General features: G+C 67.8%; 55 protein-coding genes, 1 tRNA gene, 1 other RNA gene and 1 pseudogene (2 of these 58 cut by a window edge). 43 read left to right on the forward strand and 15 right to left on the reverse strand.

The window, feature by feature from the left end; translation table 11 throughout:
* From C0012_RS07055 to C0012_RS07065, 3 genes are all read left to right on the forward strand, one after another.
* Window positions 1–417 carry the end of a helix-turn-helix transcriptional regulator gene (locus C0012_RS07055; protein ID WP_232527822.1) on the forward strand. 669 nt of this gene lie to the left of the window's left edge, so the window shows 417 of its 1,086 coding nt (coding positions 670–1,086); the start codon falls outside the window, past its left edge; the stop codon is at window positions 415–417.
* A 175-nt stretch (window positions 418–592) separates the two neighbouring features.
* A complete protein-coding gene (locus tag C0012_RS07060; protein ID WP_162621862.1) occupies window positions 593–766 on the forward strand; it encodes an SMI1/KNR4 family protein in 174 nt (57 codons plus the stop codon).
* Window positions 767–863: 97 nt separating this feature from the next.
* The gene (locus tag C0012_RS07065; protein ID WP_110589277.1) at window positions 864–1,184 is read left to right on the forward strand and encodes a DUF7716 domain-containing protein; all 321 of its coding nucleotides are present in this window, start codon (window positions 864–866) and stop codon (window positions 1,182–1,184) included.
* Between the two features lie 65 nt (window positions 1,185–1,249).
* On the opposite strand, the gene C0012_RS07070 is transcribed toward C0012_RS07065, so the two are convergent.
* On the reverse strand, window positions 1,250–1,468 hold the full coding sequence (locus tag C0012_RS07070) for a hypothetical protein (RefSeq protein WP_110589276.1): 219 nt from the start codon (window positions 1,466–1,468) through the stop codon (window positions 1,250–1,252).
* A 189-nt stretch (window positions 1,469–1,657) separates the two neighbouring features.
* Between C0012_RS07070 and C0012_RS07075 the strand changes: the two genes are divergently transcribed.
* Window positions 1,658–2,122, forward strand: coding sequence for an acetyltransferase (locus C0012_RS07075; protein ID WP_110589275.1), 465 nt, complete (start codon window positions 1,658–1,660; stop codon window positions 2,120–2,122).
* Window positions 2,123–2,148: 26 nt separating this feature from the next.
* On the opposite strand, the gene C0012_RS07080 is transcribed toward C0012_RS07075, so the two are convergent.
* From C0012_RS07080 to C0012_RS07090, 3 genes are all read right to left on the reverse strand, one after another.
* The gene (locus tag C0012_RS07080; protein WP_110589274.1) at window positions 2,149–3,060 is read right to left on the reverse strand and encodes a DUF808 domain-containing protein; all 912 of its coding nucleotides are present in this window, start codon (window positions 3,058–3,060) and stop codon (window positions 2,149–2,151) included.
* An 89-nt stretch (window positions 3,061–3,149) separates the two neighbouring features.
* Entirely contained in the window at window positions 3,150–4,145 is a 996-nt protein-coding gene (locus tag C0012_RS07085; protein WP_110589273.1) for a diacylglycerol/lipid kinase family protein, read from the reverse strand.
* On the reverse strand, window positions 4,129–4,335 hold the full coding sequence (locus tag C0012_RS07090) for a ferredoxin (protein WP_110589272.1): 207 nt from the start codon (window positions 4,333–4,335) through the stop codon (window positions 4,129–4,131). The genes C0012_RS07085 and C0012_RS07090 overlap by 17 nt, the downstream gene beginning before the upstream one ends.
* 119 nt (window positions 4,336–4,454) lie before the next feature.
* Between C0012_RS07090 and C0012_RS07095 the strand changes: the two genes are divergently transcribed.
* The 11 genes and pseudogenes from C0012_RS07095 (at window position 4,455) to C0012_RS07145 (ending at window position 13,420) form a co-directional block, all read left to right on the forward strand.
* On the forward strand, window positions 4,455–4,820 hold the full coding sequence (locus tag C0012_RS07095; RefSeq protein WP_110589271.1) for a hypothetical protein: 366 nt from the start codon (window positions 4,455–4,457) through the stop codon (window positions 4,818–4,820).
* A 76-nt stretch (window positions 4,821–4,896) separates the two neighbouring features.
* Complete coding sequence (locus C0012_RS07100; protein WP_110589270.1) at window positions 4,897–5,562, forward strand: DUF6891 domain-containing protein; 666 nt, start codon at window positions 4,897–4,899, stop codon at window positions 5,560–5,562.
* On the forward strand, window positions 5,559–5,972 hold the full coding sequence (locus tag C0012_RS07105; RefSeq protein ID WP_110589269.1) for an SRPBCC family protein: 414 nt from the start codon (window positions 5,559–5,561) through the stop codon (window positions 5,970–5,972). Before C0012_RS07100 ends, C0012_RS07105 begins: the two co-directional genes overlap by 4 nt.
* A 12-nt stretch (window positions 5,973–5,984) precedes the next feature.
* Window positions 5,985–7,505, forward strand: a complete 1,521-nt coding sequence (locus C0012_RS07110) for a BCCT family transporter (protein ID WP_110589268.1) — start codon at window positions 5,985–5,987, stop codon at window positions 7,503–7,505.
* Window positions 7,506–7,514: 9 nt separating this feature from the next.
* On the forward strand, window positions 7,515–8,033 hold the full coding sequence (locus C0012_RS07115; RefSeq protein WP_110589267.1) for a GNAT family N-acetyltransferase: 519 nt from the start codon (window positions 7,515–7,517) through the stop codon (window positions 8,031–8,033).
* 50 nt (window positions 8,034–8,083) lie between these two features.
* Window positions 8,084–8,191: pseudogene (locus tag C0012_RS15690) on the forward strand (DNA alkylation repair protein); the annotation flags it as partial.
* A 91-nt stretch (window positions 8,192–8,282) separates the two neighbouring features.
* Window positions 8,283–8,654 carry a PPOX class F420-dependent oxidoreductase gene (locus C0012_RS07125; RefSeq protein WP_110589266.1) on the forward strand — a complete coding sequence of 124 codons (372 nt, stop codon included), beginning with the start codon at window positions 8,283–8,285 and terminating at the stop codon, window positions 8,652–8,654.
* 187 nt (window positions 8,655–8,841) lie between these two features.
* Window positions 8,842–9,211, forward strand: a transfer-messenger RNA (tmRNA) gene (gene ssrA / locus C0012_RS07130).
* A gap of 243 nt (window positions 9,212–9,454) precedes the next feature.
* Window positions 9,455–11,548, forward strand: a complete 2,094-nt coding sequence (locus C0012_RS07135; protein ID WP_232527859.1) for an MMPL family transporter — start codon at window positions 9,455–9,457, stop codon at window positions 11,546–11,548.
* Entirely contained in the window at window positions 11,514–12,803 is a 1,290-nt protein-coding gene (locus tag C0012_RS07140; protein WP_110589265.1) for a sensor histidine kinase, read from the forward strand. Before C0012_RS07135 ends, C0012_RS07140 begins: the two co-directional genes overlap by 35 nt.
* Window positions 12,800–13,420: a response regulator gene (locus C0012_RS07145; protein WP_110589264.1), complete on the forward strand. Its 621-nt coding sequence runs from the start codon at window positions 12,800–12,802 to the stop codon at window positions 13,418–13,420. Before C0012_RS07140 ends, C0012_RS07145 begins: the two co-directional genes overlap by 4 nt.
* Window positions 13,421–13,468: 48 nt before the next feature.
* Here the strand turns inward: C0012_RS07145 and C0012_RS07150 are convergent, their stop codons facing one another.
* Entirely contained in the window at window positions 13,469–14,035 is a 567-nt protein-coding gene (locus tag C0012_RS07150) for a DJ-1/PfpI family protein (protein WP_110589437.1), read from the reverse strand.
* A 125-nt stretch (window positions 14,036–14,160) separates the two neighbouring features.
* Between C0012_RS07150 and C0012_RS07155 the strand changes: the two genes are divergently transcribed.
* Window positions 14,161–15,003, forward strand: a complete 843-nt coding sequence (locus C0012_RS07155; RefSeq protein ID WP_162621861.1) for an IclR family transcriptional regulator — start codon at window positions 14,161–14,163, stop codon at window positions 15,001–15,003.
* Window positions 15,004–15,024: 21 nt separating this feature from the next.
* On the opposite strand, the gene C0012_RS07160 is transcribed toward C0012_RS07155, so the two are convergent.
* The 3 genes from C0012_RS07160 to C0012_RS07170 all read right to left on the reverse strand — a co-directional run bounded on the left by C0012_RS07160 (window position 15,025) and on the right by C0012_RS07170 (window position 16,514).
* On the reverse strand, window positions 15,025–15,516 hold the full coding sequence (locus C0012_RS07160; RefSeq protein WP_162621860.1) for a hypothetical protein: 492 nt from the start codon (window positions 15,514–15,516) through the stop codon (window positions 15,025–15,027).
* Between the two features lie 23 nt (window positions 15,517–15,539).
* Window positions 15,540–16,349 (reverse strand): inositol monophosphatase family protein, encoded by an 810-nt coding sequence (locus tag C0012_RS07165; RefSeq protein WP_110589261.1) that lies wholly within the window; start codon window positions 16,347–16,349, stop codon window positions 15,540–15,542.
* A gap of 89 nt (window positions 16,350–16,438) precedes the next feature.
* Window positions 16,439–16,514: transfer RNA gene (locus tag C0012_RS07170), tRNA-Lys, on the reverse strand.
* Window positions 16,515–16,656: 142 nt separating this feature from the next.
* Between C0012_RS07170 and C0012_RS07175 the strand changes: the two genes are divergently transcribed.
* From C0012_RS07175 to C0012_RS07220, 10 genes are all read left to right on the forward strand, one after another.
* On the forward strand, window positions 16,657–17,685 hold the full coding sequence (locus C0012_RS07175) for a LacI family DNA-binding transcriptional regulator (protein WP_110589436.1): 1,029 nt from the start codon (window positions 16,657–16,659) through the stop codon (window positions 17,683–17,685).
* 68 nt (window positions 17,686–17,753) lie between these two features.
* Entirely contained in the window at window positions 17,754–19,391 is a 1,638-nt protein-coding gene (locus C0012_RS07180; RefSeq protein ID WP_110589435.1) for a xylulokinase, read from the forward strand.
* A gap of 38 nt (window positions 19,392–19,429) precedes the next feature.
* A complete protein-coding gene (locus C0012_RS07185) occupies window positions 19,430–20,128 on the forward strand; it encodes an L-ribulose-5-phosphate 4-epimerase (protein WP_110589260.1) in 699 nt (232 codons plus the stop codon).
* Window positions 20,129–20,150: 22 nt separating this feature from the next.
* Window positions 20,151–21,656, forward strand: a complete 1,506-nt coding sequence (gene araA, locus C0012_RS07190; protein WP_110589259.1) for an L-arabinose isomerase — start codon at window positions 20,151–20,153, stop codon at window positions 21,654–21,656.
* A 156-nt stretch (window positions 21,657–21,812) separates the two neighbouring features.
* Window positions 21,813–23,153, forward strand: coding sequence for an ABC transporter substrate-binding protein (locus tag C0012_RS07195; protein ID WP_110589258.1), 1,341 nt, complete (start codon window positions 21,813–21,815; stop codon window positions 23,151–23,153).
* Between the two features lie 63 nt (window positions 23,154–23,216).
* A complete protein-coding gene (locus C0012_RS07200; RefSeq protein WP_110589257.1) occupies window positions 23,217–24,137 on the forward strand; it encodes a carbohydrate ABC transporter permease in 921 nt (306 codons plus the stop codon).
* A complete protein-coding gene (locus tag C0012_RS07205) occupies window positions 24,137–25,063 on the forward strand; it encodes a carbohydrate ABC transporter permease (protein ID WP_110589256.1) in 927 nt (308 codons plus the stop codon). Before C0012_RS07200 ends, C0012_RS07205 begins: the two co-directional genes overlap by 1 nt.
* Before the next feature lie 33 nt (window positions 25,064–25,096).
* On the forward strand, window positions 25,097–26,602 hold the full coding sequence (gene arfA, locus C0012_RS07210) for an arabinosylfuranosidase ArfA (protein ID WP_198411112.1): 1,506 nt from the start codon (window positions 25,097–25,099) through the stop codon (window positions 26,600–26,602).
* Between the two features lie 84 nt (window positions 26,603–26,686).
* Window positions 26,687–27,943, forward strand: a complete 1,257-nt coding sequence (locus C0012_RS07215; RefSeq protein WP_110589254.1) for an FAD-binding protein — start codon at window positions 26,687–26,689, stop codon at window positions 27,941–27,943.
* 11 nt (window positions 27,944–27,954) lie between these two features.
* Window positions 27,955–28,959 carry a LacI family DNA-binding transcriptional regulator gene (locus C0012_RS07220; protein ID WP_110589253.1) on the forward strand — a complete coding sequence of 335 codons (1,005 nt, stop codon included), beginning with the start codon at window positions 27,955–27,957 and terminating at the stop codon, window positions 28,957–28,959.
* 3 nt (window positions 28,960–28,962) lie between these two features.
* On the opposite strand, the gene C0012_RS07225 is transcribed toward C0012_RS07220, so the two are convergent.
* Window positions 28,963–29,220 (reverse strand): hypothetical protein, encoded by a 258-nt coding sequence (locus C0012_RS07225; protein WP_110589434.1) that lies wholly within the window; start codon window positions 29,218–29,220, stop codon window positions 28,963–28,965.
* A 78-nt stretch (window positions 29,221–29,298) separates the two neighbouring features.
* Between C0012_RS07225 and C0012_RS07230 the strand changes: the two genes are divergently transcribed.
* The 6 genes from C0012_RS07230 (at window position 29,299) to ilvC (ending at window position 36,784) form a co-directional block, all read left to right on the forward strand.
* Entirely contained in the window at window positions 29,299–30,717 is a 1,419-nt protein-coding gene (locus C0012_RS07230; protein WP_110589252.1) for an alpha,alpha-trehalose-phosphate synthase (UDP-forming), read from the forward strand.
* Window positions 30,714–31,499 carry a trehalose-phosphatase gene (otsB, locus tag C0012_RS07235; protein ID WP_198411093.1) on the forward strand — a complete coding sequence of 262 codons (786 nt, stop codon included), beginning with the start codon at window positions 30,714–30,716 and terminating at the stop codon, window positions 31,497–31,499. Before C0012_RS07230 ends, otsB begins: the two co-directional genes overlap by 4 nt.
* 145 nt (window positions 31,500–31,644) lie before the next feature.
* On the forward strand, window positions 31,645–33,354 hold the full coding sequence (ilvD, locus tag C0012_RS07240) for a dihydroxy-acid dehydratase (RefSeq protein WP_110589251.1): 1,710 nt from the start codon (window positions 31,645–31,647) through the stop codon (window positions 33,352–33,354).
* 44 nt (window positions 33,355–33,398) lie between these two features.
* Window positions 33,399–35,204, forward strand: coding sequence for an acetolactate synthase large subunit (locus C0012_RS07245; RefSeq protein ID WP_110589250.1), 1,806 nt, complete (start codon window positions 33,399–33,401; stop codon window positions 35,202–35,204).
* A 7-nt stretch (window positions 35,205–35,211) separates the two neighbouring features.
* Window positions 35,212–35,718, forward strand: coding sequence for an acetolactate synthase small subunit (gene ilvN / locus C0012_RS07250; RefSeq protein WP_110589249.1), 507 nt, complete (start codon window positions 35,212–35,214; stop codon window positions 35,716–35,718).
* Between the two features lie 40 nt (window positions 35,719–35,758).
* The gene (gene ilvC / locus C0012_RS07255; protein ID WP_110589248.1) at window positions 35,759–36,784 is read left to right on the forward strand and encodes a ketol-acid reductoisomerase; all 1,026 of its coding nucleotides are present in this window, start codon (window positions 35,759–35,761) and stop codon (window positions 36,782–36,784) included.
* A gap of 151 nt (window positions 36,785–36,935) precedes the next feature.
* Here ilvC and C0012_RS07260 read toward each other — a convergent pair whose 3' ends face one another.
* Both C0012_RS07260 and C0012_RS07265 read right to left on the reverse strand, forming a co-directional pair.
* Entirely contained in the window at window positions 36,936–37,715 is a 780-nt protein-coding gene (locus tag C0012_RS07260) for a hypothetical protein (RefSeq protein WP_110589247.1), read from the reverse strand.
* A 21-nt stretch (window positions 37,716–37,736) separates the two neighbouring features.
* On the reverse strand, window positions 37,737–38,093 hold the full coding sequence (locus C0012_RS07265) for a hypothetical protein (RefSeq protein WP_110589246.1): 357 nt from the start codon (window positions 38,091–38,093) through the stop codon (window positions 37,737–37,739).
* Between the two features lie 78 nt (window positions 38,094–38,171).
* Here C0012_RS07265 and C0012_RS07270 point away from each other — a divergent pair, with 78 nt between their 5' ends.
* Together C0012_RS07270 and C0012_RS07275 are read left to right on the forward strand one after the other, a co-directional pair.
* Window positions 38,172–38,528, forward strand: a complete 357-nt coding sequence (locus C0012_RS07270) for a TraR/DksA family transcriptional regulator (protein ID WP_198411094.1) — start codon at window positions 38,172–38,174, stop codon at window positions 38,526–38,528.
* 95 nt (window positions 38,529–38,623) lie between these two features.
* On the forward strand, window positions 38,624–39,082 hold the full coding sequence (locus C0012_RS07275; RefSeq protein ID WP_110589245.1) for a hypothetical protein: 459 nt from the start codon (window positions 38,624–38,626) through the stop codon (window positions 39,080–39,082).
* Window positions 39,083–39,122: 40 nt separating this feature from the next.
* Here C0012_RS07275 and C0012_RS07280 read toward each other — a convergent pair whose 3' ends face one another.
* Window positions 39,123–40,388, reverse strand: a complete 1,266-nt coding sequence (locus tag C0012_RS07280; protein ID WP_110589244.1) for a DUF4190 domain-containing protein — start codon at window positions 40,386–40,388, stop codon at window positions 39,123–39,125.
* A 379-nt stretch (window positions 40,389–40,767) separates the two neighbouring features.
* On the opposite strand from C0012_RS07280, the gene rpsA reads away from it, so the two are divergent.
* The gene (rpsA, locus tag C0012_RS07285) at window positions 40,768–42,225 is read left to right on the forward strand and encodes a 30S ribosomal protein S1 (RefSeq protein ID WP_110589243.1); all 1,458 of its coding nucleotides are present in this window, start codon (window positions 40,768–40,770) and stop codon (window positions 42,223–42,225) included.
* 166 nt (window positions 42,226–42,391) lie between these two features.
* Here rpsA and C0012_RS07290 read toward each other — a convergent pair whose 3' ends face one another.
* Window positions 42,392–46,051 (reverse strand): Ig-like domain-containing protein, encoded by a 3,660-nt coding sequence (locus C0012_RS07290; RefSeq protein WP_162621859.1) that lies wholly within the window; start codon window positions 46,049–46,051, stop codon window positions 42,392–42,394.
* A 332-nt stretch (window positions 46,052–46,383) separates the two neighbouring features.
* Here C0012_RS07290 and C0012_RS07295 point away from each other — a divergent pair, with 332 nt between their 5' ends.
* Both C0012_RS07295 and C0012_RS07300 read left to right on the forward strand, forming a co-directional pair.
* On the forward strand, window positions 46,384–46,878 hold the full coding sequence (locus tag C0012_RS07295; RefSeq protein ID WP_162621858.1) for a hypothetical protein: 495 nt from the start codon (window positions 46,384–46,386) through the stop codon (window positions 46,876–46,878).
* A gap of 338 nt (window positions 46,879–47,216) precedes the next feature.
* Complete coding sequence (locus C0012_RS07300; RefSeq protein ID WP_111466942.1) at window positions 47,217–47,759, forward strand: hypothetical protein; 543 nt, start codon at window positions 47,217–47,219, stop codon at window positions 47,757–47,759.
* Here C0012_RS07300 and C0012_RS07305 read toward each other — a convergent pair.
* Entirely contained in the window at window positions 47,681–50,005 is a 2,325-nt protein-coding gene (locus C0012_RS07305) for an FAD/NAD(P)-binding protein (RefSeq protein WP_110589240.1), read from the reverse strand. The genes C0012_RS07300 and C0012_RS07305 overlap by 79 nt on opposite strands.
* Window positions 50,006–50,047: 42 nt before the next feature.
* The gene (locus C0012_RS07310; protein ID WP_110589239.1) at window positions 50,048–50,551 is read right to left on the reverse strand and encodes a hypothetical protein; all 504 of its coding nucleotides are present in this window, start codon (window positions 50,549–50,551) and stop codon (window positions 50,048–50,050) included.
* Window positions 50,552–50,601: 50 nt separating this feature from the next.
* On the opposite strand from C0012_RS07310, the gene coaE reads away from it, so the two are divergent.
* The 6 genes in view from coaE to C0012_RS07340 are tightly spaced (at most 42 nt apart) and all read left to right on the forward strand, a layout consistent with a single transcriptional unit that may run on beyond the window.
* Window positions 50,602–51,210, forward strand: a complete 609-nt coding sequence (gene coaE, locus C0012_RS07315; RefSeq protein WP_110589238.1) for a dephospho-CoA kinase — start codon at window positions 50,602–50,604, stop codon at window positions 51,208–51,210.
* A gap of 9 nt (window positions 51,211–51,219) precedes the next feature.
* Entirely contained in the window at window positions 51,220–53,307 is a 2,088-nt protein-coding gene (gene uvrB / locus C0012_RS07320; protein WP_110589237.1) for an excinuclease ABC subunit UvrB, read from the forward strand.
* 42 nt (window positions 53,308–53,349) lie between these two features.
* On the forward strand, window positions 53,350–54,075 hold the full coding sequence (locus C0012_RS07325; RefSeq protein ID WP_110589236.1) for a DUF4129 domain-containing protein: 726 nt from the start codon (window positions 53,350–53,352) through the stop codon (window positions 54,073–54,075).
* Window positions 54,072–54,563: a hypothetical protein gene (locus tag C0012_RS07330; protein ID WP_162621857.1), complete on the forward strand. Its 492-nt coding sequence runs from the start codon at window positions 54,072–54,074 to the stop codon at window positions 54,561–54,563. Before C0012_RS07325 ends, C0012_RS07330 begins: the two co-directional genes overlap by 4 nt.
* Entirely contained in the window at window positions 54,560–55,516 is a 957-nt protein-coding gene (locus C0012_RS07335; RefSeq protein WP_110589234.1) for an AAA family ATPase, read from the forward strand. The genes C0012_RS07330 and C0012_RS07335 overlap by 4 nt, the downstream gene beginning before the upstream one ends.
* On the forward strand, window positions 55,513–56,607 hold the 5' portion of the coding sequence (locus tag C0012_RS07340; RefSeq protein WP_162621856.1) for a DUF58 domain-containing protein. It continues 150 nt past the right edge of the window; 1,095 of the gene's 1,245 nt are visible here — the first part of the coding sequence; the start codon lies at window positions 55,513–55,515; its stop codon lies beyond the right edge, outside the window. Before C0012_RS07335 ends, C0012_RS07340 begins: the two co-directional genes overlap by 4 nt.

Consider the following 56,607-nt stretch of genomic DNA (forward strand, 5'->3'; position numbering starts at 1 on the left):
CGGACGTTTCGGGTCGACCGAGTGCGATCGGCCCGCGCTCTGCGCGAGACCTTTGCTCCTCCGCTCCGCCCGGATATCGAGGGGCACCTGCTTGAACTGCTCGCCGATGCCCCGTATCGGTGGCACGTGTTGCTGCGCATCCGAACAACCGAGGATCGCATCCGGATCCACCTGCCGCGAAGCGTGGCCCGGCTCGAGCGGTTGCACAGCGGTGAGGTCGGGACGGACGGGTGGGGTCTGCCCTGGTATAGGGCAGAGATCCATGCTGAGAGCCTCGACTGGTTGCCGTCGGTGATCCAGGCACTCGACTGCGAGGTGACGATCGAGGGGCCGGACGAGCTCCGAGATCGCGTCAGGTCCGCGGCGGCGAGGATGCTGCGCGCGGCGGACGACGGCATGAGGCCGATCGGGCCATGAGTCACATGAGTCAGCGGAGCGCGCAGATAGTTCCTGGCGAGGTAAAGACAGCGGAAAACGCTGTAACCGCGGTCACTGCTCGCAGCGTGTTTTCGCGCATTCGCACGCCATCCAAGGCGATAATCGCCGCCGAGGGGTCGTGCGGCGCAACACCGTCTACGGGGTGCAGGTGTGCTTGCCCAGCTCCCTTATGATCGGCGACGACGGCGGAGGGACTGCGATCCTGCTGAACCTCGCGGATCGCTGCATCTATGAGGTGGGCATGGGGGCCATGGACGCGGAGAGCATGGAACTCAGCGCGGACTTCCTCGACGAGTTCCTCGCGATCGGCACCTGCTTGACAGAGTGAGGCGCGGGATGACGTCCATCTGCTCCGCGTGCGTTTTCAGGAATCGCGAATCGACTCGCGGGGAACTTCGCCGGCCTGCGTGAGCGATACTGTCGCCATGAAGATGCTCCTCGGCGAAGCATTGTGGAGAGCGGATGAACTGCCGTGGACCCACGCACTGTACGCGCCCGCGGGCCGTCGGCTCGACGACGGAGAATTGCCGGTTCTGGTGTGGGATGTGGACGACGTCGCAGACGACGCCACAGATCTTCCCGCGGAGGCGAGTGCACTCGGCTACGAGTATGTTCTCGGGGTCGATGACGTGCAGAGCATCGTTGCCAACGCGCGAGCGCAGAGGCCGGAGGCGACGACCGCTGACCTCCTCCTCGCGCTGCAGCACTATTTGGGTCGAGACGCATTCATCGTGTGGGGCCGCTGAATGATGGCCCTCCTGGTGAGCGCTGAGCGAGAGAGTCTTTCTCTTTCCGCGTGGATCTCGCTCTTTCATCGCCCGTGACGTTCGATGACGGGCGACCGACTACCCCAGTCGAAGCCATCGATCAGCCGCCGGGCTTCGTCGTCATCTGTCGCGGGGATCTCGGCGATGACCTCGTGATCGTTAAGCCGGCGGATGATCAGGTGCCCCAGCGAGCCGTCGCCAGCGTCCCAGATGGATCGGTATGACGCCTCGTATGGCTGGTATGCGCGCTCGAGCTCGGCCAAGACCGATCGTGCTCCGTGTCAAAGCGAGGTGGAGTCATCCTTGGATCGTGTCCAGAGGTTCAGGCTGCCGCTGGCGAGGATCCGGGCACGGATGCTCAGCTCGGGGAAGGATGGCGGATTCGCGCCGCGCCATCCGCCACCGGCATGGAGTGCGTTTCCCGGGTTCAGGGGCTGCGTACGATCGTCCACATGACAGACGATCTTGTGATCCGGCCGGTCAGAGGTCAGGGGGAGTATCCGCGACTCGTGCAGGTATGGCGCACCTCCGTCGATGCCACACACGATTTCCTCGCTCGTGAGCATCGGGATGCGATCGAGGCGAAGCTCGAAGCCGAGTACCTGCCGCATGTGAAGATCGTGGTCGCGGAACGTTACGGAACTCCGGTCGGTTTTGCGGGGACGGCCGACGGCAAACTCGAGATATTGTTCGTCGACGCTGATCACCGTGGCAGCGGCGTCGGTTCCGAGCTGCTGCAGCACGCCCTGGTCGCCGAGGGCGTGACAGCGGTAGACGTCAATGAAGAGAACGGCCAGGCCGTGGGATTCTACGAGCGAGCGGGTTTCGCTGTCGTCAAACGGAGCCCGCTGGACAGCGACGGTCTTCCGTATCCGATCCTGCACATGGATCTTGTTGCCGGGGACGGGGGCCGCTGATCCGCTCCCGCCGTCTCCCGGCGACGTCAGGCGCGTACCGGCGTCTCGCCGCCCTCCGTGAAGCTCGGGCGCTTGCCGAAGGCCCGCCCGATGAGCAAGACGGCGCCGACGATCACGAGTCCTTCAGCAAGACCCGCGACGGCAGATAGGAGCGTGCCGCCGAGCCAAGCGACGACGACTCCGGCCGGTTCCAGCGCGTGTTCGACGCCGTGGAGGAGATCGCTGAAGAACGTCAGCCCCACCTCGCCGAGGTTGACGAGCACGAGATGGCCGCCCACCCAGAGCATGGCGACGGTGCCGATGACGCTGATCACGCGGAATACGGCGGGCATCGACCGGGCGATGCGGGCGCCCATATGGCGCACCCGCTGATCGTCGTCCTTCGCCATCTTCAGGCCGACATCATCGATCTTGACGAGGATCGCCACGGCTCCGTACACGATGCCCGTCATGATGAGCGCGATCACGGCGAGCGCGCCGAGCGTCATCCAGGTGCCGCGGCTCGTATCGAGATTCGACAGGGAGATCAGCATGATCTCGGTGGACAGGATGAGGTCGGTGCGAATGGCTCCCGCGACGAGCTTCTTCTCGTCGCGTGCGCCCTCATCGACGTGCCCGTGATGGAATCCGAACCACTCGAGCACCTTCTCGGCGCCCTCGAAACAGAGATACGAGCCGCCGAGGATCAGCAGATACGGCAGCACCCAAGGCGCGAACGCCGTCAGCAGCAGCGCGGCCGGGATGATGATCACGAATTTGTTGAGGATCGATCCGAGCGCGATCTTCATCACGACCGGCAGCTCGCGCGCAGGGGAGAGCCCGCGCACGTATTGCGGCGTCACGGCGGCGTCGTCGATCACGACACCGGCTGCCTTCGACGACGCCTTGACGGCGGCGCTCAGGATGTCGTCGACGACGGCGAGCAGTCCGACGGACATGGATCCCCCTGTGAGAGTTGAGCGGTGCGGCGCACCCGCGTCGCGGGGCACACGCCTCTCAAGGCATTCTGCCTCAGTCGGACCGCAGGTCAGTGTCTGACGCCGCCGACCCGGATCCGGAGCGCGCGAGGACGGATCGTGATGCGCGCGCGAGAGACGAGGCCGAAGCTGTCGCCATCGAGCTCGATGCTGTGCGGGGTTCGGAAATGCGCCTCGAAGCGGCCGCCCTGCGCGTAGGCGAGCGACTGGATATCGGGGGCGTGCCGGAGCAGGTGCCTGCCGAAGCGGGAGCGATGGGCGACTCCCTGGATCGTCAGCCGGGTTCCGATCTGCGCCCAGCCGAATGGGCCCTTCGGACGCATCATCACCACGTCGAGGCGACCGTCGTCGACCTCGGCCCCCGGGATGAGGAGCATATTTCCGGTGAGCGTGCCGCAGTTTCCGACGATCACAGTGTGCGCCTGGGCCGAGCGGGCGCGACCTTCGTCGATGCGATAGTCGAGGTGGAAGAGGCGATTGGCGATCACGGAGCGCGCGATCGGGGCGACGTATGCGAACCAGCCGAGCCGGTCCTTCGCCTGCCCGCTCGTCTTCTCCGCCATCTCGGCGTCCAGTCCGATGCCGGCCATCACGAGGAATGTGTGGGTGTGCCGCTCGCCGTTCTCGTTCTCCAGCTCGGCGATCGCGACGTCGACCTCGCGGATCCTGCCCGCGAAGGCGGCGGCGACGGATCCTTCGATGTCGTTCAGCGGCAGGCGCAGATTGCGGGCGAGGAGGTTGCCCGTGCCCAATGGCAGCAGGGCGAGAGGTGTCCCGCTCGCGAGAAGCGTCTCGGCGACCGCCCGCACGGTGCCGTCTCCGCCCGCGACGAGGACGACGTCCGGTTTGTCGGCGAGGGCGGCCGCCGCCGCGCTTGCTCCGAGGTCGTCTTGGTCCGTCTCATACCAGCGGGAGGGATCCCAGCCGTGCAGGCCTTCCTGCGCGCGGACCGCGTCGCGGACCCGGTCGAGTCGCGTCCTCACCGGGTTGTAGACGATTGCCGCGGTCGGCGCCCGCGTTCCCGAGAGGCTACGCGGAGTCGTCATCGACAGAGATCGTTGCCGATGGGCAGAGGTCTCGGGCCTCGCGCACGGCCGCCCACTCCGAGCGCGGCGGGTGCGGATCCAGGACGCTGACGAAGCCGTCGTCCTCGTCGCGATTCGCGAATACGCGCGGCGCGATCCTGCTGCAGTTCTCGGACGCGATGCAGGTCGATGGATCGATGGTCACCTTCATGAGCCCTCCCCAGAACTGTGCGGCGTGCCGACGATTATTCCGCAACCGTGGCCGGGTGGGGCGGTGTTTGTCTCAGTCATCGCCTCGGCGCCGTCAGGATCCGCGGCTACCCTCGTCGCATGCGCCGATTCGCCATCATCCCGATCCTCGCCGTGGGGCTCCTCGCCGGCTGCTCGCAGGTCACTCAGTTCGCGGGCGAGGCCGTCGGCGTGCCGGTCGAGAAGATCTGCACGACCTTCGACGACGCCTACGCGCAGTACGAGACCCTGCTCGATCAGGGAGATGCGACGGAGGCACAGATCACGGAGGCGCGTGATGGCCTCGTGTCGACGCTCGAGGATCTCGCCGACGACGTCGGCGGCGAGATCGGCGGCGTCATCCGCACCAACGCCGAGCGTCTCGCCGAGTCGACGGATCTGCAGTCGCCCGAGACCGTCCGGGCGATCGAGCAGGCGAAGGATTCCGTCTCGGCGTTCTGCGGCTGAGCGGCGCTCGTCGGGCCAGCGGGCATCGTCTCCGCGGCCCATACCCGTCGCGCGATCGCGCTGATACGCTCGCGCCATGGATCCCAACGCACGTCCCGCGATCACCCTTCCGGACGGGCGGGATGCCGTCGACGCGTTCGGTGAGGCGACGGTTGACGGCATCTGGCCGCGTCTGCTCGTACCCCGAGAAGGCGATACCGCTGAGTCGCTCGCGACGGCACTGCACTCGCTCGCGTCGTCGGAGGTGATCCCATCCGCGCCGGAGTCGTCGGCCTTCGAAGATCTCGCTACGGCGCTGTGGGATGCGCGCCGCGCACAGCAAGAGGCCTGGTCTGATGAAGGGTGGCCGCTTGACCGCATCGCGAAACGACTGCGCGAGAAAGGCATCGCCGCGGCGTGGACGCTTCAGACAGAATCGGATGACGGGGCGGTCGACGCGCTCGAGCCGTTCCGCGCCGAGGGTATGCGGGGTGCGGTCTTCCTCACCGAGTCGCAGGCCGTGGAGCTTGCGCTCGAACCCGGCGAGGCGCATGTGGGCACAGAGGGATTCGTCGAGCCCCGACCCCACGGACTGCTCGGACGACGCGAGATCGACGCCGACGAGTACCGAACGGCCTGCGAGGCCGTGTCGGGGGAGCTCGTTGCGGCGGCGCGCGCCGAGGGAGTCGAGGCTCTCTGGGACGGCGACTGGGAACGCCGTGTCGTCCTTGAGAACGTGCAGTTCGTCGCGGGGCTGCCGTGAGCGGACCAGGCGTCGTCTCGCGACACGTCAGCGTTGTCATCGCGACCTCGCCCGACGCCGTCTACGACTTTGCGGCAGATCCTGAGAACCTGCCGCGCTGGGCGGCGGGGCTCGCCCGCGCCGATGTGAAGGTGCGCGGTGATGAGCTCGTCGCGCAGTCGCCGATGGGCGAGGTGACGGTGCGATTCGTTCCGAGGAACCCCTATGGTGTCCTCGACCATGCCGTCACTCTGCCGTCGGGGACGACCGTCGACAACCCGCTGCGCGTCGTCGCGCATCCAGATGGCGCCGAGGTCGTGTTCACGGTGCGGCAGATCGAGCTGACGGATGACGAGTTCGCGCGCGACTGCCGCCTCGTCGAGGAAGACCTCGAACGGCTCCGGCGGATCCTCGAGGGCGGGCGTCCCTAGAGATCGGCCGCGATGACCGCGCAAGCGACCGATTCCGGTTCCCGGGGACGTCTCGGGGCGGTCTTCTACGTCTCGCTCGCGCTGTCGATCGCATTCGTCGTCTCGGGGCTCGCGCTCCCGGATCAGCTGTCGGCGTCTCTCTCCGCAGTCCGCGACGTTGTCGTCGGATCCTTCGGTCCGGCCTACCCGATTGCGGTGACGGCCCTGCTCGTGTTCGTCGTCGTGATCGCGGTGCTCCCGGTCGGGCGCACGCGCCTGGGCGGGCCGGACGAGAAGCCCGAGTTCGGCTTCGTCTCGTGGTTCGCGATGCTCTTGAGCGCGGGAGTCGGGCTGAGCTTCCTGTTCTGGGGCGCTGCCGAGCCGCTGATCCACCTCGCCGATCCGCCGCACGGCGCGAGCAGCCCCGGATCCATCGAGGCCGCGCGCGCCGGCATGCGGTATTCGATGATGTTCTGGGGGCCGCACGCGTGGGGGATCTACGCCGTCGTCGCGATCGCGATCGGCTACGCCGGATTCAACCGTGGGCGCGGCATGCTCGTCAGCCAGGCTCTGCCCCCACTGCTCGGGCGTCTCGCCGACGGCTGGCTCGGCACACTCGTCGATATCGCGGCCGTGTTCGCGATCCTGTTCGGCGTCGCCACGTCGCTCGGCCTCGGTACGGGGGAGTTGAACGCGGGTATGGCGGACCGCTTCGGCGTGCCGGATTCGTATCTCGTCAAGATCGCGATCATCGCCTTCCTCATGACCTTCGCGACGGTCTCCGCCATGACGGGGCTCGGGCGAGGCATCCGGGTGCTGAGCCTCGTGAACGTCGCCCTCTGCGGCGTGCTGCTCCTGCTCGTTTTCGTGCTCGGCCCGACCGGCGCGATCGTATCGACGCTCGGACAAGGCGTGGCGGACTTCGCCGTGAATCTCGTACCGATGAGTCTCGCGACCGCGGGGCCTGCGGATCCGTGGACCGGGGCCTGGATCTACTTCTTCTGGGCCTGGTGGATCGGGTGGGCACCCTTCGTCGGCACGTTCATCGCCCGCATCTCTCGCGGCCGGACCATCCGCGACATCGTCGCCGGAGTCGTGCTCGCGCCGAGCCTCGTGAGCTTCGCCTGGTTCTCGGCGTTCGGTGGGACGTCGCTGGAGCGGGAGCTCACGGGCGCCGTCGACGTGGCGGAAATCGCGGGGGAGACCAAGTCTGTCGCGACCCTCGCGGTGTTCGACACGCTCCCGCTCACAGGCCTCGCGCTCGCGATCCTTGTTCCCGTACTCGCGCTGCTGTTCATTACCTCAGCCGATTCGGCATCGTTCATGCTCGGCAGCACGACGACGGGAGGCAGCCTGAAACCCCCGAAGCCCGTGCGCCTCATGTGGTCATTCGCGGCGGCCTTCGCCGCAGTGCTCCTGCTCGCCGGGGGAGCCGAGGATCTGCGCGGCGCGGCGGTCATCGCGGCGGCACCCTTCACGCTGATCCTCGTGGCGCTCGCGATCTCGACCGCCATGATGCTCTGGCGCGATCGGCGACGCGATGGCATCCAGTAGCGTGTCCGCATGCCAGAGCTTCTCGTCCCGGACGTCCGCTTCCACCAGTCTTTCCTCGCGTCGCACCGCGAGTGGGACGGAGCCACTCAGGACGGTGCCGGCATTCACGGCGACGATGATGTTCTGAGCGCCGACGGATTCGCGACGTACGTGGCGGAGCTCGTCGCGAGCGAGCGGACGCCCCGACGCCCCGGGCTCGTGACCGACACCTACCGGTGGATCGTCGAGGGCGACGAATACCTCGGCGCGATCTCGTTCCGACACGAATTGACGGAGTACCTCGAGAACTTCGGCGGACACATCGGTTACGGCATCCGCCCGTCCGCGCGTCGTCGCGGCCTCGCAACGTGGGCGCTCGCGCGCACACTCGATATGGCCCGCGAACGCGGCTATGACCGCGTGCTCGTCACCTGCCGCGACGACAACGTCGCCTCGGCCCGGACGGTCGAGAAGAATGGGGGTGTCCTCGAGGATCGGCGCGCACATGGCGAGACGCTCATGCGCCGCTACTGGATCCCACTCGCCTGATCACCGGACTACAGTCCCGTCGCGGAGGAGAGCACGAAGAGGGTTGCGCGATCTGCGAGCGGCTGCGTGTGCTCGAGGACTATCCGACGCCGCCGAACTGCACCTCACCGTACGGACCGACCTGGATCCGGGAGATCGTGTCGTGGCAGAAGGCCTGATCGCGGGCCCGTGCGTCGCGCGGGTGACCATCCCGTGAAGTCTCGTCGGGATTCGTGGCGGATCGGCCCGCGTCGGCCGTACGCTCGCGGCGTGACGACAGCTCAGGATCTCGCGAGTGAGAAATACGTTCTCCTCACCACCTTCCGCAAGAACGGTGCGGCGGTCGCGACCGCGCTGTGGGTCGTTCCGGACGGAGAGGGTGCCGCCGCGTGGACGAGTGGCGATTCGGGGAAGGTGAAGCGCCTGCGCCGGCAGCCGCGCGCGACGCTCTCGCCCTGCTCGCTGCGCGGCACGCCGACGGGGCCCGCGATCGAGGTGTCGGTCAAAATTGAGGGCGGCGAGGTCGCGGCCGATGTGCGCCGCCGCATCGCGAAGAAGTACCGCCTGCTCGGCCCCGTCATCACGGGGTGGGAGAACCGCGGCAAGGACGAGCGCGTCGCGCTGCTGATCCGCGACGCGTGACGAGAGACGCTCCGGATCAGCGAGCACGAGTGGTCGGCCGACGATCGTCTCGTGCGGGAATGGACGGGACGGTGCCGGCGTTGTAGTCTGAAGTGCTCGGGAACATCCCGATCGATCGCGTGGTCTCCGCGCGATGGCAACTCCACAGCGTGCGAATAGCGGTTCCCTTCCTCGGAAGGATCACCACGGGGCTGATCGGTTTCGACAGCGTCTGCTGATCTGAGGGAAGCGGGCCGAGGACGCAGGGTTATCTCGTGAACGCCCCCTGCAAACCAATAAGTGCCAACTCCAAGCGCACTGACTTCGCCCTCGCTGCGTAAGCGAGCCCGATAGTCCGTCAGACCGTGGCTGATCCCGACACGGACCCTGGCGTCATCTAGGGATCTTGCTGTGACGTGGCGTCGAGACGCGTTACGGGACTTTTCCTCGACTGGGCTCGTCGACCTATGTGTCTGTGCTGAAGGTCGGAGCCGAGCAGAACGCCTCCACAGACTGCGCCCGGAGAAACCCCAGTGAACCAGTGCTGGACGGGGGTTCGATTCCCCCCAGCTCCACCAACTTGCTCTTGTGAAAAGTGCAGGATGTACCGCTTACGCACGTTGTACGAGTTGAGGACCTGCCCGTCTGGGTGGGTCCTCAATTCGTTTCTGGGGTCGGCCTGTTTAAGCCTGGCGGTGAGGTTTGTGTCGTCGGCTTGGTTGCGCCGTCGACACAGCGGTGTTGCATCATCCAAAAGGTTGAGATTCGATTCAACATCGTTCGCGATGTCCGCGCGGGCCGTGCCTGGTGGAGTTGACAGCATGGCAGATCTTCGCGTTCGCAGTCCCTTCTCGGATCGGTTGACGTCGCGCGGTGGCGCGTGGGTCTCGCTCGGTCTGGTGGTGCTGATCATGGTGGCTCTCTTCGGTGTCTTCGCGGCGGCGGAGGCGCCATCCGGGAACGATCAGGCACCTGCAGGTTCCGAGTCGGCGCGAGCGAGTGAGCTGATGGCGCAGTTCCCGAACGCAGATCGTCAGTCCGTGCTCGTCGTCGCTTCGCGCGACGACGGTGAACCGCTTGCTGTTGAAGATGCTGAGGAGCTTGAAGGTCTGCTGCCGGTGCTCAACGCCCACGCAGATGCGGATGTGTCTGGGCCGATGATCAGCGAGGACGGGGAAGCTGCCGTGCTGGTCACGCCGATTCGCGTCGGCGAGACGAACACCGATACGGCAACGGTCATCAAGGCGCTGCGCTCGGATATCGCCGACAACACGCCAGCAGGGATGACGCTGCAGGTGACCGGTGGTCCTGTGTTCGGTGCGGACGTTGCGGCCGCTTTCGAAGGTGCGGATTTTACCTTGCTGCTCGTGACCATCCTGATCGTCGCGATCCTTCTCATCCTCACCTACCGGTCTCCCGTACTGTGGCTGATCCCGCTGGCCACCGTCGGCCTCGCGGATGGCCTCGCCGGCCGTCTGACCGCCGCGGCAGGCGCAGCCTGGGATCTGCAGTTCGACGCGGGGATCGTCAGCGTTCTCGTCTTCGGCGCGGGCACCAACTACGCCCTCCTGCTGATTTCCCGCTACCGGGAAGAACTCCAGTCGACGGAGGACCACAGGCAGGCGCTCAGTCTCGCGTGGCGGAAGACCGTTCCTGCGATCCTGGCGTCGAATGTCACCGTTGTGGTGGCCCTGTTCACGCTCGTGCTCGCCGTGATCCCCGGCACCCACGGACTCGGGATCTCCTCGGCGATCGGCTTGTTGATCGCGCTTGCCGCGGTGCTGTTCCTGCTACCGCCTCTCTTGGCGGTGTGTGGGCGGAAGGTGTTCTGGCCGTTCGTGCCCCGCCCAGGCGATACGCGGGGGCAGGGTCGCGCATGGCGGAAGATTGCGTCTGGTGTCGTGAAGGGCCCGGTCGCGAGTCTCCTCGCTGGCACCGCTCTGCTCGCGGTGATGACGGCAGGCCTGTTCGGGACCTCGGTCGGGCTCGACCAGTTCGAGAAGTTCCGGGTGCAGTCGGAGTCCGCGACGGGACTGGAAGTCCTGGCAGATCATTTCCCGCCCGGTGAGGCGCAGCCGATCTTCATCGTCGCGAACAGCGCGGAGGCCGACTCCGTAGTCGCCGCAGTGAACGACGTGGAGGGCGTGGTCCGCGCCCACCCGGCTGGCATCACGGATGATGAGTCGCTCACGAAGATCATGGTGACGAGTGAGTATGCGCCGAGCACCGAAGACAGCCTCACTCAGATCACGGAACTGCGTGACGTGGTGCACGATGTGCCGGGTGCGGATGCGGTCGTGGGCGGTGCGGTCGCCACGGACTTCGACGCACGCGCAGGGAATCAGCACGATCTGTGGTTGGTCGCTCCGCTGGTGCTCGCGGTGAGCTTCCTGGTGCTCCTGATCCTGTTGCGCTCGATCGTCGCTCCGGTTCTGTTGCTCTTGGTGAACCTCGCCAGCGCGGTCGCCGCAATCGGCGCAGGTTCATGGCTGAGTCGAGTCTTGTTCGACCAGCACGCACTCGATCTGCAGGTGCCGCTCCTGGCGTTCCTGTTCCTCGTCGCGCTTGGCATCGACTACACGATCTTCCTCGTCCACCGTGCCCGAGCCGAGGCCGCGGCTCGTGGAACGCGGGAGGGGATGGTCCAGGCCATCTCCCACACGGGCAGCGTGATCACGAGCGCGGGTATCGTGCTTGCAGCCGTGTTCGCCGCGCTCGGCGTGCTGCCACTGGTCACCCTCGGACAGCTCGGCTTGATCGTCGGATTGGGGGTGATCGTCGACACTCTGGTCGTTCGCACGGTGATTTTGCCGGCGATCTTCGCTCTCGTCGGCGACCGCATCTGGTGGCCCGGAAAGCCGCGCCAGGGAGAATTGACGCATGAACCTCGTGAACGCGCCGTTGACGCGAGCTGACACGGTGGGGCCGGCAGCCGCCGGCCCCACCGTGCGGGCCATGGAGATCGGCCAGCACCTCATTGCCGCCGTTCTCACCCTGGTCGGTGTCATCCGCGCCATTGGCGACGGCACTCCGGTACCGGCGGCGATCATCGCGGGACTCGCGATCCTCGCCTGGCACACGGTCGGTACGATCCTGCCGTCCCGCACCCGTTCCCGGCAGATCGTCGTGTGGTGGCTGATCGGGTTCGCAGTGGTATGGATCGCAGCGGTCTCGGTGTCCGCGGAGTTCGTGTGGATCGCATTCCTGCTCTGGCTCCTCGCCGGGCACCTGCTCCCCGTCGTGTCGGGTCTGCTGTTCTCCGGGATCGTCTTGCTCGGAGTCATCGTCGCGCCGATCCTGCACCACGGCACCACGAGCTATGCGAACGTGTTCGGTCCGCTGATCGGTGGGATCTTCGCGTTCGGGATCTCCCGCGGCTATCTCCAGCTTCTCCGGGAAGCGGCCGAACGCGAACGACTGGTCGCTTCTCTCAGACAGGCGCAGGGCGAGATGGCCGAACTCCAGGACGAGCTCGCACACGCCCAACGACAGTCCGGTGCTGTCGCAGAGCGCACCCGTATCTCCCGTGACATCCACGACACGATCGCCCAGGCGGTCTCATCGATCCGTCTTGTCGCGCATGCCGGTGTCGGACGCACCACGGATCCCGTTGCCGCGCGCACTCTTGAACAGATCGAGACCCTGGCGAGCGACAGCCTCGCCGATGTGCGCCGAATCGTCGCCGCGCTCGTCCCCGCCGAGCTCGAGGACGACGCCCTCGCGGCAGCGCTCCGTCGCATGCTCGACCGCGCCCGCGATGAGGCCGGAATACATGCCGAGCTGCACGTTGACGAGGGGCTCCCAGCTCTGGCAACCGAGATCGAGGTCGCGCTGCTGCGCACCGCCCAGTCTGCGCTTGCGAACGTCCGGGTCCACGCCGATGCGAGCCGGGTCGTGATGAGCCTGGTCGACGCCGACACCGCCGTCAGGCTCGACATCATCGACGACGGCACCGGCTTCGACGTCTCCGCCTGGGAGAGGGCCACGGGGCCGGGAGCTGAGCCATCGAGTTTCGGACTGCGTTTCATGCGAGCACGGCTGCGCGAGCTCGGAGGCGGACTCGACGTCGAAAGCACGCCGGGGGAAGAGACCGCGATCTCGATCCACCTTCCGATTCGTCCCGACGCACCGTTCGCCGATACCGAGCCGAAAAGGCAGGAGACGTCATGACCCCGACGACCGTGCTTCTGGTCGACGACCACCCTGTGGTCCGCAGCGGACTCCGTGCCGTCCTCGAGGTCGACACCGTGCACGTCGTCGGCGAAGCCGCGACCGGTGAGGAGGCTGTTGTCCTCGCCGACCATCTGCACCCCGACGTCGTGCTGTGCGATCTGCGTCTTGGGGCCGGTATCGACGGCATTCAGACAACCGCAGCGCTGCGCGCCCTGGATCCGGCTCCGGCTGTGCTCGTTCTGACCACCTTCGACCGCGACGCGGAGATCCTCGGTGCGATCGAAGCCGGTGCCTCTGGATACCTTCTCAAGGACGTCGCCCCGGACGTGATCGTCGACGGCATTCTCCGCGCTGCGAAGGGTGAGACGTTCCTCGCTCCCGACCTTGCCACCCGCGTCCTCAACGGATTGCGAAACCCACTTCCGAGACTCACATCCCGCGAGGTTGAGGTGCTGCGCCACATGGCCACGGGAGCGGCGAACAAGGACATCGCCCGTGCCCTATTCGTCACTGAGGCGACGGTCAAGAGCCACATTGCGCACATCTTCACCAAGTTCGACGTCGACAGCCGTTCTCGCGCGGTCCACCTCGCCCAGGAAACCGGTCTCATCTGACCCGCGCAGATCTCACCGCCCTCACTTGGCGTCTCGAGCGCGCCACGATCACCCCTTCGGTGCGCGGTCCTCCAGCACCTCGAGGAATGCCTTCATCCACACGCCGTTGTCGGGCCATGCGCGGCCCGTCACGAGGTTTCCGTCGACGACGGCGCCACCGTTCTCGAAGATGCCACCGGCGGTCTCGACATCGACGGCCAGCTCGGGATACGCCGACGAGGTGCGGCCCGTGAGTACCCCGGCGGCCGCCAGAAGCAGGGGACCGTGGCAGAGCGCGGCGACGGGAGCGTTCCGTTCGAAGAAGTGCCGCACGATGCGCTTGGCGTCCTCGTCGTTGCGGATGTACTCGGGAGCTCGCCCGCCGGGAACGACGATCGCGTCGTAGCCGGCGGGGTCGACGTCGGCGAACGCGATGTCGGCCTCCCACGCGTGCCCCGGCTTCTCGGTGTAGGTGCCGAATCCATCCACGAAGTCGTGGACGACGAACTGAAGCGTGCGCTTGACGGGGGCGCCGATGTGCACCTCGTGGCCCGCCTCCTGCAGCCGGTGGTACGGGTAGAAGACTTCGAGTGTCTCGGCGGCATCGCCGGTGAGGATGAGGATCTTCTTCGACATCATCGTTCCTTTCGCTGGGGTGTTCACTCCAGCCTCCGGCACTGCGCTCTCTCGCCGCCAGCGTCGTTCTCACCATGCGCGAATCCGCAGCGCACGTGTGTCGCCGCGGTGCATATGATGGCGACGTGTCCACCCACAGTCGGGAGGCCCGCGACGCTGCGGGCATCGATGCTTCAGGCACGCCCACCGAGCGGGGCGGGATCCGGTCGGCTGAGCGCGCATTGCGTATGCTCGACGCCGTCGCCGCGGCGCCCGAGGGGATCACGGCATCGGGTCTCGCGCAATGCCTGGTTCTGTCGCAGGCGACCGTGTACCGGCTCCTCGCGAGCCTGCAGGAACGCGACTACGTGACGCGTACGGCGGACGCACAATACGTGCTCGGCCGCAGGGTGGACGAACTTGGTCGCGCCGTGCGCGCGCACCTCGTCGTCACGCCCCGGATCCGGGACATCCTCGCCGCCGTACGCGACGACGCCCGCACGCCCGTCTACCTGACGATGTTCCGCGGGGACGACATCGCGGTCGTCCACGTCGCTGATTCCACGGCGTTCCCACGGATCCGGCAGCTGCACGTCGGATTCGCCGACGTCGCGCATGTGACGGCCTTCGGCAAGATCATGCTCGCCGACCGCGATGATACGGGCGTGCGCCGCTTCCTCGAGCGGCACGGCGCACCGGCGGCGTCTGCGCGCTCTGTCACGGGGATCGCGCAGCTGACCGAGCAGCTCGACGAGGTCCGGGCGCTGCAGATCGCCGTCGAAGTCGAGGAGTACATGCCGAAGCTCGCGTGCATCGCGGCTCCTGTGCGCTCCCGCTCCGGCCGGACGATTGGCGCGGTCTCCCTGTCGGCCTCAGTCGACCGGTTCGCCTCGCACGCGCACGAGCTCGAGAGGATCGCGCGCCGTGCGGCGTGGCGCGTGTCGGCGTCGTCGGGCACGCCGAGGCGCGAGCCAGCCCAGCAGTCGTAGCCGTCGATGCCTCGGCCGGTCTCACCCGCGCCAGGTGACGAGATCCAGTCCCTGCTTCGTATCGGCGAGGGCGACCCAGCCCGTGGCGAATTGGTAGGTCATGCCGTATTCGCCCTCGTCGAGGTAGTGCACGATCTCCGGGTTCTCGGTGAGGTACACGTACTCGTCCTGCTCCTCGCGCAGCCAGCCGTTGTCCTCGAGGTACTGCTGCAGCTCGGTTGATTGTTCGGCCGAGACGGGAGCCCAGCCGTACATCTGCGCGATGTCGGTCCCGTGCTCGTAGTCGCCCCAGACGCACTGGATGCCGTCTGCCAACTCGTGTTCGCCGACGCGGAAGGTCTCGGATCTCGCGGTCCAGCCGAGCGATGCCAGCTCTTCCGAGAACGAGGGGCGGAGGATCGTCTCGCATGTCATCGAAGTAGGCGTCTCTTCGGCGGCGGGTTCCTCTTCAGGCGCCGGTCGAGTGCCTCCGCTGCAGGCCGTGAGCGTGAGAAGGGCAGCAAGCGCAGCCATGCCGGCAGTGAACCGAGTCGCTGTCATGGGGACTCCGAGGCGAGGACGCGGAGGACCTCGTCGTGCAGGGCACCGTTGGTGGCGAGGGCCGAGAGGGTGTCGAGGGCGTCGGATCCCTCGAACGAGGTGAATCGCCCGCCAGCCTCACGCACGATGGCGGCCGCGGCGGCGACGTCGTACTCCTTCACGTCGAACTCGCCGACGATCTCGAGGCGTCCTTCGGCGAGGAGCATGTACGACCAGACGTCGCCGTAGGCGCGATCGCGCCACACGCGCTCCTGGAGCGTGAGGAGCGCATCGAGGTGCCCGGCGTCGCGCCACTGCGCGATCGATTGGAAGCTGAGGGAAGCATCGTCGAGCGCCGCCACGTCGGACACCGCGATGCGACGCGGGCCGTCGTCGGTATCGGTCCAGGCTCCGAGCCCGTTCGCCGCCCACCAGCGCCGGCCGAACGCCGGCATGCTGACGACGCCGAGCGTGATGGATCCATCGACTTCGAGGGCGATCATCGTTCCCCATGCAGGGACGCCGCGGAGGAAGTTGGCCGTCCCGTCGATCGGGTCGAGGATCCACCGCCGCGATGCCGAAGCGGTCGCGCCGAACTCCTCGCCGAAGATCGCATCGCCCGGGCGTTCGGCCTCGATAAGAGTGCGGATCGCCCGCTCGGATGCGAGATCGGCTTCCGTGACGTGCGATCGGTCGGCCTTGCGGCTCACCTCGAGGTCCGCCGCATCGAACCGGGGCATCGTCTCGCCGTCGGCCGCATCGGCCAGACGCAGCGCGAAGGCGAGATCGTCGGCGAGGGACGGTGCACCGGCAGCAGGGAAGACCATCACGCCAGGTTATCGGAGCGCAGGAGCGCGACCGTAAACGCTCAGCGGAAACAAGAGAAGGTCCGGAGGATTCTCCGGACCTTCTCTGCTGGTGCGCCCTCAGGGGCTCGAACCCTGGACCCACTGATTAAGAGTCAGTTGCTCTACCGACTGAGCTAAAGGCGCATGTTCCCGATCGAGGTGATTTCCTGCGTCGTGAACCGAGGAATTACATTACTCACTTCTCGCCATGCTCGCCAATCGGCGGTGGCTTCTCGGCGTGTCTGAGCGCACGCTGGATGGATCGGGGGTCGCTACCCTGAAGGCCATGCCGAGAACCAGGCCGCCGTCGATGGCGGACGTCGCCGCCGAGGCGGGCGTGTCCCACCAGACCGTCTCGCGCGTGCTCAACGGGCACGCCTATGTGCGCGACGACACCCGAGAGCGCGTGCTCGCCGCGATCCGTGCCCTCGGGTATCGCCCGAATCAGGCGGCGCGCACGCTCGCGACGAGTCGCAGTGCGACGGTCGGCATCGTCACGACCGGCACGACGCACTACGGTCCGGCGAGCACGGTGCTCGCGATCGAGGAGGCGGCGCGCGCAGGCGGTTACTTCGTGTCGATCGCGGCCCTGGACTCTCGGGAGCCTGGGGCGGCGGCGGCCGTCCTCGACCAGCTCATCACGCAGGGCGTCGATGGGATCGTCGTCGTGGCGCCGCTCGTCGATGTCGCGCGCCTCGTAGACGAAGTGTCCCCGCGGATCCCGGTCGTCGTCGTGGCGGCGCGACGCGACGCTCCCGAAGATTCGCCCGTGCGCTACGTCGCGGTGGATCAGCGTGCCGGATCCGTGCGCGCGACGACGCATCTTGCGGATCTTGGGCACGAGCGCATCGCGCATATCGAGGGGCCGACCGGGTGGTTCGATGCGATCGAGCGCTCGCGCGGATTCTCAGATGCGATCGATCGTGCGGGAGTGCAGGGCACGATCGTCCCCGCCCAGGGATGGAGTGCGCGGCACGGGTACGAGGTCGGTGTTCGTCTCGCGGAGGATGTGGGGCGCGGCCGGATCACAGCGGTGTTCGCGGGAAACGACTATCTCGCGCTCGGGGCGACGCGCGCGCTGTGGGAGCGGGGGATCCGCGTTCCGGAGGATGTCTCCATCGCGGGCTTCGATGACATCGACGGAAGTGGGTTCCTCGTGCCGTCGCTCACGACGGTGCGGCAGCCCTTCGCGCGTCTCGGTGCCGCTGCGGTGCGCGGGTTGATCGAGGCGTGGGACGGTGCCGAAGCGTCGGATGGTGCGACGATCGAACCCGAGGTCGTCGTCCGCGAGAGCACGGTGCCTCCGAGGGGATAACCGGGTTCCGTCTCGGATGTGTGAGCGCTAACATGTCGAGGGCGCCCTACGTCGGGCGCACAGCGACGATGCGACGAAGGACGGAGCCGACGGTGGAGCAGCTGCACACGGACGATGCACGCGAGGCGATCCGAGGGGGCGACACGGCGCTCGGGATCGAGCTCGGATCGACACGGATCAAGGCCTGTCTGACGACGCTCGGGGGCGAGGTGATCGCCGCCGGTGGTCATGAGTGGGAGAACTCGCTCGAGAACGGGCTGTGGACCTATCCGCTGGACGCAGTGCACGACGGGCTCCGCGCCGCCTACGCGGACCTCGCGGCCGACGTCGAACGTCGCTTCAGCGTCTCACTCGACCGCGTCGGCGCGATCGGCGTCTCGGCGATGATGCACGGCTATCTCGCGTTCGACGCCGAAGGAAAGCTGCTCGTTCCGTTCCGCACCTGGCGCAACGTCAACACCGCGCGCGCCGCGGCCGCGCTCTCGGACGCACTCGAGGTGAACATCCCGCTGCGGTGGTCGGTCGCGCATCTGCATCAAGCGGTTCTCGACGGGGAAGAGCACGTTGCGCGCGTGGACCGCGTCACGACCCTCGCGGGATACGTGCACGAGCTGCTGACGGGGGAGCGGATCCTCGGTGTCGGCGACGCGTCGGGGATGTTCCCGATCGACCCCGAGACGGGCGACTACGACGCGGGCATGCTCGCCGTCGCCGACGGGCTGATCCACGGCGCCGGCGCCGCGCATCTGCGCCTCGCCGATCTGCTCCCGCGCGTGCGCCGCGCGGGTGAGGCCGCCGGGCGACTGTCGGATGACGGTGCGCGCCTGCTCGATCCGTCGGGGACGCTCGCGTCTGGCGCGGTGGCCGGACCGCCCGAGGGCGATGCGGGCACGGGCATGGTCGCGACGAACGCGGTCACGCCCCGCACCGGCAATGTGAGCGCCGGCACGAGCATCTTCAGCATGGTCGTGCTCGAGCGCCCGCTCGGATCGCGCCACGAGGAGATCGACATCGTCACGACCCCGGCGGGGGATCCCGTCGCGATGGTGCACTGCAACAATGGCGCGAGCGAGATCGGGGAGTGGGCCGGCGTCTTCCGCGAGTTCGCCCGCGCCCTGGGCGCCGAGGCCTCTGCGGACGAGGTCTTCACGGCTCTCCTTTCGGGCGCTCTCGAGCGCGGTGCCGACGACGGCCTGCTGGCGTACAACCACCTGTCGGGCGAGCCGATCGCCGGCCTCGACGAGGGGCGCCCCGTCATCGCCCGCACGCCGTCGTCGACGCTCAGTCTCGGCGGACTCATGCGCGCGCAGGTGCGTGGATCCTTCGCGACCCTGAGCCTCGGTATGCGCACGCTCGCGGACGAGGGCGTCGCGATCGATGACATGCGCGCGCACGGCGGCGTCTTCCGCACCGCGGGCGTCGCTCAGCGACTGCTGGCCGAGGCGCTCGGCGCCCCCGTGACCGTCGGTGAGACGGCCGGCGAAGGCGGGGCCTGGGGCATGGCGGTCCTCGCCGCATACACCCGCGCGTGCGCCGATTCCGAGCAGCCGGTTCTGGCCGACTGGCTGAACGAGCACATCTTCGCGGGTGACCAGACGACGACGATCGCGCCTGAGCCGGACGACGTCGCCGATCACGCCGCCTATCTGGATCGCTGGTCGGCGGGGCTCGCGATCGAGCGCGCCGCCGTGACGGCGATGCCCTGAGCTTCCGAAACTCGACACCCCACACACCAGGAGGACGAATGAACGCACCCGCACAGGTGCCGGCCGCGATGCGACAGGCGGTCGACGACGCGAAGGCGCGTGTCGCGCGCCTTCACGACGAGCTGCCCCGCTGGGAGCTCGTCGTCTGGACCGCCGGAAACGTCTCGGAGCGCGTGCCCGGCGTCGACGGTCATCCCGATCTGCTCGTCATCAAGCCGTCCGGCGTGCAGTATGACGAACTCGACGCGGGCGCCATGGTGGTCTGCGACCTCGACGGCGCCCTGATCGAAGGCACACGCAATCCCTCGTCCGACACGGCCGCGCACGCGTACGTGTACCGTCACATGCCCGATGTGCATGGCGTCGTGCACACGCACTCGACCTACGCGACCGCGTGGGCCGCGCGCGGCGAGGAGATTCCGTGCGTGCTGACGATGATGGGCGACGAGTTCGGCGGTCCGATTCCCGTCGGGCCTTTCGCGATCATCGGCGACGACTCGATCGGTCGGGGCATCGTCGAGACACTGTCGGGTCACCGCTCGACGGCCGTGCTCATGCAGAACCATGGCCCGTTCACGATCGGCGCGAGTGCGAAGTCGGCGGTGAAGACGGCCGTGCTGCTGGAGGAAGTCGCGCGCACGGTGCATATCTCGCGCCAGCTCGGCGAGCCCCTGCCGATCCCGCAGGAGGCCGTCGACTCCCTCTACGACCGATACCAGAACGTCTACGGCCAGTGAGGCCGCGAAAGGACCACGCACGATGACCAAGCCCTATTCGGACAAGCAGGTCTGGTTCCTCACGGGAAGCCAGCACCTCTACGGCCCCGAGACGCTCGCCCAGGTGGCCGAGCAGTCGCAGGAGGTCGCGCGCACGCTCGACGCCTCCGACGAGATCCCCGCGCCCGTCGTCTGGAAGCCGGTCCTGACGGACGCGCAGTCGATCCGTCGGGCGATGCTCGATGCGAACGCCGACGACGACGTTCTCGGCGTCATCGTCTGGATGCACACCTTCAGCCCCGCGAAGATGTGGATCGCGGGGCTCGACGAGCTGCGCAAGCCCCTTCTGCACCTGCACACGCAGGCGAACGTCGAGCTGCCGTGGCAGTCGATCGACTTCGACTTCATGAACCTCAACCAGGCGGCGCACGGCGATCGCGAGTTCGCGTACATGGAGACGCGTCTCGGCAAGGCCCGCAAGACCGTCGTCGGGCACGTCAGCGACGACCGGGTCGTGGGTGAGATCGCGACGTGGCAGCGCGCGGCGGCCGGCGCGGCGGCGGCGCGCTCGATGAAGCTGTGCCGCTTCGGCGACAACATGCGCAATGTCGCGGTCACGGAGGGCGACAAGACGGAGGCCGAGCTGCGCTTCGGCGTCTCGGTGAACACGTGGGGCGTGAACGAGCTCGCCGAAGCGGTCGACGCTGTCTCGGAGGCGCAGGTCGACGAGCTCGTCGCCGAGTACGAGCGTCTCTACGACGTCGCGCCCGAGCTGCGCGCCGGGGGAGCGCGGCATGGATCCCTGCGCGACGCCGCGGCGATCGAGGCGGGTCTGCGCGGGTTCCTCGAGGCGGGAGGCTTCGAGGCGTTCACGACGAACTTCGAAGACCTGGGATCGCTGAAGCAGCTTCCGGGGATCGCGGTGCAGCGGCTCATGGCCGACGGCTATGGCTTCGGTGCGGAGGGCGACTGGAAGACGGCCATTCTCGTGCGCGTCGCCAACGTCATGGGTGCCGGACTTTCGGGCGGCGCGAGCCTCATGGAGGACTACACCTACGACCTCACGCCGGGCGACGAGCGGATCCTCGGCGCCCACATGCTCGAGGTCGCGCCGTCGCTCACGACTTCGCGGCCGCGCGTGGAGGTGCACGAGCTGGGGATCGGCGGCAAGGAGGATCCCGTGCGGCTCGTCTTCACGGCGGATGCCGGCCCGGCCGTCGTCGTCGCGATGAGCGATGTGCGCACGCGCTTCCGTCTCACGGCGAACGTCGTCGAGAACGTCGACGCGCCGGATCTGCCGAATCTCCCCGTCGGTCGCGCCGTGTGGCGTCCCCAGCCTGATCTGCCCACGAGCGCCGCGTGCTGGATGGCGGCGGGGGCCGCGCACCACACGGTCATGTCGACGGCCGTCGGCATCGAGGCGTTCCGCGACTTCGCGACGATCCTGGGCGTCGAACTCGTGACGATCGACGAGTCGACGACGGTGCACGGGTTCCAGAACGAACTGAAGTGGAACCAGGTGTACCACCACATCGCCGACGGGATCTGACGCACAGACGCCGGCCGCGCGCGTCATCTTCCTCCACTCGGGGGTTGACATCGCGTGCGGTCGGCGTGAAACTGTCATCTACAACGTTTACCTACAACGTTGTAATACTTCGGTTAGACAACGGTGTCTCACACCGCGAGAGGACTGAACACAGCCATGAGGAAGCAACGACTTCTCGCTGCAGGCGGCACGGTCGCCGTCGCCGCTGCGGCCCTGACCGCATGCTCCGGCGGCGCCGCCGAGGCCACATGCACGAACGAGATCAAGAAGGAAGACGCGACGCAGGTCTCCGTCTGGGCCTGGTATCCCGCGTTCGAACAGGTCGTCGACCTGTTCAACGAGACGCACGACGACATTCAGGTCTGCTGGACCAACGCGGGCCAGGGGGCGGACGAGTACAACAAGTTCTCGACGGCGCTCGAGGCCGGCTCGGGTGCGCCCGACGTCATCATGCTCGAGTCCGAGCAGCTGCCGAGCTTCACGATCCAGGAGGGGCTTGTCGACCTGTCGGAGTACGGCGCCGACGAGATCGCGAGCGAGTACACGGAGGGCGCCTGGCAGGACGTCTCGAGCGGCGACGGCGTCTACGCCATCCCGGTCGACGGCGGCCCGATGGGCATGCTCTACCGCCAGGACATCTTCGACGAGTACGGCATCGAAGTGCCGACGACGTGGGACGAGTTCGCCGATGCCGCACAGGCGCTGAAGGACGCGGGCGCCCCCGGCGTCCTTGCCGACTTCCCCGCGAACGGTGGCGCGTACACCTACGCCCTCATGGCGCAGGCCGGCGCCGAGCCGTTCAGCTACGACGCGAACAACCCCCAGCAGGTCGGGGTCGACGTCAACAGCGACGAGGCGAAGGAGGTCATGAGCTACTGGAACGACCTCGTCGAGAAGGACCTCGTCGCGACCGACGACGCCTTCACGGCCGACTACAACACGAAGCTCGTCGACGGCACCTACGCCGTGTACGTCGCGGCGGCCTGGGGCCCCGGCTACCTCGGCGGCCTCGAGGACGCCGACGCTGAGGCGCAGTGGCGCGCGGCTCCGGTCCCGCAGTGGGATCCGAACAACCCCGTGCAGATCAACTGGGGCGGATCGACGTTCGCCGTCACCACTCACACGCCCGAGGAGCGGCTCGAAGCCGCAGCCACGGTCGCGAAGGACATCTTCCGCACCGAGGAGGCGTGGCAGATCGGCATCGACGAGGCGGCGCTCTTCCCGCTGTGGAAGCCCGTTCTCGAGTCGGATGAGTTCGCACAGAAGGAGTACCCCTTCTTCGACGGCCAGAAGATCAACGAGGACGTCTTCCTCGAGGCGGCCGCGGGGTACACCGGCTTCGGCTTCAGCCCGTTCCAGGTCTACGCCTATGACCAGACGAACGAGCAGCTGTTCGCCATGACCGAAGGGGAGAAGGACGCCGCGACGGCGCTCGACGACCTGCAGGACGTGCTCGAGCAGTACGCGAACAACCAGGGCTTCGAGCTCACCGAGTGACGTCCGACGCGGGGACGGCTTCGTTCGGCGAGGCCGTCCCCGCGGCGATTCCACGGAGACATCATGACTACCGCCAACCTCACGGCTCCCGGGCGGAGCACGGGACGAGGCGGGTTGAAGCGACAGTGGTTCGGCTGGCTGTACGTCTCGCCCTTCCTCGTCATCTTCGCCCTGTTCCTCCTCATCCCGCTCGGCTACGCCTTCTGGATGAGCCTGTTCGAATCGACCCTCGCGGGCGGCGAGAAGTTCGCCGGGCTCGCGAACTACGCCCGGGCGTTCACGGATCCGCTCTTCCTCGAGGGCCTCGGTCGAGTGGCGCTGTACGGGATCGTCATGATCCCGATGCAGATGCTCGTCGCGCTCGTCGCGGCGCTCGTGCTCGACACCCTCGCGACGAAGCTCGCGAACCTCACGCGCCTGCTGATCTTCGTGCCGTATTCGATTCCGATCGTCATCGGCGCACTGATGTGGAGCTTCCTCTACAGCCCCCGATTCGGGCCGGCTGCGTCGATCTTCGGCCTGTTCGGGCTCGACGCCCCCAATCTTCTCGGGCCGGACACGATCTTCGGCGGCCTCGTCAACGTCGTGACCTGGCAGTGGTCGGGGTACTACATGATCATCATCTACGCGGCGCTGCGCTCGATCGACCCGTCGATCTACGAGGCCGCGCGCATCGATGGCGCGAGCGGCCTGCAGACCGCGCTGCGCATCAAGGTGCCGATGATCTCGTCCTCGATGGTGATGGTGCTCACGTTCGCGCTCATCGGCACGCTCCAGTTCTTCACGGAGCCCGTCGTCCTGCGCGGCGTCGCGGAAGGATCCATCAACGCGTCGTACACGCCGAATATGTACGTGTTCGCGCTGGCGTTCAACTACAGCCAATTCAACTACGCCTCGACGATCGCCTTCTCGCTCGGCCTGATCGTCTTCGTCGGGTCGTTCCTGTTCCTGTTCCTCACGCGTAAGCAGAGCGGACTGAAGTGATGTCGACGACAACGCGCACATCCGCGCACACGACCGTGACGGGCCTGCCGAAGCGGGCGGGCCGCCCGGCAGGAACGGGGCGCACCGGCGGACGGCGGATCGGATCCCACGTCCTCCTGATCATCCTCGCGATCTACTTCGTCATCCCTCTGTGGTGGCTTTTCGTCGCCGCGACGAAGTCGACGCCCGAGCTGTTCGGGACCGGGCCGTTCTGGTTCGGCGACATCACCCACTTCTTCGACAACATCGTCGGTCTCTTCACCGAGAAGGGCGGCGTCTACTGGCAGTGGATGGGCAACTCGTTCCTGTACGCGTTTGGCGGCGGGATCGGCGCGACGATCCTCGCGGTTCTCGCTGGATACGGCTTCGCGAAGTACCGCTTCCGCGGTCGCGGCTTCGTCTTCGGCCTCGTGCTGGGTGCCATCATGGTGCCGCCGACGGCGCTCGCGGTGCCGACGTTTGTGCTTCTCAGCGACTACGGCATCATCAACACGCCCTGGGCGGTCATCCTGCCTTCGCTGCTGAACCCATTCGGCGTCTACCTCATGCGCATCTACACGCAGGACGCCGTGCCCGATGAGATGCTCGAGGCCGCGCGGATCGACGGGGCGGGCGAGTTCCGCACCTTCTTCCAGGTCGCGCTGCCGCTGCTCCGCCCCGCGATCGTCACGGTGCTGCTCCTCGCAGTTGTCGCGGTGTGGAACAACTTCTTCCTCCCGCTCGTCGTGCTGACCGACGAGTCCCTCCTCCCGGTCACCGTCGGCCTGAACCGCTGGACGACGCTGTCGAACGCCGGAGCCGGAGGCGAGCAGGTCTGGAACCTCATCACCTCGGGCGCCTTCGTCTCGATCGTGCCGCTGGTCCTGTCGTTCCTGCTGCTGCAGCGCTACTGGCAGGGCGGGCTCGCCATCGGAAGCCTCAAGTAACACCTAAAGGAGACCTTCGTGCCTACCGCACACATGACCATCGATCCGCACTTCGCCATCGGGCGGATCCAGCGAAACCTGTTCGGCGGTTTCGTCGAGCACCTCGGCCGCCACATCTACACCGGTGTGTACGAGCCCGGCCACGCGACGGCCGACGCCGAGGGCTTCCGTCAGGACGTGATCGACCTCGTGCGCGAGCTCGGCGTTGCGACGATTCGCTACCCGGGCGGAAACTTCGTCTCGGGCTTCCGCTGGGAGGACAGCGTCGGCCCGCGCGAGCAGCGCCCGCGCCGACTCGACCTCGCCTGGCACTCGACCGAGACGAACGAGGTGGGCCTGCACGAGTTCTCGTCCTGGCTCGACAAGGTCGGCAGCGAGATGATGCTCGCGGTCAACCTCGGCACGCGCGGCACGCTCGAGGCGCTCGATCTGCTCGAGTACGCCAACGTCCCGGTGCAGACGGCCCTCACGGATCAGCGCGTCGCCAACGGCCGCGAGGATCCGTTCGGAGTGAAGATCTGGTGCCTCGGCAACGAGATGGACGGACCGTGGCAGCTCGGCCACCGGAGCGCGGACGACTACGGCAAGATCGCGTCGCAGACGGCGAAGGCGATGCGCCAGGTCGACCCGAACGTCGAGCTCGTCGTGTGCGGTTCGTCGAGTGCGCACATGCCGACCTTCGGTGAGTGGGAGCGCGTCGTGCTGCACCACGCGTACGAGGATGTCGACTACATCTCGTGCCACGCGTACTACGAGCCTAAGGACGGCGACCTCGATTCGTTCCTCGCATCGGCGGTCGACATGGACTGGTTCATCGACACCGTCGTGCAGACGGCCGACCACGTCGGAGCCGTCAAGGGGTCCGACAAGAAGATCAACATCTCGTTCGATGAGTGGAACGTCTGGTACCAGAGCCGCTTCCACGAGGTCGATCAGATCAGCGACATCGATGAGTGGCCCGTGGCGCCGCGCCTGCTCGAGGACATCTACTCGGTGATCGACGCCGTCGTCTTCGGCAACCTCATGATCTCTCTGCTCAAGCACGCCGACCGCGTCACGAGCGCCTCGCTTGCGCAGCTGGTGAACGTGATCGGTCCGATCATGACCGAGCCGGGCGGCATCGCCTGGCGGCAGACGACGTTCTTCCCGTTCGCCATCACATCGCGCCTCGCGCGCGGCGAGGCGCTCGAGCTCAAGCTCGACGCGCCGACGTACAAGACGGGCCGCTTCGGCGACGTGCCGCTCGTCGATGCGGTCGCGACGCGCGATGCCGAGACGGGGGAGGCGAGCGTGTTCCTCGTCAACCGCTCGCAGTCGGAGTCGATCGAGGTCTCGGTCGACATCGCAGGGCTCGGCGAGGTCTCGGTGCGCGAAACGCACACTCTCGCAGATGACGACATCCACGCGAAGAACACTCTCGAGGATCCGGAACGGGTTGCCCCGAAGGCGAACGACAGCGCTCGCGTCGCAGGCGGCGTGCTGACAGTCTCGCTTCCTCCGGTGTCGTGGACGGCGATCGGCCTCGCGCCGACGGAGTGAGTCGGTCCATGAACACGGCCGGCGCGGGGGATACGCTCGCGTCGGCCGTGTTCGACGTGTGAACACGGTGCGGAAGGAGACACCATGAGCGGTGAGCGCAACTGGGCCGAGAACCTGGTCTATCGCGCGGAGAGGGTTGTGCGCCCCCGCACGATCGATGAACTGCGGGAGGTGCTGGCCTCCGGAGGGCCCGTGCGCGCCCTCGGCACCCGTCACTGCTTCAACGACATCGCCGACACGACGGGGACTCTCATCTCGCTCGCCGACATGCCGCGCGAGATCGAGGTGTCGGGCGACACCGTGCGCGTGGCGGGCGGTGTCCGCTACGGCGATCTCGCTCCCGTCCTGGAGGAGAACGGCCGGGCGCTCGCGACGCTCGCCTCGCTGCCGCACATCTCCGTCGCCGGCGCCGTCGCGACGGGGACGCACGGATCCGGCGACCGCGTTCCCTCGCTCTCGGCCGCCGTTCGTTCGGTGACCCTCGTCACACCGGGCGGCGACGACGTCACGCTGACGCGGGACGACGCCGACTTCGGCGGGGCCGTCGTGCACCTCGGTGCGCTCGGTATCGTCACGGCGCTCGAGCTCGACACGGAGCCGAGCTACGAGGTCGCGCAGTATGCGTTCGACGCGCCGCGGTGGGATGAGATCCTCGCCGACTACGACGCCGTCACGTCTCTCGGCGACAGCGTGAGCATCTTCACGACCTGGCGGGATCCGCAGGCAGCGGATCAGCTGTGGGTCAAGAGGCGCGTTCGCCCCGGCGGGGACGAGATCGATGATTCGATCATTTCGCGGCTCGGCGCGCGCGCAGCCGACGGACCGCGGCACCCGATCCCGGGCGTCGACGCCGAGGCGTGCAACGCGCAGGGCGGCGTCCCCGGTCCCTGGTTCGAGAGGCTTCCGCACTTCCGCATGGACTTCACGCCGAGCGTCGGCGCGGAGCTGCAGAGTGAGTTCTTCGTCGCCCGCGCCGACGCCCCGGCGGCGATCGAGGCGGTGCGCGGCATCGCCGGTGTCGTCTCGCCGCTGCTGCACGTGTGCGAGATTCGCTCGATCTCGGCCGACGATCTGTGGCTCAGCCCCTCGTCCGGCCGCGACTCGGTCGCTCTGCACTTCACGTGGCGCCTCGACGAGCCGGCCGTGCGGGCGGCGCTGCCGACGCTCGAGAAGGCCCTCGCCCCATTCGATGTGCGGCCCCACTGGGGCAAGATCTTCACGATGCCGGGTGAAGAGGTCGCGGCTCGGTACCCGCGCTGGCACGACTTCCGCGCACTGCGCGCGAGGCTCGACCCGATGGACCGCCTGCAGAACGCGTACACGCGGCGTCTCGAGCTCTGAGGAGGAGAGTCATGGCGGTGACGCTGAAAGACGTGGCACGCAAAGCAGGCGTGTCGATCAAGACCGTTTCGAATGTGATCCACGACTATCCGCACATCCGGGTCACGACGCGCGAGCGCGTCGAGCGCGCGATCGCCGAGCTCGGATACACGCCCAATCAGACGGCTCGGAACCTGCGCTCGGGGCGTACCGGAGTGCTGGCGCTCGCCGTGCCGGACCTGGCGCTCAGCTATTTCGCGGAGCTCGCGGCGAGCGTGATCGCTGCGGCGGAGGACCGCGGTTTCGCCGTGCAGGTCGAGCAGACCGGTGGCACGCGGGAACGCGAGATCGAACTCCTTCGCACGCCCCGGCTCCGGATGACGGACGGGGTGCTGTTCAGCCCGCTGGAGATGGGCCAGGACGATGCCGATTTCCTGAACGTCGACTACCCGCTTGTGCTGCTCGGCGAGCGGATCTTCGACGGCCCGACGGATCACGTGACGATGCACAACGCCGAGGCGGCGCGTGCGGCGACGGAGTTCCTGCTCGATCGCGGTCGTCGTCGTATCGCGCTCATCGGCGCGCACGACGGCGAGATCATCGGATCCGCGGGGCTGCGCCTCGCCGGATACCGCGAGGCGCTCGAGGCGCGGGGCGTGCCGCTCGACGACACGCTCGTGGCTTCGGCGGGCGAATGGCATCGCGTGGACGGCCAGAGGGCGATGCGAGAGCTGATCGCGCGCGGCGTGGACTTCGACGCCCTGTTCGCGCTCAACGATTCGCTCGCCTTCGGCGCCCTCCGCGCGCTCGAGGAGGCGGGCCGATCCGTTCCCCACGACGTCGCCGTGATCGGCTTCGACAACGTCGACGAGAGCGCTTACTCGATTCCGGCGCTCACGACGGTGGATCCGGGCCGCGAGTGGATCGCCCGCCGCGCCGTGGACGCGCTCATCGAGCGCATCGAGGATCCCTCGGCCGAACCGCGCACCATGCTCGCGGAGTTCCGGGTGGTCGAGCGCGAGTCGACGGGAGGCTAGCGCCTACTTCCGTGCGGCGGCGGACGACTTGACGAAGCGGTCCTCGCGACCGGCGATCGGCGAGTCCTCGGCGACGGCACCCCCGCGGGACGCCTTGCGGATGTCGAGGATCATCCCGATGGACAGCGCGAACGAGATGCCCCAGCTGATCCACGCGAGCGCGACGCGCCACGTGAACGGCTGCGCGTCGGATCCCTTCAGCAGGGACCAGCCACTCGTGAGGGCGCCGATGATTCCCGTTCCCAGCAGGTACTTGCGCATGGGTCCACCGTAGCGCGGATCCTCGCGTTGCCCCGCGAGCCCGGCCGTCACTAGGCTGGCCTCGTCAGAAGGAGCGCTATGTCGCGAGCAGATCTTGTCGTCGTCGCCAATCGCCTGCCCGTGGACCGTGTCGACGGACCCGACGGAGAACCCGCCTGGCGCAGATCGCCCGGGGGGCTCGTCACCGCCCTCGAGCAGGTGATGCAGAGCCTCGACGGTGCGTGGGTCGGTTGGGGCGGGCAGCCCGATCTGCAGGTGGAGCCGTTCGAGTTCGACGACAACCTCCTTGTTCCCGTGTCGCTCAGCCGTGAAGATCTTCGCGACTACTACGAAGGATTCTCGAACGGCACGATCTGGCCGCTCTACCACGACGTCATCGCGGCCCCCGAGTTCAAGCGCTCCTGGTGGGATGCGTACGTGCGGGTCAATCGTCGCTTCGCGGAGGCCGCCGCCGAGCACGTGAACGACGGTGGCGTCGTCTGGGTGCAGGACTATCAGCTGCAGCTCGTGCCGCAGATGGTGCGGGAGTTGCGGCCCGATGTGACGATCGGGTACTTCCACCACATCCCGTTCCCGGCATATGCGCTCTTCGCGCAGCTCCCGTGGCGTCGCCAGGTGCTCGAAGGTCTGCTGGGGGCAGATGTCGTCGGCTTCCAGCGCGTTGCGGACGCCGGCAACTTCCAGCGCTCGATCCGTCGTCTGCTCAACCATCCGACGAAGGGCGACACCGTCACGGTGCCGACGATCGACGACCAATCGCGAACTGTGATCGCGAAGAGCTATCCGATCTCGATCGACGCCGAGCAGTTCATCAAACTCGCCGAGCGTCCCGACATCATCGCGCGAGCGAAGGCGCTGCGCGAGCAGGTCGGATCCGACAAGCTCATGCTGGGCGTCGACCGGTTGGACTACACGAAGGGGATCCGTCATCGCCTGAAGGCATACGGCGAGCTTCTTGCCGACGGGCGCATCAAGGGCCACGAGGCGACGCTCGTGCAGATCGCGAGCCCGAGCCGCCCGGGCGTCGAGGCGTATCAGGATCTGCGCGATGAGATCGAGAAGACCGTCGCGCGCATCAACGGCGACTACTCGACGGTCGAGAACACGGCGATCCGCTATCTGCATCAGGGCTACCCGCGGGAGGAGATGGTCGCGCTGTATCTCGCGGCCGACGTCATGCTCGTGACCGCTCTGCGCGACGGCATGAACCTCGTCGCGAAGGAGTACGTCGCGGTCCGCGGCGACAATACTGGCGTGCTCGTGCTCAGCGAGTTCGCCGGGGCAGCGGATGAGCTCGGCAGCGCCCTGCTCGTGAACCCCCACGACATCGAGGGGATGAAGGACACGATGATGCGGGCCGTGCAGATGCCGGCCGCCGAGCAGGCTCGTCGCATGAAGACGATGCGCCGCAAGGTGCTCGACAACGACGTCGAGAAGTGGGGACGCGCCTTCCTCGACGACATCGACCAGCTGAGCCGGAAGAGGCTCCGGCCGTGACGACGGCCGCCGCGGCAGGGGACGCGCGGCTCGACGCGCTCGTGGACGCCGAACGGATCCTGGTCGCGCTCGACTTCGACGGCACGCTCTCTCCGCTCGTTACGGATCCCATGGCGGCGCGCGCGACGCCCGAAGCCTCGGCGGCGATCGCGGCTCTCGCCGAGGCGCGCGCGACGACGGTCGCGCTCGTGTCGGGGCGCAGCCTGCGGGACCTCCGCGTGATCGCCGAGCATCGCGACGACTCATCCATATGGCTCGCCGGATCGCACGGCGCCGAGCACTGGCGTCCCGCGGGAGCGCCGAGCGTGGACGGCGAAGACCGACGTATCGACGCGGAGCAGGCGGACGCGATCCTCTCCGCCGTCGTAGACGCCGTCGCGAGGTTCGACGGGGCGTGGATCGAAGACAAGCAGTTCGGATTCGCCCTGCACACGCGTACGTCCCCCGAGGGGGTCGAGCAGCCCGCGCAGGACGCGGTGGACGCCGTGATGCGTGCACGCGCGCCGGAGTGGCGCCGCCGCGAGGGAAAGCACGTCCTCGAGTTCGCATGGCGGCATGAGGGCAAGGACACGGCGGTCGCCGAGCTGCGGCGCGCGAGTCGCGCCGACGCCGTGCTCTTCGCCGGCGACGACGTCACCGACGAGGACGCCCTGCGCTCGCTCGACGAGGGCGATCTCGGGATCCGTGTGGGCGCGGGGGAGACGGCCGCTGACGTCACCGTCGCGGACATCTCCGAGCTCGCCCGGCTGCTGTCTGAGCTGGCTGTGCGGCGCGGACGCTGAGTCATCGCCGGTCGACACGCCGGGACTCGCCGCTGTGCTCACGGAGGGGGCTCCAGGTCGAGCATCCTGACCGCGTCGTGCGTCAGGCGCTTCGCAGAACGCGCGCCGGTTCGGGGCCTCGCCGGACTGGGAATAGACTGCGAACGTGAGTGAGAACGTACCTGCGGGAATCGATATCAAGCCGCGCAGTCGCGTGGTCACCGACGGCATTGAGGCGACGACCTCGCGCGGCATGCTCCGCGCCGTCGGCATGGGCGACGACGACTGGGAGAAGCCCCAGATCGGCATCGCGTCGAGCTGGAACGAGATCACCCCCTGCAATCTTTCGCTCGACCGCCTCGCGCAGGGCTCGAAGGAGGGTGTGCACGCAGGCGGCGGCTACCCGCTGCAGTTCGGCACCGTGAGCGTCTCCGACGGGATCTCGATGGGGCACGAGGGAATGCACTTCTCTCTCGTGAGCCGCGAGGTCATCGCCGACAGCGTCGAGACCGTCGTCATGGCCGAGCGCCTCGACGGCACCGTGCTGCTGGCGGGCTGCGACAAGTCGCTCCCCGGCATGCTCATGGCCGCCGCTCGTCTCGAGCTCGCGAGCGTCTTCGTGTACGCCGGCTCCATCGCACCCGGCTGGGTGAAGACCGAGGACGGCACCGAGCGCACGATCACGATCATCGACTCGTTCGAGGCCGTCGGCGCCTGCAAGGCGGGCCAGATGAGCGAAGCCGATCTCAAGAAGATCGAGTGCGGATTCGCGCCGGGTGAGGGCGCGTGCGGCGGCATGTACACGGCCAACACGATGGCCTGCATCGCCGAGGCCCTCGGCATGAGCCTTCCGGGCTCGTCGACGCCGCTCAGCGCCGACCGCCGGCGCGACATGTACGCCCACCGCTCGGGCGAGGCCGTCGTCGAGATGCTGCGCAAGGGCATCACCACGAAGGACATCCTCACGAAGAAGGCGTTCGAGAACGCCGTCACGGTCGCGATGGTCCTCGGCGGATCCACGAACGCGGTTCTTCATCTCCTCGCGATCGCGAAGGAGGCGGGCGTCGAACTCACGCTCGACGACTTCCGCCGCATCGGCGAGCGGTCGCCGCACCTCGCGGACGTGAAGCCCTTCGGGCAGTTCGTCGCGCAGGACTTCGACCGCGCCGGTGGCATGCCCGTCGTCATGAAGGCTCTGCTCGACGCCGGCCTCCTGCACGGAGATGCCCTCACGGTCACGGGAAAGACGCTCGCCGAGAACCTCGCCGAGCTCGACCCCGAGCCCCTCGACGGCACGGTCGTGCGCGACCTCGACGACCCGATCCACGCCACGGGCGGTCTCACGATTCTCGACGGCTCGCTCGCCCCTGACGGCGCCGTCGTCAAGACGGCCGGCTTCGACGCCGAGGTCTTCGAGGGCCCGGCGCGCGTGTTCGAACGCGAGCGTGCGGCGATGGATGCCCTGACGAATGGCGAGATCAAGGCGGGCGATGTCGTCGTGATCCGCTACGAGGGGCCGAAGGGCGGGCCCGGGATGCGCGAGATGCTTGCGATCACGGCCGCCATCAAGGGCGCGGGGCTCGGCAAGGATGTACTACTCTTGACGGACGGTCGATTCTCCGGCGGCACAACCGGCCTGTGCATCGGCCACATTGCACCCGAAGCGGTGGACGCAGGTCCGATCGCCTTCGTGCGCGATGGCGATCCGATCAGGGTCGATGTCGCCGCTCGCACTCTCGACCTACTCGTCGACGAGGCTGAGCTCGCCTCCCGCCGTTCCGGCTGGGAGCCGCTGCCCCCGCGATACACCCGCGGCGTTCTCGCCAAGTACGCGAAGCTCGTGCGTTCCGCCGCCGTGGGCGCGATCACCGGTTGATCCGCCCCGTGTCGACGTCACGCCGAACCGACCAGGGAAGCACCATGCCCGCAGATCCCCTCACCGCCGTTCCTCGGCCCCCCGCAACGTCCACCGCCAATCCGCCCGTCCTCACGGGCGCGGAGGCCGTCGTCCGCTCGCTCGAGCTGCTCGGCGTCGACGACGTCTTCGGGCTTCCGGGTGGCGCGATCCTGCCCGCCTACGACGCGCTGATGGGGGCGCACACGCTCAATCACGTCCTCGTGCGGCACGAGCAGGGCGCAGGCCACGCGGCCGAGGGATACGCGGCGGCGAGCGGTCGCGTCGGCGTCGCGATCGCGACCTCCGGCCCCGGCGCGACGAACCTCGTCACGGCGATCGCCGACGCCCACATGGACTCGGTGCCGATGGTGGCGATCACGGGCCAGGTCTTCTCCTCGCTCATGGGAACCGACGCGTTCCAGGAAGCCGACATCGTGGGCATCACGATGCCCGTCACGAAGCACTCGTTCCTCGTGAAGCGGCCGGAGGATATCCCGCGCGCGCTCGCGCAGGCGTTCGAGATCGCGAAGACGGGCCGTCCCGGCCCCGTGCTCGTCGACATCACGAAGGACGCCCAGCAGAACGAGGCGCCGTTCATCTGGCCGCCGAAGTTCGACCTGCCGGGCTACCGCCCCGTCACGAAGGCGCACGGCAAGCAGATCCAGGCGGCGGCGTCGCTCATCGCGCAGGCCAAGAAGCCCGTCCTGTACGTCGGCGGCGGAGTGATCCGGGGCAAGGCCGCAGAACAGCTGCGCACCTTTGCCGAGACGACCGGCGCGCCCGTCGTCACGACGCTCATGGCTCGCGGCGCGTTCCCCGACTCGCACGAGCAGCACCTCGGTATGCCGGGAATGCACGGATCCGTTCCGGCCGTGCTCGCGCTGCAGGAGAGCGACGTGCTCGTCTCGCTCGGCGCGCGCTTCGACGATCGCGTGACCGGCAAGGCGGCGCTCTTCGCACCGGACGCGAAGGTCATCCACGTCGACATCGATCCTGCCGAGATCGGCAAGATCCGCGAGGCCGAGGTGCCGATCGTGGGCGATGTGCGGGAGGTGCTCGTCGACCTCGACACCGCCTACCGTTCGACCGTCGCGGGCGAGCGCCCCGACTTCGCCGAGTGGTGGCAGTACCTGAAGGGGCTGCGCGACCAGTACCCGCTCGGGTACACCGAGCCGACCGACGGCCTGCTCGCACCGCAGCACATCATCTCGCGCATCGGCGAGCTGACGGGGCCGGAAGGCGTGTACGTCGCGGGCGTCGGACAGCACCAGATGTGGTCGGCGCAGTTCATCAAGTACGAGCGCCCCAACTCGTGGCTCAACTCGGGCGGCGCCGGCACGATGGGCTACTCCGTGCCCGCAGCTATGGGCGCGAAGGTCGCCCAGCCGGATCGTCCCGTGTGGGCGATCGACGGCGACGGCTGCTTCCAGATGACGAACCAGGAGCTCGCCACCTGCGTGCTCAACGAGATCCCGATCAAGGTCGCGATCATCAACAACTCGTCGCTGGGCATGGTGCGCCAGTGGCAGACGCTGTTCTACGACGGTCGCTACTCGCACACCGATCTCAACACGGGCCACGACTCGAAGCGGATCCCCGACTTCGTGAAGCTCGCGGACGCCTACGGCTGCCTCGCGATCCGTGTGGAGCGCGAGGACGAGATCGACGACGCGATCCGTCTCGCCCTCGAGACGAACGACCGCCCCGTCGTGATCGACTTCGTCGTCTCGAGTGATGCGATGGTGTGGCCGATGGTGCCGCAGGGCGTGAGCAACAGCTATATCCAGTACGCGCGAGACCACTCGCCTGCGTTCGATGAGGAGGCCTGAGCACATCATGTCGAAGCACGTTCTCAGCCTCCTCGTCGAGGACACCCCGGGTCTGCTGACCCGCGTCGCCGGCCTGTTCTCGCGTCGGGGCTTCAACATCCACTCGCTCGCGGTGGGCGTGACCGAGGTTCCCGGCCTGTCGCGGATCACGGTCGTCGTGGACGTCGCGTCCCTCCCGCTCGAGCAGGTCACGAAGCAGCTGAACAAGCTCATCAACGTGGTGAAGATCGTCGAGCTCGACTCTGCGGCTTCCGTGCAGCGCCAGCACATGCTCGTGAAGGTGCGCGCCGACAACACGACGCGTGCCAACGTGCTTGAGGTCGTGAGCCTGTTCCGCGCGAACGTCGTCGACTACGCGCAGGACTCGCTCGTGATCGAGATCACGGGTGACCAGGGCAAGGTGGACGCATTCCAGAAGGCGGTCACGCCCTTCGGTATCAAGGAGATCTCGCAGTCGGGCCTCCTGGCACTTGGCCGCGGGCCCAAGTCGATCTCCGAGCGCGCTCTGCGCTGACACGACCTCACAGACGAACCCGAAGAACAAGGAGTACAAAGTGGCAGAGATCCTCTACGACGCAGACGCAGATCTGTCGATCATCCAGTCCAAGAAGGTGGCGATCGTGGGCTACGGCTCGCAGGGCCACGCCCACGCCCAGAACCTTCGTGACTCGGGTGTCGAGGTCACCGTCGCTCTGCGTGAGGGATCCAAGTCGGCGCAGAAGGCGTCCGACGACGGCTTCGAGGTGAAGTCGGTTGCTGACGCGACGACGTGGGCCGATGTCATCATGATCCTCGCGCCCGACCAGCACCAGCGCACGATCTACGCCGAGGGCATCCAGCCGAACCTCGCGCCGGGCAAGGCTCTTGCCTTTGCGCACGGATTCAACATCCGCTTCGGCCTCATCGAGGCGCCCGAGGGCGTCGACGTGATCCTCATCGCCCCGAAGGCTCCTGGCCACACGGTGCGCCGCGAGTTCGCCGCGGGTCGTGGGATCCCGGACATCATCGGCGTCGAGAAGGACGACTCGGGCAGCGCCTGGGACCTCGCGCTCTCGTACGCAGCCGGCATCGGCGGCACCCGTGCGGGCGTCATCAAGACGACCTTCACGGAGGAGACCGAGACCGATCTGTTCGGCGAGCAGGCCGTGCTCTGCGGTGGCATGAGCCACCTCGTCCAGGCGGGCTTCGAGACGCTCACCGAGGCGGGCTACCAGCCCGAGATCGCCTACTTCGAGGTGTTGCACGAGCTCAAGCTCATCGTCGACCTCATGTGGGAGGGCGGCATCGCGAAGCAGCGCTGGAGCATCTCGGACACGGCCGAGTACGGCGACTACGTGTCGGGCCCGCGGGTCATCGACGAGCGCGTCAAGGAGTCGATGAAGGCGGTCCTCGCCGACATCCAGTCGGGTGCGTTCGCGAAGCGCTTCATCGACGACCAGGACGCCGGAGCGCCTGAGTTCCAGAAGCTCCGCGCCGAGGAAGAGCAGCACCCGATCGAGAAGACGGGTCGCGAGCTGCGTGCGCTCTTCTCGTGGAAGAACAGCGACGACGACTACGTCGAGGGCACTGCTGCGCGCTGATCCCTGAACGAAAGCGGCCCCGCACCGAGTTGATCGGTGCGGGGCCGTTTCGTGTCGTGACGTCAGCAGCGCCGGCTGGTCTTTGGGAAGGTCGCGGTGTCGACGAGCAAGACGGCGACTCTGGCCTCAGCGCGACGCCTCTCGGATAGCGTCAGCGAGCCGGACGCGTCTCGACGAAGAGCTCGAACGTGGTCCCGACGCCCGCGGGGATCGCGTCGAGATAGGCGCGGTAGGGAAAGACGAAGCCCGCGGGCTGGTAGCCGTACGAATCTTCGGCGCAATCGAAGACCTCGCCATCCTCACCGCGGATGACGACGGTCGTGTCGAGCCAGTGCTCGCGCTCGTCCGTGCCCGAAACGTGCGTGATCTCGCCCTGCAGCTGCGCGTCGGCTTCACCACGCTCGATCCGCAGCGGCGACAGCTCGATCCGCCCGAACTCGGTCTCGGGAACCGCACGGGCGTGCCGAGGGTCGAGGTGCGCGGCCACGCGAGGATGATCGATGTCGAAGACCTCAGCGAGGTCGGCCGTCGCGAGGTTGCGCCCGGGACGGAGCGTCGTGCGGCAGGTGTTGGACTCGACGACGGCTCCGGTCAGATCCGTGACCTGGAACACGACATCGACCTGCTCGTACACCGTGCCGTTCTCGGGCATCTCGATGACCACGGCGGCGTAGACGTCCCCGGCGAGGGGCTCCTGATAGATCGAGAACTCCCGCAGCGTGTGCGCGGGCAGATCGGCTCCCGGAGGCTCGATCGGTGACCCCGCCGAACCGACGCGGAGCCCACGTCTGCCGAAGACGGCGTAGACGATCGCCGCGATCCCCAGGACGAACAGGGGAACCTCGACGATCAGGGTCGTGTGGAGGGCGGCGACCACCGCGATCGCGGCGATGCCGGCCAGCGCGATGAGCAGTCTCGTGCTCGTCTTCATGATTCTCCTTGGCATATCGCGTCAACCGGTCTGGCCGAGGACGAAGAAGAACAGTGCGACGGCACCGACCGAGAGGAGGAGGACGATCGCGTCGAGCACGATCGCCGAGATGGCCCATCCGCGACCTCGCGCCCGTCGAGCGAGGCACACGATGGCGACGATGAGGCTCGCGACGCTGAAGATGCTTCCCGCGATCGCGGCGAACGGCGCGAAGAGCATCCAAGCGAGTGGGGCCCAGCCCGAGTCGTCCACGGGGAAGAACGCGAGGAGCGCGATTGGGGGAAGCAGGAACCCGAGCAGGGCGAGGACGAAGGAGGTGAGGGCGAGCTTCCTGCCGCCGGGCCTCCGGGGCGTGGGGACGAGGGTGGGATCGGTCATGTCGGTCGCCTCTCTCGGGCGTCGTAGGTTCGTGGGGCTTGTATCGCTTGTTGGCGCGGACGCCTACTGTGTCGGAGCATGAAGTCCGTTCATCGCGCGGAGTTCCGCGCACTTCTTGAAGAGCACCGCGAGTCCGTCATGCGCGCCCGGCGACGAGGCGGGGAAGATCTCGACGAGCTGGCGGAGGCACGCTCGGCCGCGACCGCCGACGACGAGCACGATCCGGAGGGGGCGACGCTCTCTGATGAATGGTCGCGGCTGACGGGGATCGACGCGGAGGCTCGCGCTGAACTGCTCGCGATCGATGCAGCCCTCGCTCGTCTGGACGACGACACATACGGCATCTGCGTGTCGTGCGGGCGGCGGATCCCCGTGGCGCGCCTGCGCGTGCGGCCCACGGCGACGATGTGCGTCGACTGCGCCGCGGCGCAGTGAATCCGTTCTCCACAGATCTCGGGAATCCGCGATATCCATCCACAATCGGGGGTTCCGGCCGGGTGGCGTCGGCCTGACTCGGTCAGGCTTGCGTCATGACTCATGACAAGACGCTTGAATTCTTCCGCGGTCGCCCTCTCACCGACGATCGCGAGCTCTCTCGCCTCGTGGCGGCCCTTCTTGACGAGGCGATCACCGACCGCGTATGGCTTCTCCTCCTCGACGACGAGATGCGATGGACCGAGGTGGTGATTCCGATCGACGAGCTCCCTGTCGACGCCTCGGAGGTCGTTGCGATGCCGAGCGGCGGGCCGATCGAGGCGGCTGCGATGCTCGGCTCCCGGGTAGCGGACATCGTGCGACAGACGCCCGTCGCGTCGGTCATCGTGGTGTGGGAGCGCCCGGGGGCGTCGGGGGCTCGGGCAGACACCCTCGCCTGGGCAGACGCGATGCGCGCCGCCTTCGTCGAGTCGCCGGATGCGCTGCGCGCGCAATTGGTGTTGACCGATGAAGGTGCGCATCTCCTTGGGGCTCCCGTGCGTCGGGCGGCGTGAGGTGTGTCTGGGCCCGCCCGCGGCGAGGTGCGCGGGCCCGTCAGAATCCGGGCTGGACGTAGGCCTCGTAGGTGGCGTCATTCGGAATCTCGAGGAACGAATCGATCGTGAAATCGGCGGTTCCGCCTGCCGGGAGGGTCTCGATGACGCCCCATTCAAGCCCGATCGGGTCGCCTCCTGCATCGCGGAAGAGGATGTCGATCTCGACGTAGTTGCGGTCTTCCGGAGTCGTCGACGTCACCTCACCCGACAGGGCCGTGGTGAATTCGTCGGCTTCTCGCGTGACATCCCCGATCGAGACCGCGCCGAACTCCGACGCGGGGATCGGGTCGGAACCGTACGTCTCCGCGACAGCGACGTCGAGCTGAGCGACCTCGTCGATGGCAATGTCGATGAAGTTCGCGGTCGCGAGCGCCGGGCCGTCCGGTGTGACGGTGATGATGTCGTACTGGGTGTCGAGGATCTGGCCGGCGTCGTCGAGCAGATCGATCGTGACCTCGAGTTCCGGGTAGACGAGCTCGTCGCTGCCGCTTTCGACGAGAACGGTCGCGTACGTGAGGAAGTCGTCACTCCAGAGGGTCTGCTCGGTCACCTCGACATCGGCCGAAGCCGCCCCAAGGCCGGGCACGCTCTCGGTCGCGCCGTCCTCGGCGCCGCCTTCGGGGGATCCGAACTCGGGGTTCTCATCGAAGAGCTCGGGATTGTCTTCGATGAATCCGTCGAGGTCGCCCGAGACCGAGGAGAAGGCGGCGATGATCGAGATCGTCAGGAAGATCATCCCGATGCCGATCAGAGTGCCGATCCCGGAAACGATGAGCGCGGCGATGCTCATTCCCTTGCCCGCTGCCTTCTTGACGAGCGCGACGATCGCCAGAACGAGCGCGACGACCGTGATGACGACGCCGAGGAACGCCGCGAAGGGGATGAAGCAGAGGAGTGCACCGACGATCGCCAGGACGAGAGCCGCGATCGCGAGACCCTTGCCGCTCTTCTGGGGCGCCCCGGGGACAGGGGGAGCGCCGGGAGGCGGGACGGGCGCACCGGGCGAGCCGTAGGCGGCTCCGCCGTACGGATCAGAGCCTGCCGTGCCGGGGTAGCCGTAGCCGGGCTGCGGGACACCGCTCTGCTCGTACGGCGGGGCCGGCTGCTCGTAGCCCGGCGTTGCGGGGGCGGCCGGCTGCTGCGGCTCCTGCGCAGGCTGTGGCTCCTGCGGCGGCTGCGGGGCCGCCGACTCAGGACCGGCGGATGGCGCAGGCGGAACCGGCGGTTGCGCGTTGGGGTCGTCGGGGTGATTGCTGTCGGACATGGTGCTCCTGGAGATCGGTCGTACACGTGTCGTATGCCGGGGGAGCACACCACGCGACCGGGACATGGCCGCGTGGGTTCACGCGCCTCATCAGCGTACCGATCTCCTCGCGCCCTCGTGAGGGGGAGAACTGCCCATGCGCGGTGCTCCTCAGAGACTCGAGATCCCTCTTGCCGCCTGTGATCGGACGGCATCGATCTGGTACCCTTGACTGTCACGCGTGCGCGCGTCGGCGCGGCGTGCCTGCGGGCGGGCCGTCAAGACTGCCGCGTGATGTTGAAAACCCCATCCAACCGCCTCGGCTCCTCCACAGCTGCCGGTGCACGGCACCGGCCGGATCCGCAGGCCCGACGTACAACCCCTGAAGGCAAACCACTACATGACTAACGCAACGACCGCCTCGGCCACCACGCAGGTCGCGATCAACGACATCGGCTCTGCTGAGGACTTCCTGGCCGCGGTCGAGAAGACTCTCAAGTTCTTCAACGACGGCGACATCATCGACGGCGAGATCGTCAAGATCGACCGCGACGAGGTTCTGCTCGACGTCGGATACAAGACCGAGGGTGTCATCCCCTCGCGCGAGCTCTCCATCAAGCACGACGTCAATCCTGACGACGTCGTCCAGGTGGGTGACCACATCGAGGCCCTGGTTCTCCAGAAGGAGGACAAGGAAGGCCGTCTGATCCTGTCGAAGAAGCGCGCTCAGTACGAGCGTGCCTGGGGCGACGTGGAGCAGATCAAGGAGAACGACGGTGTCGTCAAGGGCACGGTCATCGAGGTCGTCAAGGGCGGCCTCATCCTCGACATCGGCCTCCGCGGCTTCCTGCCGGCTTCGCTCATCGAGCTCCGTCGCGTCCGCGACCTCACGCCGTACCTCGGCCAGGAGCTCGAGGCGAAGATCCTCGAGCTCGACAAGAACCGCAACAACGTGGTCCTGTCGCGCCGTGCCCTCCTCGAGGAGACGCAGTCGGCCACCCGCGCCCAGTTCCTCAACGGTCTGCACAAGGGCCAGGTCCGCAAGGGCCAGGTCTCGTCGATCGTCAACTTCGGTGCCTTCGTCGACCTGGGTGGCGTGGACGGCCTCGTGCACGTCTCCGAGCTCAGCTGGAAGCACATCGACCACGCCAGCGAGGTCGTCGAGGTGGGCCAGGAGGTCACCGTCGAGGTTCTCGAGGTCGACCTCGACCGCGAGCGCGTCTCGCTGTCGCTCAAGGCGACGCAGGAAGACCCGTGGCAGGTCTTCGCCCGCACGCACCAGATCGGTCAGATCACGCCCGGCAAGGTCACGAAGCTCGTTCCGTTCGGCGCGTTCGTCCGCGTCGCGGACGGCATCGAGGGCCTCGTGCACATCTCCGAGCTGTCGCACAAGCACGTCGAGATGGCCGAGCAGGTCGTCTCGGTGGGCGAGGAGCTGTTCGTCCGCGTCATCGACATCGACCTGGACCGCCGCCGCATCTCGCTGTCGCTCAAGCAGGCCAACGACATGGTCGACCCGAACGGCACCGAGTTCGACCCGTCGCTCTACGGCATGACGACCGAGTACGACGAGAACGGCGAGTACAAGTTCCCCGAGGGCTTCGACCCCGAGACCAACCAGTGGCTCGAGGGCTACGACGAGGCTCGCGAGGCTTGGGAGCAGGAGTACGCTCAGGCTCAGGCTCGCTGGGAGCAGCACAAGGAGCAGGTCGCCAAGGCCATCGAGGCCGAGGCGAACGCCGAGGAGGCTGCACCGGCTGGCGCAGCCAGCAGCTTCTCGACGGAGACCGGCGGCGCCGGTGCTCTCGCCGACGACGAGGCTCTCGCGGCGCTCCGCGAGAAGCTCGCCGGCAGCTGAACCACGGCTGACTGACAGCAGAACGGGCCGGATCCCCTCGGGGGTCCGGCCCGTTCTGTGTGCGCCAAGCGACGCGTTGCCGTTGTCGTCGAGAAGAGCCGGATCCGCGGAACGGAATGCGGGCTCAGGGACGCGCCGCGGATCCGGCTCAGGAGAGCGGAAGAGATCAGCCGCAGGCGAAGCCCTCATACGGCGCAACCGAGATCTCCTGCTGCCGCTCGCCGTCAGTTCGCACCGTAGCGACGATCTCGGCTTCGCCGGCCGCGGTCTCGCTCGTTCGCGTCCGGAAGGCAGCCGAGGCGCTGTCTCCGGGGGCGACGGTGTCGAACATCTTCTCGCCGAACGCGGTGCGCACCTCGATATCCACAGGAGAGTTGCCGACGTTCGTGGCCGTCACGGTCAGCACGCTGTTCGAACCGAGGCAGCGGTTCGACGTCGTCGCAGTGATGGCCGGATCCGCTTCGAAGGCCACGCGCACCGTCGACTCGCTCGTTACGGATCCGTCGGCGGACGTCACCGTGACGCGCCCGATCCAGCTGTTCTCCTCGGACGGCTGCACGACCTCCGCAGTTGCCTCCTCATCCACGGTGAACGCCTGCACGAACGGGACGGATCCCTTCGGCGCCGTCACCTCGTACGACGTCCCGTCGATGGCGAACCCCGGCACTGTCGCACCGGAGACGCGCAGGTCGGCGAGCGCCGCCTCCGACGCGGGGGCCGCCACTCGTTCGAACAGCTCGACCTCCGACACGATCATGTGCATGCCCTCGGCCGCGTGCAGGACGAATCGCACACCGGTTGCCCGCATGGCCGGAAACTCGGCTGTCACGACGGGCGCACCGACGCTCGGTGAATCGACGGCTTGCGGTTCCTCCCAGCCGGGCGCCGGCGTCCACTCGCCGTTCGTATCACGTAGCTCGACCGTCATCGTCTCGGCCCAGCTTGCGCGCCCGTCGCGCCAGAAGCGCATCGTGGTCTGTTCGAGTTCGCGCGCCTCAAAGGAATACGTGAGAGTGCTCGTGCTCTCCTGGGCGCTGCCAGACCAGTTCGACCATCCCTTGTCATCGCGGACGCCGTTGAGCGTGCGCTCTGCGGGATAGCCGGGCTCGGCAAAGCTCGCCTCGACCGCGACGCCGCCGTCTGCGGCGAAGCTGCGCAGTGTGCCCTCGGTGACGATCACCGTGAGACGCGCAGCGAGGTCATCGCCATCCGCCCGGGCCGTTCCGGAGACCGTCACCGAACCTGCAGATGCGAGCGCGCTCTCGTCGAATGACGACCAGCTCCACTCGACGGGCACGTCGAATGCGTTCTCGGATGCGCCGACGCGGGCCGGGACCTCGGCTGGTGCCGCGATCTTCACAGCGTTGAGGCTCGCGCCCTCCGCCACCGTGACCGAGACGGGATCCGTCGCCGTCAGGCCGCCGACATCGACGCGCGCGACGACGGTGAACTGCTGGCCGAACAGGTCGACGGCGGTTCCCGGAACCTCGACGCGGCCCTCGGAATCCCAAGCAGATGCGTCCGGCATGTCCCAATCGACCTGAACGCTCGCACCCGTGCCCCACGCGTACTGCGAGGGGACGGTGTCGGGGAGAACGGGCGCGATGCCCGCCGTGGTGCGGGCGGGAATCGTGGCTCCATCGATGGGGGCGAGGTCGCGGGGTGTCCATGCCTGATTCGCGCCGTCGTTCGATCCGTAGACGCCGACCGATGCGCCCTCGTCGGTGGATTGCCCGCCGACCTCGAGCGCGAGGGCGAGCGATTCGTTCACGAAGGAGAACGTCTTCCCGTCGGTCGTGTTGACTATCCAGCGCGTCTCCGGATCTTCGGAGGCAGTGGCGGGATCCATGTCGCGCAGATCCGTCCCGGCGCTCGTTGCTCCGAGGATCCGTCCGTCGCCGTTCTCGAAGACGACGCGCTGCGTCGCGCTCCGCTCGCCGACGGCGGCTTCGTGGATCGTCCACTTCTGTGCCGATGCGGTGCTCTCCTCGTCGGCGAGAGTCGCGATGCTCGTCGCCGCGTTCGTGCCGCCCGCGGTAAGCGCCTTGCCGCTCTGGGCGCCGACGAGCTGGTAGCTGCGGCCGTTCTCGACCGCGGGGGCATCGGCGGAGACGCCGGAGATGCCGTCGATGACGAACGTCGTGACCGACTTCGCCGGAACCGTGAGCGTCGCCGAGGCGGATCCGCGATCAACCGCGACGGGGGTCCCTTCGACGAGGGAGTTGGCGGTCGGTTCGTCAGCCGATGGCGCCTCGGTGGTGACGACGGGCGTCACCGTCGCGCCGTCCGCGATCTCGCCGAACCCGGAGAGGTCGAGCGTGACGGAGGCGCCGTCCGTTCCCGTGTTGCGGTGAACGATCGTGGCGCCGGTGCCGTCGCCTCGGACGGCCGCCGTGCTCGAGGGGTCGTCAACCGCGACGAGGTGATCGCCCTCCTGAATGAACTTCGTGAAGTTGCGGATCGTGTTGAACTTCGAGTTCGTCTCGACGCCGCACGCGTCCACGGCTGAGGAGTCGCCGCCTGCGTCGGCGACGCGGCGTGCGGACTTCCACACCGTCTCGCCGTTCTCCTCGTACGGCTCGCAGTCGAGGTCGATGAAGACGGAGCCCCAGTTGAGGTTCTCCCCCTGCGGCTGCATGTTGTAGAGGTCTTCGACGGGCTGCCACAGCACCCACGCCGTCGGCTCGAGCTCGCGCAGATCGTCCATGATCCGTCCCGCGATGCCGAGGCCGTTCTCGATGTTCACGGCATCGTATCCGTCGACCCAGCTTCCTTCGATCTCGCTCATCCACAGCGGGGTGTCCGCCTGCTTCGCGAGGTCGCGCACGACGAGACGTCCGTCTGTGCCGTAGGTGTGCACGTTCATGCGGCCGACGCTCTCGCGCGTCTCGGTCGGGTAGGCCGCCCAGTTCGTTGCGAAGATTCCGGGGTTCGTCTCGTCCATCGCCGCGATTTCGGCGTCGGTGTCGGCGCCCTCCAGGGCGTCGGCGAGCGCTCCTACAACGTCGACCTGGCGCTCGGGGCCGACGTGCATGCCCTCCTGGCGTCCGCCGACCGGCACGCCGTTCTCGAGCTGCGTGCCCCAGTAGTTCGTGTTCGGCTCGTTGAAGGGATCGATCGTCTCGACCTGGATCCCGTGCTCGGCTTCGAGCGACTCCGTGACGTTCACGAGGTACTGTGCGAACGCCGCGTCAGCCTCCGGCTTCAGCTGCTCGGCGTTCGGGTCGAAGCCGCCCGATACGTAGCCGCTCTCGGTCATGAAGTACGGCGCCGAGTTCGCGAAGGTCTCCCAGTGCGTGATCCGGTCGTCGGCGACGAGCCGATCGACCCACCAGCGCTGGGTCTCGTCGGCGTCGCTGTCGTAGTGCGCGGGATCAGCCGCGTCGAATGCCTCCAGCACCGCGTCGCGCTCGGCGTACGTCGTGGCCGCACCGCCGTACCTGCCTGCGGAGCCGTCGGGATCCGCCGCCCACCAGCCTTCGACGGCACCGCCCGCGCGCAGGTAATCATCGACGTCCGAGGCGCTTCCGCCGCCGATGTTGTACCGAGCGATGTTGAGGTCGAGGCCGTCCTCGCCGAACACGGCTTGGTACAGCTGCTCGCGCAACTGCTCGGGGTAGTCGCCGGTTGCGTTGGCGAACCAGACGAGGCTCGTGCCCCAGCCCTCGAACTCCTCGCCCGCGTAGCCCGGATTCGGGGTGATCGTGACAGAGCGCTCGGCGGCCAGGGCCGTGCTGACCGTCGGCAGAGCGACCAGCCCGCCCGCGACGAGTGCGGCACCCGTCGTGACCGCCGCGGCGCGTCGGAATGTGTGCGATGTCGGCATCGACACCGTCCCCTTTCTTCGTCGAAAGCGTCGCCACGGGAACCGAGGCGACGCGGAAGACACTACATGTTTGCGCAACCATCGCGGAAGGGGTGGGCGGTAGGGGCACGATCGAGTACTTCGCTTCGGCGCTCGAGGTTTGGGACGCGAAGGGGCGCGCCGTTCGTTCGGAGATGTGCCCGAACGACGGATCCCGACGCGGGGACGAGTCCGTCGAATCGGCAATTCTCCGGCGTTGTGGCTCGGGCGAGGGCAGTCGAGGGCGGGACCGCCCGCGCGGGGCTGTGGATAACTTTCTTCACCCTCACGCGGATTCCTCTACGGTGATCGACATGCTTCGCCCCACCGCCGTATTCGCCGCTCTGGCGATCGCCCCCCTCGTCCTCGCCGCGTGCGCGGGGGTGTCTGAACCTGAACCCGAATGGACTGAGGAAGAGGCCTACGCCGCGGCAGAGGAGACGTTTCGGGGGTATTGGGCGCTGGATTTGCGCGCAGAGAAAAGCGAGGAACGTCCATTCGTTACGGCCGAGTTCTTTCGCGACATCGTAGAACCGGCCTCGAACCTTGGCGAAGAGATTGACATTGAGGTTCGAGGAGAATCGCTGATTTCCTCATTCGATTCGTCGGGATTCAGGATCATTGGGGACACAGCAGTTGTCGAAGCGTCGGCTTGTATTGACGCTTCTTCCTATGAGGTCAACGTGGGCGGTGAAGGGTGGAAAGCACCGCGGGAGGACCCGACCTACGAAGTTGTGATGCTGTTTGAGTCGGTGGATGGCGAGATGCTTGTCGCAGATTTCAATGAGGCGGTGAGTGACTCTTGCTGAGAGCGTCGCTATCCCTGTCTCTCGCGATCTTTCTACTGCCAGGTACTCATGCAGACTCCGACGGAATCGGCGCGATGTCATGTACGCCGCGGGAGGTCGCAAACGGCCTCTGCAACGGTGGGGGAGAAGACCGCCTCGATATCGGCGATACGGAGCGGCGCGATCCGCAGCCCGCCCCGAATCCCGCCCCGAACCTCGCGCCCAACCCCGGTCTTCCCGCGCCGATCGGAGGGCCTGGCGACGCTCTGCCACCGGTGTTAGACGAGAACGGGGGATGGCAGTGTCTCGATCCCGGCGACGTGCCTCTGGGAAACGAATGCCCGAGCGAACCGTCGCCGGTGCCCGAAGAACCGGATCCCGAGGACCCGTTCGTTCCCGAGATCCCGCCCATCGTGGCCGAGGACATCGCCTCTTTCGCGCCACGTCCGACTCTGCCGATCATCGAGCCGCACGGAGTCGCGATCATGCGCGCTCCCATGAATGTCGCCGTGTCGACGTCGACGCACACCGTGGGCGGCGAACTGTTCGATCTGCCGATGTCCGTCACCTTCACGCCGGCGTACGCGACCATCGACTACGGCGACGGCACCGTCGTCGATGTCCCGGCCGCGGCAGCCACCTGGGCGGAGCTCGGCCAGCAGCAGCTCACGCCGACTGAGACGAGTCATACGTACGGCGCGCGCGGCGTTGTGACCGTCACGGTCGATGTCGCCTACGCGGCGATGGTCGACTTCGGCCGGTGGGGCGTGTTCCCTGTGAACGGATACATCGTCTCGCAGGGCGACGGCGTTGAGGTGCGCGTCTACGAGAAGCAGTCGTTCCTCGTCGGCAGCACCTGCGAAGAGAAGCCGTCCTCGCCTGGCTGTGCGCCGATCACGTGATGCGACGTGAACGAGCTCGACGAGAGGCTGTCCTCATCGCGGGATCGCACTCCGTCGTCCCCTCGATCGCGAGGCCGATGGTTGCGTGGGTCGGGGGCCGAGCGCTCCGCGAACCCGGCGAGCACGCTGCGGGCGATCGCGTCGGTCTCGCGCAGCAGATTCGCGTCGGCGCCCGGCATCGGGCTGATCAAGGTGTCATGACGCGTCTCGTTCAGAGGGATCCCCGCTGCGTGCACCGCCTCATCGACGGATCCGTCGACGTGCACGAGCCGGCCCGTCGCCGGATCCACGTCGATCCCGCCCGTGCAGATCGTGCCGCCGTCGCGGGATCGTACTTCGAATGCACGCGCGCGGCCCGCCTCGACAAGGGAGCGCACGAGCGGATCCGTCGAGGCCGACACATCGTGCGCATGCATCCACGCGTCGACGAGCACGGGTGCCCGCACTTTCGAGCCTGGAACCGCCTCCGACGTCGCGACGAAAGACCAGCGTTCGGGCTCCGCGGGCTCGTCCCTCGATTGCAGACGCTCCGGGAGGTCATCGCGATGCCGGTTCGCGCTACGCGCCTGCTCCGCGCCCGTAGCTCTTGTGTGGTCGAAGACGATGGCGGTCTCGGTGCCGCGCGGACGCTCCGCCCGGACCGTTCCGGCGGGGCCGAGGAAGCGCACGACGCCCGCCTGCGCGAGGGCGAGCAGTTGGCGGTTGCGGAACGCGGGAGGTCCCGAACCTGCCATGCCGCCCACCGCGAACAGGGTGCGGAAGCCCGAGGAGCGCGACTCGGCGTCGAAGCCCCCGAACGCCCCGATCCGGCTCGCGAACGCCCGGGCGGCGGACACCGACCACAGCGCCGCTTTCACGGGAGAATCGGCTCCCTTCTCGGCCTCGGTGAGGTCGCGCGAAATGAAGTCCTCGACCCATGTCTGGAACTCCGCGGGGGAGGCGAACGTACGACCGCGTCCCGGGAACAGCTCCGCCTCGGCGTCGAACGCGTCTTCCGGGGATCTCAGGAACGGGATCGTCGCGTCGGCGAGGGCGGGCACGGATCCCTCAGCCGCGTCGATCGATTCGAGCGCGCCGGGCAAGTCGACCGCGTCGGGCTCGACACGATCGAGCGTCGTGAGATACGCGACGTATGCGTCCTTGAGGATCAGCGGCCACAGCTCGGCATCGAAGTCGATCGGGCGCGGTCGAGTCGCCCAGTCGACGGACGCCAGATACGGCCGGATCGGGGCCGGAGGAAGCCCGCCGTACACCGACTTCGCGCGATACGGAACCCCGCGATACGACGTCACGTGCAACACCGGCTCGGCGCCCGAGGGAGCGTAGCGCAGGCCGTCCCCGTCGTCGACGAAACGGCCGCCGCGCCCGACGGTGACGAGCGCCATCGCGTCGAAGAAGCCCATTCCGAGGCCGCGGACGATGGCCGGAGCACCCGCAGGAACTTCGACGAACGCCTGATCGATCGGGCTGCCCGGGCGCACCCACACCAACCCCGAATCGGCAGAGATCGCGCGCGCGATCTCTGCATCGCCGCCGCGCGGCGCATTGTCGAGCCATCCCGGTGCGAGGACGACAGCATCGGCCGCGATCCTCTCGCCCGAGGCCAGCTCGAGCGACTGTCTGCCGCCGTCTTCGGTGAGCGCGACGACGCGATCCGTCCGCGTGGCGACGTGGACGCCTGCGCACTCGGCTCTCCGTTTCGCCCAGGCGAAGCACCACAGCAGATACTCGCCGAACAGCGCGCGGCTCGGATGCGAGCCGGGGCGCTGGGCCGAGATCTCGTCTCGGAACTCGTCGACGAGGCCGTCGCGCACCGGAACCTCCCGGAAGGCGGCGCGGGTGGGGTCCGGAGCCGGCGGTGCGCAGGAGCGGCGCGACGTCTCGGCCGGGAAATCGCTCAACGCGTCCGGCCAGACGTCCTCGCAATGCACCCCGGGCACGCGCGACGCGCGGTCACGATGGCTGTCCCAGGCGAGCCGACACCACTCGTGCAGCGTCGGCCCGGGGATGACGGGGCCCTCCATCGTCACGGATGCATCGGTGAACATCGTCACTGCGCCCGCGAGCGTGTTCATGCACATCTCGCGTGTCTGGTCCGTGCGCCACACGCGCCCCGCACCGGGCTGCACGTCGTCGATCACGATGATCTCGAGCCCGTCCGCGGCCGACACGTTCGCCGCGATCCGCTCGACGATCGACACGGCGCGTGGGCCGCCTCCGACGAGAGCGATGCGGCGAGACCTCATCTCCCCATTCTCGCGCCGATTGCTAGGGGGCGCATGTCGCGCTTAGGACGGTTGTGCAGGCATCGCTCGCGGGCGGGACCGGCCGGCGAGCGCGGCGACCGGCATCGCCGCGATGGCCAAGGCGCTCGCGACGTACAGGACTGCACTCCCTGCGGCGTGGTCCCCGCCGCTGATGAGGAATGCATCGGCCAGGGCCATCCCAGGGCCGAACGAGGCCATGAAGTACGCGGGCGCCCCCGCGGCGACGACACCCAACAAGAACACTGCAACCGTCCGTGCGTCGGTGAACACCCCGCGCGCCGCGAGGACGACGACGACAGCAGCGATCGCGGGGCCGATGCCCAGAAAGATGAGAACGGGCATCACCGCGAGATGCTCGCCGGCCGCCTCTGCTGCGGACCGGATCTGCGCGAGATCCTGGCCAGGGATCGCAGCCAGGGGATTCCAGACAAGGATCTGCACCGCGGCGACGACGGCATATGCCACGATGAGCGCCGTGCCGCCGAGCGCGGTGACGACCGTCCGTGTGCGCGAGGTGCCGACCATTCGGTCAGTGTCTCACGACACCCCGCGACGGCGCCCGCTACCCTGACGGCATGCCACTCATCGCCCTTACCGGCGGGATCGCGTCGGGAAAGTCGACGATCGCGCGGCGACTCGCCGAGCACGGCGCCGTCGTCGTCGACGCGGACCAGACGGTGCGCGATCTGCAGCGGCCCGGTCTTCCCGTGTTCGACGCCATCGTCGATGCGTTCGGTACGGCAGTCGTCGCGGACGACGGATCTCTGGATCGTGCCGCTCTGGGCGCCATCGTGTTCGCAGACGCCGAACATCGCGAACGACTCAACGCGATCGTGCATCCCGCCGTGCGCGACGAGACGCAGCGTCGGTTCCGCGAGGCGTTCGCCGCGGATCCGCGCGCCGTCGTGGTCTACGACGTACCCCTGCTCGCCGAGGCCCGCGGCACGGGGGAGTGGGACCTCGTCGTCGTTGCCCACGCGCCGGCCGAGGCGCGCATTCGGCGCATGGTCGCAGACCGGGGTATGACGCGCGAGGACGCGGCGGCCCGCGTGCGCAGTCAGGTATCCGACGACGAGCGACTCGCGCTCGCCGACGTCGTGATCGACACGAGCGGTTCCCTCGAAGAGACCCTGCATCAGGCGGACCTTCTGTGGACGCGTCTCGATGTCAGTGGTCCGCAATAGCCTGGACTCATGCAGACGACACGCAGCGTTCGCCCCTTCGAGGTGGTCAGCGAGTACAAGCCCTCCGGCGATCAGCCGAAGGCGATCCGCGAGCTCGCAGACCGCATCAACGCCGGCGAGACCGATGTCGTCCTGCTCGGCGCAACGGGCACGGGCAAGTCGGCGACGACGGCGTGGCTGATCGAGCAGATCCAGCGCCCGACGCTCGTGCTGGCGCACAACAAGACGCTCGCCGCTCAGCTCGCCAATGAGTTCCGTGACCTGCTGCCGCATAATGCCGTCGAGTACTTCGTGTCGTACTACGACTACTACCAGCCCGAGGCCTACGTGCCGCAGTCCGACACCTTCATCGAGAAAGACAGCTCGATCAACGCCGAAGTCGAACGATTGCGGCACTCTACCACGAACTCACTTCTCAGCCGCCGCGACGTCGTCGTCGTCAGCACCGTGTCGTGCATCTATGGCCTCGGATCCCCCGAAGAGTACCTGCGTTCGCTCGTTGCCCTGCAGGTCGGAGAGCGCTACGACCGCGACGCGCTCATCCGGCAGTTCATCAACATGCAGTACAACCGCAATGACGTCGATTTCTCGCGAGGCAACTTCCGGGTGCGAGGCGACACGATCGAGATCATTCCCGTGTACGAGGAGTACGCGATCCGGATCGAGCTGTTCGGCGACGAGATCGAGGCGATCCAGAAGCTGCATCCCCTCACAGGCGACGTCATCGAGAAGCTCGACGCGGTCGCCGTGTTCCCGGCGACGCACTATGCGGCCGGCGCCGACACGGTCGCCCGAGCGATCAAGACGATCGAGGTCGAACTCGCCGAGCGACTTGCCGAACTCGAGGGGCAGGGCAAGCTGCTCGAGGCCCAGCGCCTGAAGATGCGCACGACGTTCGATCTCGAGATGCTGCAGCAGATTGGCTTCTGTTCGGGGATCGAGAACTACTCGCGTCACCTCGACGGGCGCGAGGCGGGCGAACCACCGCACACTCTGCTCGACTTCTTCCCCGACGACTTTGTCATGGTGATCGACGAGTCCCACGTCACGGTGCCGCAGATCGGCGCCATGTATGAGGGCGACGCCTCGCGGAAGCGCACCCTCGTCGAGCACGGCTTCCGGCTGCCGAGCGCGCTCGACAACCGTCCTCTTCGATTCGACGAGTTCAAGGAGCGCATCGGCCAGTCGGTCTACCTCTCGGCCACGCCGGGCCGATACGAGATGGGCATCGCCGACGGCGTCGTCGAGCAGATCATCCGCCCGACGGGCCTCGTCGATCCTGAGGTCGTGCTCAAGCCCACCCAGGGACAGATCGACGATCTCCTCGAGGAGATTCGCATACGCGCTGAGAAAGACGAACGCGTGCTCGTCACGACCCTCACGAAGAAGATGGCCGAGGAACTCACCGACTTCCTCGATGAGCACGGCGTGCGTGTGCGATACCTCCACAGCGACGTCGATACCCTGCGCCGCGTCGAGCTGCTCACCGAGCTGCGCCAGGGCGTCTACGACGTGCTCGTCGGCATCAACCTCCTTCGCGAGGGCCTCGACCTGCCTGAGGTCTCGCTCGTCGCGATCCTCGACGCCGACAAAGAGGGGTTCCTCCGCAGCGACACTTCGCTCATCCAGACGATCGGCCGCGCCGCGCGCAACGTCTCGGGCCAGGTGCACATGTACGCCGACACAGTCACGAAGTCGATGCAGCGGGCCCTCGACGAAACGAACCGGCGCCGCGAGATTCAGGTCGCCTACAACACCGAGCACGGCGTCGATCCGCAGCCGCTGCGCAAGAAAATCGCCGACATCACCGATGCGCTCGCGCAGGAGGAAGCCGACACCGCCGAGCTCCTCGGCAAGCGCAAGAGAGATCCTCGCGTCAAGGACGGCGGCCGCGGTCGCGCCGCGACGCCCGTCAAGAAGCACGAGGGGATTGCGGCCGAGGGCGCGGAGCAGCTTGAAGAGACCATCGCCGATCTCACGCAGCAGATGGTCTCCGCGGCCGAAGAGCTCAAGTTCGAGCTCGCCGCTCGCCTGCGCGATGAAGTGAAGGACCTCAAATCGGCGTTGCGACAGATGGAGAAGGCCGGACACGCGTAGGTCTGGAAGCGAGTCGGTGCGAGACGTGAAGAGGGCGGCGTGATGGGCGCGGATCCGGACACGACGGTGCGGTCGCGACGCCGGTCGTCCCGGCTCGCGATGCTCGTTGGCGGGAGCTTTCTCGTCGTCATTGCCGCTGCCGGGTGGCAGGGGCGTCCGCTCTTCACACCGCCCGTCCTCGAGTGGCAGGACGACGTCGAGCTGCCCACGCAGCAACCTGTCTCACCCCCGAGCCTTCCCGCCAGCGACAACGACCCGGTCTTCGATCTCTCCGAGATCTTCGCTCCCGGATCGGTCGGCCGCATCGTGCTCTTCACGGTGCTGGCGATCGTCGGGGCGGTGCTCTTGTCTCTCCTGCTGCGATGGCTCATCCGGCGACGCCCTCGGGCTCGCCGCGGCGGTGCCGATGTCGAGGCGATCGGATTCTCCGAAACGCCGTCCCCGGTCGTGCAGGCGCCTGTCGTCCGCCGCGGCATCGACGGTGCCCTCGCGAGAATCGATGATGCGCGACCGCCGGGCGACGCGATCGTCTCTGCCTGGGTCGGCCTTGAGGAGGCCGCCGAAGACGCCGGACGCGCGCGAGGTGTGTCCGAGACGCCCGCCGAGTTCACGGCACGGATCCTCGGCGAGCGCGTGGGGGCGGACGACGAGCTCCGAATCCTCCTCGGTCTCTACGAGCGCGTGCGATTCGGCGGATACGACGCGACCGATGCCGACCGAGCGGCGGCACGGCACAGTTTGGCGAGGATGCGGGAGGTGTGGAGGTGACGCGGGGCGTTCTGCTTCGTGCGGCCGCGCTGGGTGGCGGCGCGGTCGTCGTGTTGCTCCTGATCGGCGTCGAAGCCTCGTTCGCGGTCGGTTGGGGAGCGCTCGTCGCCGTCATCGATCTCGGGGTCGCGCATGCGCGTCGCGCCGATGCTCCGCTGCCGATCCGGCTCGATGTCCGGCACCCGGACGTCGGGCATCGAAGCGATACCCGGGCCTTCGCGTGGTCTGTCGAAGACCGCACGGGTGATGTGCGGTCGTCCGCACGCATGCGCGTGCGGGAGCTCGTGCGCCGGGTGCTCGAGTCTCGAGGAATCGCTTTCGACGACCCCGACCGGAGAGACGACATCGCACGGATCGCCGGTCCCGCCGCGCTGCGCCTTGTGGATGCGCAGCCGATCACTCTCACGCACGTCGACGAAATCCTCAGCCACATCGAACAGACGCAGCGGATGGCCGCCGCGCACCCCGACGAGAAGGAGCACGAATGACCGACGTCGCCGGTCCCGCCCGCACGATCCTCGAACGCGTCCGCACGGTCGTCGTCGGAATGGACGAGCCCCTTGAGATCGCGCTCGCCTCCCTTCTCGCGGGCGGGCACGTGCTGTTCGAAGACGTTCCCGGGCTCGGCAAGACCCTTGCGGCGCGCAGTATCGCGAGCGCGATCGGGCTCGAGTTCCGGCGCCTGCAGTGCACCCCCGACATGCTTCCCGGCGACGTCACGGGATCGTTTGTCTATGAGCCGGGAAGCGGCGACTTCACCTTCCGCGAAGGCCCGCTGTTCACAGGGCTGCTGCTCGCCGACGAGATCAACCGCACGACCCCCAAGACGCAATCAGCTCTTCTCGAGGCGATGGCCGAGCGTCAGGTCACGGTCGAAGGCCGGCGGTTCCCGCTTCCGGCGCCTTTCCACGTCATCGCCACCTCGAACCCCATCGAATACGAGGGGACGTACGCCCTTCCTGAGGCGCAGCTCGATCGATTCATGGTGCGCCTCGGTGTCGGCTATCCATCGGCCCGGAACGAGGCCGACATCCTGCTGAGGCGCGTCGCGCGCCGGACCGAGGCGGCTGATGTCGAACCCGTCGTCGATGTGGCCGCGTTCCGCGCGCTGCAGAGCGAGGTCGAGTCGCTGCACGTCGACGCCGACATCGTCCGCTACTGCGTCGATCTCACCCGCGCCACGCGCGACGACCCCGACGTCGCCGTCGGGGCCTCGCCGCGTGGCTCCCAGGCGCTGCTGCTGGTCGCGCGCGCACTCGCCGCGATGGATGGCCGTGAATACGTGCGCCCTGACGACGTCAAGCGCGTCGCCGTGCCCGTCCTCGCGCACCGGCTCACGCTCACGACCCGCGCGTGGGCGGCGGGAGCCTCGCCAGCGCACATTGTCGACCGCATCGTCCCGCGGGTGGCGGTGCCGCCCACAGTGGAGTCCGCGGCGTGAGACAGGGGCGGGTTGCGTCCGGCGTCGCCGCTGGCGCGATCGTCGCGTTGCTCGTCGCGACGTTTGGGTTGCTGACGTCCCGCGCCGACGTCGCGGCACTCGGACTCCCCGTCGCGCTGAGCGCCGCGTTCGCCGTTGCGCGCGGACGGACGACGGTCGAGCCTCGCGTCCTCCTCGGCGAGCCGACGCGAAATGCGAATGACGAAGTCGTCACCTCGGTGAGTGCCGAGGCTGCGGGCGAAGCCGTCCACGTCGTGGTCTCGCTCGCCCGGACGGCTCCGCGCCACGTGGTGCTCGCGCCGGGCGAACGGGTCGACGCGCGCAGTCGTCCGCGGCACTCCGGTCCGTGGATCCCCGTCGAGGCGACGGCGCGCGTCGTCGATCTCGGTGCGGGCGACGCCGGCCCGCACACGGCGCCGCAGAGGGTCCGCGACGCGGTCGCCCCGTCCGCGCCTCCGCTCGCGGCGCTGCCCGTCCCGACGAGCCTCACCGGACTGCACGGCAGCCATGCGGGGCGCCGAGCGGGGCAGGGCGGCGACTTCCGCGACATCCACCCTTTCGCCCCAGGCGACGAGCTGCGCCGCGTCGACTGGAAGGCGACCGCCCGGCTCGCCCGCCGGCCGGGCGAGCTGTTCGTCCGCCGCGTCGATGCCATGAGCGATGCTTCGCTCGCGATCGTCGTGGATGCCTCTGTCGACATCGGCGAAGTGGTCGGCACGTGGGCGACGGGCGACCCCGAGAGAAGTGGAACGACGTCGCTCGACCTCGCGCGCGAAGCGGCGCGATCGATCTCCGCGGCAGGCATCGCGGCGGGGGATCGCGTCGGACTCGTCGAACTCGGGCACGGTGGGCGCATCGTGCGCTCGGGATCCGGCGCGCGGCAGCTCGCGCGCCTCGTGCACGAGATCTCCGCGATCGAGCCGCGCGAGGCGTCCGCGACGATGCGGGTGCCACCCGTCGAGCGCGGCGCGATCATCTATCTCGCCTCGACCTTCCTCGACGCCGAGATCGCCGACCTCGCGCTGGAGTGGGCCGCCGTCGGCCATCGCGTCGTCGCGATCGACGTGCTGCCCCTTCTCGATGCGTCCCGT

The organism is Microbacterium suaedae (assembly GCF_003254645.1).
Classification (GTDB): Bacteria; Actinomycetota; Actinomycetes; order Actinomycetales; family Microbacteriaceae; genus Microbacterium; species Microbacterium suaedae.

Coding starts and splice junctions, on each gene's coding strand:
- C0012_RS07220 (WP_110589253.1), top strand. CDS start 27,955: ATGGCGGTGACGCTGAAAGACGTGGCACGCAAAGCAGGCGTGTCGATC.
- C0012_RS07260 (WP_110589247.1), bottom strand. CDS start 37,715: ATGAAGACGAGCACGAGACTGCTCATCGCGCTGGCCGGCATCGCCGCG.
- C0012_RS07180 (WP_110589435.1), top strand. CDS start 17,754: ATGCGACGAAGGACGGAGCCGACGGTGGAGCAGCTGCACACGGACGAT.
- C0012_RS07290 (WP_162621859.1), bottom strand. CDS start 46,051: ATGCCGACATCGCACACATTCCGACGCGCCGCGGCGGTCACGACGGGT.
- C0012_RS07140 (WP_110589265.1), top strand. CDS start 11,514: ATGAACCTCGTGAACGCGCCGTTGACGCGAGCTGACACGGTGGGGCCG.
- ilvN (WP_110589249.1), top strand. CDS start 35,212: ATGTCGAAGCACGTTCTCAGCCTCCTCGTCGAGGACACCCCGGGTCTG.
- C0012_RS07265 (WP_110589246.1), bottom strand. CDS start 38,093: ATGACCGATCCCACCCTCGTCCCCACGCCCCGGAGGCCCGGCGGCAGG.
- C0012_RS07310 (WP_110589239.1), bottom strand. CDS start 50,551: ATGGTCGGCACCTCGCGCACACGGACGGTCGTCACCGCGCTCGGCGGC.
- C0012_RS07075 (WP_110589275.1), top strand. CDS start 1,658: ATGACAGACGATCTTGTGATCCGGCCGGTCAGAGGTCAGGGGGAGTAT.
- C0012_RS07145 (WP_110589264.1), top strand. CDS start 12,800: ATGACCCCGACGACCGTGCTTCTGGTCGACGACCACCCTGTGGTCCGC.
- araA (WP_110589259.1), top strand. CDS start 20,151: ATGACCAAGCCCTATTCGGACAAGCAGGTCTGGTTCCTCACGGGAAGC.
- C0012_RS07245 (WP_110589250.1), top strand. CDS start 33,399: ATGCCCGCAGATCCCCTCACCGCCGTTCCTCGGCCCCCCGCAACGTCC.
- C0012_RS07085 (WP_110589273.1), bottom strand. CDS start 4,145: ATGACGACTCCGCGTAGCCTCTCGGGAACGCGGGCGCCGACCGCGGCA.
- C0012_RS07275 (WP_110589245.1), top strand. CDS start 38,624: ATGACTCATGACAAGACGCTTGAATTCTTCCGCGGTCGCCCTCTCACC.
- C0012_RS07080 (WP_110589274.1), bottom strand. CDS start 3,060: ATGTCCGTCGGACTGCTCGCCGTCGTCGACGACATCCTGAGCGCCGCC.
- C0012_RS07090 (WP_110589272.1), bottom strand. CDS start 4,335: ATGAAGGTGACCATCGATCCATCGACCTGCATCGCGTCCGAGAACTGC.
- C0012_RS07185 (WP_110589260.1), top strand. CDS start 19,430: ATGAACGCACCCGCACAGGTGCCGGCCGCGATGCGACAGGCGGTCGAC.
- C0012_RS07200 (WP_110589257.1), top strand. CDS start 23,217: ATGACTACCGCCAACCTCACGGCTCCCGGGCGGAGCACGGGACGAGGC.
- arfA (WP_198411112.1), top strand. CDS start 25,097: ATGACCATCGATCCGCACTTCGCCATCGGGCGGATCCAGCGAAACCTG.
- C0012_RS07295 (WP_162621858.1), top strand. CDS start 46,384: ATGCTTCGCCCCACCGCCGTATTCGCCGCTCTGGCGATCGCCCCCCTC.
- coaE (WP_110589238.1), top strand. CDS start 50,602: ATGCCACTCATCGCCCTTACCGGCGGGATCGCGTCGGGAAAGTCGACG.
- C0012_RS07100 (WP_110589270.1), top strand. CDS start 4,897: ATGGATCCCAACGCACGTCCCGCGATCACCCTTCCGGACGGGCGGGAT.
- C0012_RS07175 (WP_110589436.1), top strand. CDS start 16,657: ATGCCGAGAACCAGGCCGCCGTCGATGGCGGACGTCGCCGCCGAGGCG.
- C0012_RS07165 (WP_110589261.1), bottom strand. CDS start 16,349: ATGGTCTTCCCTGCTGCCGGTGCACCGTCCCTCGCCGACGATCTCGCC.
- C0012_RS07325 (WP_110589236.1), top strand. CDS start 53,350: ATGGGCGCGGATCCGGACACGACGGTGCGGTCGCGACGCCGGTCGTCC.
- C0012_RS07115 (WP_110589267.1), top strand. CDS start 7,515: ATGCCAGAGCTTCTCGTCCCGGACGTCCGCTTCCACCAGTCTTTCCTC.
- C0012_RS07225 (WP_110589434.1), bottom strand. CDS start 29,220: ATGCGCAAGTACCTGCTGGGAACGGGAATCATCGGCGCCCTCACGAGT.
- C0012_RS07095 (WP_110589271.1), top strand. CDS start 4,455: ATGCGCCGATTCGCCATCATCCCGATCCTCGCCGTGGGGCTCCTCGCC.
- C0012_RS07305 (WP_110589240.1), bottom strand. CDS start 50,005: ATGAGGTCTCGCCGCATCGCTCTCGTCGGAGGCGGCCCACGCGCCGTG.
- rpsA (WP_110589243.1), top strand. CDS start 40,768: ATGACTAACGCAACGACCGCCTCGGCCACCACGCAGGTCGCGATCAAC.
- C0012_RS07230 (WP_110589252.1), top strand. CDS start 29,299: ATGTCGCGAGCAGATCTTGTCGTCGTCGCCAATCGCCTGCCCGTGGAC.
- C0012_RS07150 (WP_110589437.1), bottom strand. CDS start 14,035: ATGTCGAAGAAGATCCTCATCCTCACCGGCGATGCCGCCGAGACACTC.
- C0012_RS07205 (WP_110589256.1), top strand. CDS start 24,137: ATGTCGACGACAACGCGCACATCCGCGCACACGACCGTGACGGGCCTG.
- C0012_RS07215 (WP_110589254.1), top strand. CDS start 26,687: ATGAGCGGTGAGCGCAACTGGGCCGAGAACCTGGTCTATCGCGCGGAG.
- C0012_RS07195 (WP_110589258.1), top strand. CDS start 21,813: ATGAGGAAGCAACGACTTCTCGCTGCAGGCGGCACGGTCGCCGTCGCC.
- C0012_RS07335 (WP_110589234.1), top strand. CDS start 54,560: ATGACCGACGTCGCCGGTCCCGCCCGCACGATCCTCGAACGCGTCCGC.
- C0012_RS07280 (WP_110589244.1), bottom strand. CDS start 40,388: ATGTCCGACAGCAATCACCCCGACGACCCCAACGCGCAACCGCCGGTT.
- C0012_RS07160 (WP_162621860.1), bottom strand. CDS start 15,516: ATGGCTGCGCTTGCTGCCCTTCTCACGCTCACGGCCTGCAGCGGAGGC.
- C0012_RS07270 (WP_198411094.1), top strand. CDS start 38,172: ATGAAGTCCGTTCATCGCGCGGAGTTCCGCGCACTTCTTGAAGAGCAC.
- uvrB (WP_110589237.1), top strand. CDS start 51,220: ATGCAGACGACACGCAGCGTTCGCCCCTTCGAGGTGGTCAGCGAGTAC.
- C0012_RS07110 (WP_110589268.1), top strand. CDS start 5,985: ATGACCGCGCAAGCGACCGATTCCGGTTCCCGGGGACGTCTCGGGGCG.
- C0012_RS07065 (WP_110589277.1), top strand. CDS start 864: ATGAAGATGCTCCTCGGCGAAGCATTGTGGAGAGCGGATGAACTGCCG.
- C0012_RS07135 (WP_232527859.1), top strand. CDS start 9,455: ATGGCAGATCTTCGCGTTCGCAGTCCCTTCTCGGATCGGTTGACGTCG.